Below are 57,671 nucleotides of genomic sequence, written 5' to 3'. Positions count from 1 at the left end.
CTTTCAAAAGATGTGGATATCTTGATATTAATTTTTTGAGAGCATTTACTTTTTCTATAAATGCTTTTTTTATTTGTTGTTTCTATTTACTCCGAAATAAGTGTGACCTTATTTATGAAAGAGCTCACTTTTTTGGGACTGGTTGTAATGTATCTTTGCTATTTAATATTCCTGTAGTTGTGGAGGTAAATGGGATCTCTAATGAAACAGGTCTTTTACCCAGGTCAATTGCTAAAATCTTGCACTTGGTTTTATCTAACAGATATTCGTGTGCAACACATATTATAGCAGTTACACCTAAATTGAAGGAATTTCTTCAATCAACTTATGAAATTCCATCTCATAAAATTTCGGTAGTTGAAAATGGTGCTAATACTGACCTTTTTAAGCCAATGGATAGAAAAAGTGTATTGGAGACTCTAAATTTAGATGCAAATTATAAATATATTTGTTTTGTTGGGCATTTGGCTCCTTGGCAAGGTGTAGATTATTTAATAAAATCGAGTCCATATATTTTGAGTAAATGTCCTAATACGAAGTTTGTAATTGTAGGTGAGGGTCCAAAATTCGATGAACTGGTAAAACTTGTAAATCATTTGAATATTTCTCAAAACTATCTGTTTACAGGCTACGTCGATTATGAAACCGTTCCATTTTATATTAATGCTAGTAATATTTGTGTCGCACCTTTTGTCATTGAAAGAAATGAAAGGATAGGTTTATCTGCATTAAAATTATATGAATATCTCGCTTGCGGTAAACCTGTCGTTGCAAGTAAAATAACAGGTGTAGAAGAGTTACTTTCTACTTCAAATGGTGGTATCTCTGTAGCTCCTGAGGATGTATGCGATTTAGGTAAAACTATTGTACGATTATTACAAGACGACACTCTCTGCGAAAAAATTGGAACTAATGGTTATAAATTCATTCAGAATTATCATAGTTGGAGGGTTGCTGCGGAAAATGTCGAACATATTTCTTGTAAAGTTCTTAACAATTTTAATAAAAGTAAAAACTCATAATTTATTGTCAAATAGGGATTTATGCATCTTCAGTTAAGAAAGGATCATGATAAATTGCCCTATTTCTGTAACGTCTTAAAAATATTGATATGAAGTTGGAACAATGTCTCGATTTTATTCTCAATGTTTTAAATTTGAGACTGATTTTTCTCTAAAATCGATGACATGCATGCAAGAAAATTCCTTAACCGATGATTAACCGATGACAGTTGAATAGGATTTGATGAAAAAATGAGTGGCAATTCTTACATTGAACGTTTTATTGATGCACACCCTTTTTTTCTTATATTAGCCGTTGTTGTTTCCATATCATCCGTCTTTTTAATGAAGTTGCAAAGTATCTATTATTATATAACTCTTCTATCAATTGTAGTAGTGGTCTCTGCTCTATTTATCTTTTTTGCGAGAAACTTATCTCTCGAATTTAACGATATTTATGTTTTTTCACTAAATAACAATCTTTTAACACAACTATATATTATCGTCTTCATCTGGTCAGCTGTGTGTTTACTTTTGACTAATGATAGATCTGAATTTTACATTTTATTACTTTTACTATTGTACTTAATTGTATTTGTTCAAATATTCTCTCGCAAAACATCTAGTTCAATAATACTCGTAGAAATTGCCGCATTAATGCTAAATTTTATCTATGGTGTTACTTTTGTATACCCACTCTATTTTGGTTTTACTGACATACTACCTCATATCCATTATGCCACAATTATTGCTGAATCTGGGAACACACTTCCTGAATCTATGGTCTTTTATAGCAAATTTCCTTTATATCACATTTTAGTTGCAGCAACTGCTCATATTATGAATATGAATATAACTAATTCTCTTTTTTTGATTACTGCTCCTGTTTTTGTCGTTGTGTTGTTGTTTATATATATGCTATATTATCTTATTTCAAATAATAAACAAATAAGTCTTTTAAGCTGTTTAGTTTACTCTTGGAGTTCTGAGATCCTGTTTCATGGTACCTATATGGTTACTAGAGTATTTGCGTTTGTATTTTTTATTATCTTATTCTACTTACTTTATAGGATTAATGTCGATACTAATATCAGTAATAATATCAGTAATAATATCAGTAATAATATCAGTAATAATATCCGTAGCAGTATCAGTAATAATATCCGTAGCAGTATCAGTAATAATATCCGTAGCAGTATCAGTGACAGTATCAATAATTCTACCACTAATCGGTATCTCAAATTTCTTACATTGTTATTTGTGTTTTCAATCGTACTGGCTCATCAAGTATCAGCTGCACAAATCTCTATTCTCTTTATTATGTTCCTTATATGCGAATACTTGAGTAATGACCATGGATATATATCAGCTACATTTGTTGTATTTTTCAATGTTTTTTTCATCAGTTACTGGATTTATGGGGCTTATGGATTTACATCAGAAGTAGTGGGTCAACATTTAACAAGTCTCTTCTATAAAGATAGCTTTATTATGCAATATAACATAAATTCTATTTTAAATGAAAATTTACTGAATCTTCTATTTTCAAATTTGGATGTTTATGTTTCTTTATTTTTTGCATTAATCGGAGTCAAATATCTTATATCATACCAGAGAAGTAAATCCAAGGGTGCTTTTGGTCTTTTCTCGTTGGCATGTTTTATGCTCTATTTCCCTTCTCCTTTAAAATTGCTATGGAAAACTATGGAGTTGTTGCAGTTCGACAGATTCAGTTTATTTGTATTTCCATTTATAGCCTTATCTGTAGGGGTCGGGATTTATATAGTTATTAAGTCTCTCTTTACTGATAAATTGAAAACATTATGTTGCATAGCTGTTTTTTTAATTCCTTTATTTTTTAGCTTTGTTTCGATTACTAATAGCAACACGAATTCTAATTTTATATATGAAGATGGTCCAAGAAATTACTTCACTCAACAAGAAATTGATGGATTTAATTATTTAGATTCATATGCTTCTTCTGAGTCTTGTGTTTTATCTGATTATTTTTCGCAAAGGTATTTTCTAGCGCTTACTTCCAAGGATTATTTATGTTTTAATTATTTGAACTCTTCTGAAATTCCTGGATCTGTAAATTACACTTGCAATTATTTTTATGTCAGAGATAAAGCTTTTGAAAAGGATGGTCTGTATTTTGGCGTTCCAAACACAGAACAACTTTACACTTCCAGTCCATCTGATTATCAGAATAATTCCCTGAATAATATCATGTTTACAAAAAATAAAATATATTCTAATTCATACGCTGATTTATACCTTAACTGCAAATACTCAGACTATCTGAATCAGTCGGTTAACATTGATTCTGACAAAAATGTTCTCAACAAAAGTATCGAGGATGCCTTCTGATGTTGCTCTGATGCCCTCTGGCAAAAATACTTGTGAGATTCAACTAGTCACCAAACCCACTGCAATTGGGAGGCGGTCTGCAAGCCCAATAATGATTTGGGTTGCAGTAGTTGAAATCGAAATCTAAAAAATAACTTTCGCCTTTTTTCCCGGAATAAAATCTAAACAAATGCCTTAAGGGGGAGATTTCTTCCTCTTTATTTTATCTCATGCGAGTTTCTGTCTCCCCTCCCAATCCCCTTATACACAAACCCCTTTTCAATAAATTCATCCGGTTCAACTACATTTCTCCCATCAACAATAACCGGATTTGTTTTTCCGCTTACTTTCTTTAGCCAGTCGGCTTTCACATCAAAGTATGCACTGTGCCCCGCAAGCACTGCTACAGCATCCGCGTCTTTTACAACCTCTTCCAGGTTATCGGAGATCTCAACGCTCGGATAATTTACTACGTACGGGTCGTGTACCATAACACTGGCTCCGGCTTTCAGGCAGAGGTCCCTGTAAGGTTCTGAGGGAGTGTTTCTGGCATCATCCGAGTCCTTGATAAACGCCCATCCGAGAATTGCAACCTTTGAGCCTTCCAGCTTCTTTCCAAGCTTCTCAAGGGCTGCAACAGTCAGGTTGTACATGTGTACAGGCATGAAATCATTGACTTTTCTTGCAAGTACATAAATCGAGTCCGCACCTTCGGGATAGTCAATCTCTCCCTTTCCGATCTTGACTCCCCTTTCCAGGTGGTAGGTGTCCTTTGTCAGGCAATGGCCTCCGACTCCTGCCCCGGGCCAGAGGATAGCTCTTGTAATGCCGTCACCTTTTAAGCTGTCGACTCCAGTTCTCACATCATAGACGTTTATGCCCATGGCTTCACAGTAAAGGGCAAGCTGGTTGATTGCGGCAATCTGAAGATCGCGGAAAGTATTTTCTGCGGTTTTTGTAACCTCAGCTGCGGTTGCACTCATAGGGATAACCTTCCCGACCGTGAGCACGGGAGAGTACAGCTCAACGGCTCTTTTTGTGCTTGCCTCATTGATTCCGCCTACGATCCTGTCGTGTTCCCGGATATTTTTCAGGAGCCTGCCTACCATTACCCTTTCAGGGGCATGCGCGAGGGCAAAATCTTCTCCGGCCTTTAGCCCGGACTCTTCTTCAAGGATACTCTTTGCCATTCCTTCGGTTGTTCCGGGAGTGATCGTAGATTCGAGGACTACGAGCATACCAGGTCTCAGGTATTTTCCTGCGTTCCTGATCCCCTCTACAAGGGCACTGAAATCGGGTTCCAGGTCTTTGGGATTTGCAAAAGGAGTTTGAATTGCAAGTGTAACTGCATCAAGTTCGGAGATTCTCGAGAAATCAGGGGTGCACTCAAACTTGCCTGCTTTCACAACCTTTCCGATTAGTTCTTCAAGGCCTGGCTCTTCCCCTTTGAGCGGGCTTTCTCCTCTATTGAGCATATCAATCTTATAACCTGAGCTTTTTGAGTTGCGCTGGAAGCCCAGTACCTTGTCAAAACAGGGAGCATCTGCGAACAGAACAGCCGCAGGGATACCTACATACCCCATGCCAAGCACACCTATTTTTCTAATAGGGCCCCGTTCTTTTAGAAGTTTTTCCAGTTTGCTCATGCTTATCACTTTCCAGATATGTTTTTTAGATAGTCTTTATTTTTCTCTGAAGCTTTCGGACTTCTATTCCAGTCACCGGTTCTGTTTTATCCGGTTTACTTTCCTAATTCGATCAGTCTCTCTTCCTCGTAGGATCTTATAGCTGCCATTGCTACTTCGAGGGCGTGTTTGCCGTCTTCCCCACAGGGTTTTGGTTCTTTACCTGTCTTAATGCAGTCTATGAAGTAAGTGAGTTCGTTTTTCAGGGGTTCGCTAGGTTCAACTTTGGCTTTTCTGATCCAGCCGTTGTCGTGCAGCTCGACTGTCTGGTCAATGTAGTCCAGATAAGCTACGCCTTTGATTCCTATTGCTGTCAGTTGCCTTACCTTATGAGGGGTCAGCCAGTTTGTTTCTACAACGCCTGCAAAATTCTTATCCATACGCAGGATAATTGAGGCGTGGTCTTCAAAAGAGTGAATGTCTGCACCTGCAATGGCATAAACCCCCTTTATCTTCTTGTCGTAAAGGTATGAGATAACATCAATATCGTGAACACCGATGTCCAGAATGACTCCCACATCCCTTATCCTTGGGTTATAAGGCCCTACTCTTCGGGTGGAGATCGAAACTATCTTGCCCAGAATTCCCGAATCTATAATCTCTTTGAGCCTTATGACTGCAGGGTTGAAACGCTCTATATGCCCTACCATAAGAACTTTTCCTGCTTCCTTTGCAGCTTCGATCATCATGTCTGCGTTTTCAACAGTGTCGGCAATCGGTTTTTCGACAAGGACATGAAGGCCCGCTTCCAGGGCATCGAGGACTACCTGTTTATGCAGTTTTGTGGGCACAACTACGCTTACTGCGTCGAGTTCTTCGGCAAACATTTCCTTGTAATCTGTAAAGGCTTTCGTTTTAAACTGAGCAGCCATGGCTTCAACTCTGTTTTTGTCTACATCCGATATCCCGGCAAGCTCTACGTCCTCCATCTCGCTGTAAATTCGGACGTGGTTCTGGCCCATTGCGCCTGTGCCTATTACTCCTACTCTGATCAAGGTTTCACTTCCTGTTCAAGAATGCGGTTACGGCCTGGATCTCATTCAATCATTAATATAAAATCCTCTGGTTTCCTTTACTATTCTCTGCACATCATCCCCGGATAAAGCCGGATGTACGGGGAGAGAAATAACATCATCTGCCGCTTTCTCCGAGACAGGCAAAGAATCCCTGTATCCAAGTTCCGTATAATAGGGTTGTTTGTGGATTGGTATTGGGTAATGTATTCCGGTCCCTATTCCTTTTTCCTTCAGAAAAGCTGCCAGCTCGTCCCTCCTGTTAGCCCTGATTGTGTACTGGTGGAAGACATGAGTACAGCCAGGTTTTGTTACCGGGGGCACCACCCCTGAAATGCCTTGAAGCTCGGCTGAGAGTACGGCTGCGTTTTTCTGCCTGGCAACAGTAAATCCATCCAGTTTTTCGAGCTGGGCAAGCCCGATTGCGGCAGCAATGTCAGTCATGCGCATGTTAAAGCCCAGCATTTCATGCAGGTAGCGGACTTTTGAACCGTGTGCCCTGATTATCTTTGCTTTTTCTGCGATCCTCCTCTCATTAGTTGTAATTATTCCGCCTTCACTTGTTGTCATGTTTTTGGTAGGGTAGAAGCTGAATGCTCCTGTCCCGAAACTGCCAGCCTTTTTCCCGAGGCATTCTGCACCGTGGGACTGGCAGGCGTCTTCGATCACAACAAGTTTGTGGTCTTCGGCGATCTCCATTATGGCTTTCATGTCTGCAGGATGCCCGTAAAGGTGGACAGGCATAATGGCTTTCGTTTTTGAAGTAATCTTTTCCTGGATCTTTTCAGGGTCTATGTTATATGTATCGGGCTCAATATCTGAAAAAACAGGTTTTGCGCCGGTATAAAGGATGCTGTTTGCGGTAGCAATAAACGTGAATGGACTCGTAATTACCTCGTCTTCTTTTCCAATGCCATGGGCAAGAAGGGCAATATGCAGAGCTGCAGTGCCTGAGTTTACTGCAACTGCATATTCGCAGCCTGTATACCCGGAAAAAGCAAGCTCGAATTCTTCTACTTTCGGTCCCTGTGCGATCATGCCTGAATTCATGATCTCCGTTACCGCATCAATCTCTTCCTTGCCCAGCAGGGGCCTGGCGATTGGGATCATTTTATAACCTCTTATTACTCTCAATAGTACTTATTTTGCTTAGCTTTGATTTTTTTAATAAGTTTATACTCTTCAACGGACGTTTATATTCGGTTTAATTCTTTAAGCTCTTCCGGAAGATCGCGTATTCTAGCAGGCACCCCTACCGCCAGTTTCCAGGGCGGTACATCCTTTGTAACAAGGGCTCCTCCTGCAACCATTGCTCCTTCCCCTATTTCCACTCCCGGAAGCAGAGTTGCGTTCGCGCCAATAGACACTCCTCTTCTCAAAACAGGGCCTTTAAGCTCGTACTTTTTGCGGATAGGATATTTATCATTGGCAAGAACAGCGCATGGTCCGATAAATACATTATCTTCGATAACTACGTTCGTTGGAATATACACATTTCCCTGAATACTGACATTGTTTCCTATCTTCACGTTTCCATCCACGATAACGTTCGTCCCGATGAGCACGTTGTCCCCGATTTGTGTATTTTCTCTGATCATTACGTTGTGTCCGGTTTTGAAGTTGCTTCCGGTTTTTACGCTGGAGAATATTGTAGAGCCTGCCCTTATAATAGAGTTCGGGCCTATATTACAGCCCTGGAATTCGAAGTCTTCTAACTCCACATTTTTTTTGAGAATTTCCATCAGGACTTTGTGTTCTGGATACCCAAGTATTACATTCTCCAGAACCACAGTATGTTTTCCGATCACAGATTTACCGTAAATCCTGGAAGAATTATGGATTTTGAATTCTTTTGAGGTCATATTGTTCCCCAGTTTTTCATGTACCTTATTATAGTTCATTAGAGGGTTCGAGTTAAATTCCAATGCATTTATATTTTTAAACACTTATAACTAAACTGTGCCTTGTTTGGAAACATTTGTTTCTATATATCTGGCTTTTTCTGTTTCCGTATGCTCCGGATATCTGTAGTTCCGGATTCTTCAAGGGACCTTTGTGATTTCCCTGTTACTTGTGCCAACATCCTTTAATTTGTATATATGTGGGTATTAAGTTGGATACACTTTAAATTATTTAACTGGTTTGGTTTATCTATTTATCCCCTTTCTTCCCTGTCTTCCGAAAACAACATCTTCATAAAGTTCTCTACTTTATTGGATTGGCTTTGAATAAATTATCACTTGAAAATATTGAAACCCTGTATTATTATGTTACAATACTGATAAAATCTGAACGTTGATATCATTGATCCTTTTTCAAGATTTTCAGGCTCATATGCTTTTCTTTTCTCTCTTTCTTATATGGATGGAGTTCGGAAGATTAAAAGGAGTAGGATTTTTATATTAGGTTGTACATTTGTTTCCCTTATACGTAATCAACTGAAGGAGTTCTGACCACGCCTATTAGTCTAATTTCATCAACTTACGCTTCTTCTGATGCTCTTTCAATGATGACCACGCCTGGGGTTCCTGAAGGTGCATTAGTCTCCGTAGCGGCTTTACTTTTACTTTTGTTTCTCAGAGACTTCCTTCCCCTGTCAAAGCACTGGGGAAATGCTGTGAAAACCTCTTTGAATATGGGAATTCTTCCACTTCTGTTTTCTTTCGGTGCGGTTGTCCTTTACAAGCTTGTGATCACTTTTAAAATCTAAGGTCTTCTTTATTTCTGGAAAGCTCTTAATTTCTGGAAAGCTCTTAAATCAGTGGAAGAATCTTTAAAACTTCTATTTTTGTTCACTATATCTATTTTAAAAAATATCAAAACTCTTTAAAAAAGCTTCACAAAAATTGATTTTTTGTAAGTCTTCATAGCTTTTTTCTTTTTCTTACCTGTTTTGTTTAATGCCGTTCTTTCTTTTTTTCCTTTACACCTTCTTTTTTTCAGGCCCTATCTCACAGGCAGGACACATATAAACATCTTTATGAAAAAAGCCTGGAGAATCTAAATTTTAAAATAATTTAAAGGAGGTGGGGGAAAACTCCAAAGAGAAAGACATTTATGAAGCCATGGATCATGGTGACCAGAGGAAGGCTCCGGGTTCTGTAGAACATGTATCCTATGATAAAACCTACTGCGAAAGTGTAGAATATTTCACTTATGCTTCCATATCCTGACTGCATCAATCCGAACAGGATGCTTGTGATCACCAAGCCTCTCCGGCTACCTAAAAAAACTTCGAGTCTATTCTGAATAATGGACCTGAAGATTAGTTCTTCAATAAGCCCCACCAAGAAGACCATAATAAGGATAAGTACCAGTAGGCTGGAAATCGAAAGATCGGGGATGAGGTAGTTTGTCTCTATTATAAGATATTCTCCTATTCCAAGCAGGAAACTTATGATTATAGAAAGTGGAATGTAGAGCCACATCCTTCTGAATGTTACCCCTAACTGCTCCCGGGTAAATCCCTGGCTAGTGATTGCAATAGTTACCGGAATTGTGAGGAGTCCGTAAGTAAAAACAAATGAGTAAAGGGTTACATCATAAAAAGCCGGCATTGAGAGGTTTACGAGTCGCAGGACAGGCAGTAGGATAAGAGCTTGGTAAGTTTTCTGGATCTCTTCGTTTTCTATGTACAGCATGGAAATAGTAAGCCCAAGGAGAATGATGGCATGTATTTCCATAGCTTCTATAATCATCCCGAAATAGATCATTAATTCCGCTAAAGCGATGGATAATATTGGAATGATCAGGTAAAATCCTTTGTTTCTTAAATCAGACTTCTGTGTCGCCCCATACTCAGGAATATACATTCCAAGGTGTCCAGGTTTTTGTTTCTCCCTATTCTCAGGTATTTCCATCTCCTGAACTTCATATGTTTCCATCTTCAAGCCTCCCCGGCAACGTTAATCCAGAGGTGCAGATCCCTGTAAGGCACATTTTTTTCAGTCTCATTGAAAAGCAGGAATTGAAGTTCCATATTGTTTCCTTTAACAGTGGGGGTTATCTCAAGAGGTTTTTCCAGGGTCATGTTGTCTTCAAGTTGTATATGCTTCAAGGTCTCAGGAAGGGGCAGGGACTTATTTTCGAGCCTGACGTCCATTGTATAGTCCACAGTACTGTGTTCGTGGTTTACGATTCCTATAATGACTGTTCCGCTTTCTCCCTGCACGTACTCAGTCGTATAATTCTCAGCTGTTCCATCGGACCCGAGGATATAGAATTCCGTAAATGGCTCCTGTTCGTGAGGAAGTAGGGCTACATAAGCGATACTTCCTGCCAAGGCCAGAATGGAAACTGCCATAATAACCCTGAGAGCTTTTTCCGTCGTCGATTCCGGTTTCCCCATAATTTCAATTAACATATTACGGGCGGAAGCTTTGAAAGAGATTTCAAAGGCTTTTTCTTCAGGGAACTGCTTCCTGCGGACATATGCCGCTGCGCATACAAGGACGATAAGCACAGAGAGGCTTACAAGAAGAGGTATTTCTCTGATCCCGAATGATGTATTATTAAGTACAAGCCCCATGAGAGGTACAATTGCAACACTCGTTCCTACAGAGAGTGCTGCTCTTTCAATTCCCTCAAGCGTATTTTTTGTCGGAAACAGCAGGGATACAAGGGAATACCCCGGAAGGAATAATATCATTGGAAGTCCAAGGACAGTGCGAATAAAACTCTCATTTAGTGCAGGAGTAAGTACGAAGATATCCGTAAGAATTACAAGACCTACCACAAACAGCAGGTCAGATGGAAACTTCTGGTTTCCGGCCATATGACTCCTCATAAAACGATTTTAATGTTTTTCTGGTTTTCCAGTCTAATTTCTTCTTGTATTCAGGCTAAGCTGCCTTTTTCATTATCCCTTTGGCAGCAGGGTATTCAGACAACCTTTCCGGATTTTCCCGGTCGGTCTTTTAATATCTTACTGGAAGAGCGAGAACCGGAAGGTTTGGGATCAGTTCTGAATTGGAATTCAGGGGTTTTGTTTTTTATTTGTAAAGCTTTCGTTCTTCAATCATTCCTATTTTTTTAATGATTGTTTTAATTCGATCTACTCAAATTACTTTTTTTGTATAAAATATCTTTCCCTTTTCCTTCAGGTTATTATAAAAAACTATTCATTCATTACAAATTTGACTGATCTTAAGGCTTGAATCGTCTATCATTTTTTAAAGAGAGCTTACTGATATGCCTTTTCTTTTTTTATTATGTTGCGGAGTTCCATGAAACCCCTTTTGGCTCTTCAGTCTTTCCAAATTTTTTCATTCATAATATTGTAAGTATAATTCATATCGAAGGTTTTTAACCACTTTTTCTGACTAATGCGTTTTTTAACCAGGCTTAATTGTTTTTCGTTATCGGGAATACTGTTTCACTATTTTTCGTGCCTAAATGCTTATATAGCTCATATATTAAAACAAATACACGTCTTATTGAGGACTACGACTTACTTGCAGGGTATCTCTTCTTTCCCAAAAGAGGAGTATGAAAATCCCCCAAAAGATACACTGTGAGTCTGATTGGAGGTTATCCTTAGAAACCCTTTAAAATTTGTGGAGCGATAACTCTGAAAAATGTATTCACTGTATTTGAAATTCTCGCCGATTTATCTATGGAAAATCGGTTTATAAGACTCTTGAGTTTTTTCATCAAAGGGGTAGATGATTGCATATGACCATTACTATTGCAGCCATGCCTGCCTATAATGAAGCCCATTCCATTGCAGAGGTCATCAAGGGCTGCAAAAAATATGTGGATAGGGTTGTGGTTGTGGACGATGGGAGCACGGATAATACTGTCGATATCGCCGAGTCCCTTGGTGCCTATGTAGTCCGCCACGAAGTAAACAAAGGATACGGGGCAGCCCTGAGAAATTGTTTCGACACGGCCCGTAACCTCGGTGCAGGTGCTATGGTAATAATCGATTCAGATGGCCAGCACGATCCTTCCGAAATTCCTATGCTCCTTGAGCCCTTAAGACATGGATTTGACCTTGTGATTGGTTCAAGATTCGTCAACGGCAATGGAAAAAATGTCCCTATTTACCGTAAGTTTGGAATGAAAGTTCTTGATGTGGCAACCTATATAGCAGGTGGTCTCAATGTTACTGATTCCCAGAGCGGTTTCCGAGCATATGGCAGAAGAGCCATTGAGAATATAAACCTCAATGGAACTGATATGTCTGCAGGTTCAGAGATTCTTATTCAGGCAAGAGATCATAAGCTTAAGTTTACTGAAGTAGAGATCCACTGCAGATATGATCTTGAAGATTGTTCCTCCGAACATCCCTTCATACACGGTCCCAGGGTTCTGCTCCAGCTTCTTAAAGATATGGAATACAGGCGCCCCCTGTTCTATTTTTCAGTTCCAGGGATGATTATGGCATCTGCCGGTTTTCTTATGGGGCTGTATTTTCTGCAGGACTATTATATGGGCGGACACTTGCGTTTCGGACCCACGCTCCTCATGGTAATGTTGACAATCATAGGGGCTTTTATGATATTTACAGGAATCATACTGCACGCCATTTCAAGGATGATATTTCTGAACGAACATATTCGAAGGCAATAATAATCAAAGCGGAGTCAGTTTATGTGCAACTAACTATTCTTGTTGATGCAATGTGCATATAAAACCAGAGTTCTAAAGAATCTATCAAGTTCTTTTTGATGGGAGCAAGAACTTTTTTGCGGCAAGAAACCTTGTAATATTGTCAGAAAAAGGAGTGTCTTATAGGCAAGGTTTTTCATAGGCAAGGTTTTGGTCTCAATTCTCTGTAACAGGTTCTATTGAATGGGAATTAAAGTAGAGGAACATATACATACAAAAATAAAATCTACTCTTTAAAGGTTTGTGAGGTCTGGATCTATAGTTTCTTTCCCATCGCTGATAGGTCTAAAGCCAGTCTTCAATTCGGGTAAACATAAACCCTACAAATGTGGGATTAACCCTTCGTTAGCTTGTCTGGTGTTCACTCCCAGGAAGAATAAAGAAAATTAAGATTGTGAAATAAATAACAAAAGAAAGTTTACAGGTGAAGTAATTCTGTTCTATTTGCACATTTGCAGACTTTTTAAACTTTTTTCCGTTAAGACTACTGTTCTTTCATAGTTATGTACAATCATTTACGTAGAGTACGCATAAATCTCTATATTGAGGGAATCGTAGATCTTACATGTAGAGTTTCTTTCAGGTAACTTTATTGCGTTCCCAACATAGTCTGAGGTCTCAACTTCTAATTTGTTCTTTCTTAATTCCTTTGAAAAAGTAGTTACCACAAAATACCATGGATCATTTTCCGAAGAATTTTTTAGGTAAGCTGTGCTTTCAAAGTAGTGGCCCGGGATATACACAAAACCGGGTGATATTTCTGCATAAAACGAGTCAGAATCTTTCAAATTGCCGGTAGAGTCTGAGATAAATTTATTTTCAATGTTCTCTCCTTCTTCAGATATGGGGAAACCGGTGACAGCTTTAGTGCTGGATAGCCACTGCATTCCTGTAGCTTCATTTTGTGAAACTCCTTCTGAGATTCCGCCAGTATAAGGGGAACTAAAACAGCTGAAGAAACCATAGGTCCAGAGAAGGCCCAGGATCAGAATTACAGAAGCAAGACCAAGTATATGTCCCTTCCTGAGAAAGATAATATAGAGTGAATAAGCCAGTAGAGGTATTTGAGCAAAAATAATGAAACTTAGATTTACAAATCTTTCCGCAGGATAATGTATGAAAGGATTTAATAGAAAGACCAACTCCAGGAAGAAAGAAACTACATAGAGTATTAAAAAGTAAGAATATGTGTGGATATAATGGTGGCAAAACCTCTTACGATTTTGCCATGTGATTACGGAATTGATAATAATGAAGATTAACGGAATGTAATATTTGCCATAATATAGATTGAAATAATGTATGAACTCGAGATTTGATTCCACTCCTAACATACTGGTCAGGCTTGTTACTGATAAAGTTTGAATGTGCCAGGAAAGATCGGGAGGTAAAGTTTGGGAAAAACGGGAAGCATAGTTCCAGAATAGGACGCTCCCCAAGATAAGCGTCAGGAAAAAGAGAAAAAGAACTTTTTTTCCCTGTAAAATGAATACAGCATCTTTAGCAGGAACATTGAAGCCGAAGATTTTGGTAATGTCTCTCTTCTCATCTAGTATCTCATTTATAACGATGAGGAGTAGTGAAAAACAAATAAGATACGCAAAAATAAAAGGATGGGCTAACGGGAGCAACGCTATCATAAAAGGAAAACTGATAAGCATTTTCCTGTTTTCATCCAAAATTGCTTTTCTTAACACAAAAAGATAGATAGGGACCATGCAAAAAGAAAGGTAATAAGGAAACGTCGAAAACTGAAAGTGCCAGAAATATAGAAGAAACGAGGAAAGCAAGACTACACCGACAAGTTTTTCCCGGCTTATATAAGTTCTGCAGAGCATGTACATCCCGGTAATGAACATAATTGAAAATAAAATCGGTAAAAAATAAGAAAGCGTTTGTCTTCCCAACCCCGATACCAGGTCCAGAGCTGAAACCAGCAGAGGACCTGTAGGAGAAAGGTTTGAAATGACAGAAGAGTCCGGGTGATCAAAAAGTCCTCTATTTTCCGCCAATCCCATAAGTGAAAATTCTCCATATCTACCTATGGAGACGTATCCAAGCATATAAGGGATCATCAGTACTGTGGAATGAATAAGTAATAGTATAATTATCGTTTTTTTGTTCCTGCATGAGAGCACCAGTATAATGGAAGAAATGTAGCAAAAGAGTAGGATTAGATATAAACGTAAAGGAAGCTGGTCATAGATGCTAGCTGCATATCCCTTAACCGGGATTTCTTCAAGTATAAAGAGACCGTAAACTAGGAGGAGTAACGAAATAGAGGTCAGAAGACTCAAGATTTGATTAGTTCCTTTTTGCAATGTGTCCTCATCCTTCTTGGATGTATATTCTTCTTTTGCATCTTTTTATTAAATGTCTCTAAGGTATCACCAGTGTCTCCTGTAGCACCAGTGTTTCCTGAAACTTTGAATAAACAAAAGCTGTAAGAGTAAATAGTCAGTATTTTTCTTTCACTTTTAATTTTCTTTTCACTCTTTTTATTCTTATTTCTCTCAAGAATAATTGCAGTTACTTCAAAAAGCCTTTGTCAACAATATAAAGAAAATTTCTATATAATTACATCTTTTTGCTATTATGCAATCTCTGTATATAAATACCTTAAACAATTCCTACTTTTTCCAGTTGTGTTTCTCATTACGAACTTATATACTTAAGTCACTTCTTCATTGTTTCGTCAAAAATCTCTTGTTTCCCTTTCAAAGATCCCTATCTATGTGAATAACTTAATACTTACGCGATTGAAGCATTTTTTGTAATAGGTCCAAGAAAACAGTATGTTGCAGATAAACTTGTTGACTTAACTATTAACTATTTTTCAGGTAAAATCTCTCTTTTTGTTACAGATAAACTGAAATTTTATAGAGAAGATCTTTTAAACCACTTTGTAATTATAAAAAAGTTCCCCTATACTGGAAAAAGAGGAAAACATACGGAAATCAAAAGTAGTTCCTAACGAATATTTAAGGTGTGTGCAGGGAGTTAAAATGAGATATAGGATAATTTGAGCTTTCTTCTAAAATCTGTAGCGTATACGGATTCCACAATACGGATTTTCAGTTTAACCGTAGTTTTTCTGGAACCCAAAATACAAACTCTCAAGTCAGGACTTCCTCAATTACATGGAAAAATTGGATGAAAAAACAATCCGTAAAATCGAACTTGATATCTCCTAAATACTAATCAAAAGAGGGATAAGAACCTCATAGGAGTCGGCTTAACAACCTCAAATAATAATATTCCTTTCCATACAATTACATATTTATCAAACGTTCCTGATGTATCTTTGTTTTCAGGTTTGTTTGATAGTATCTGCAAACGTGTTGAGGAAATTGAAATTCCTCTAAAGGAAATGACTATTGTTTTTGATAGAGGGATGGACTCAACAGATAACATCAAACAGGTTTTAGATAAAATGCACGTTGTCGGAGCTTTACCCTCCTCTATATGTAAAGATTTATATCAGATTCCTCTGTCCGATTACGAAGAAGAGTGGGAGAACGGAAAAAAGAACAAAGTCAAAGCTCATCTCATAAAAGGAACTTGGTATGAAAAGGAGTTTCTTTTAGGGATGGGGAAAACTGTTGCGTTTAATGATAAAGAGGAATTTACAACAAAAGAAATTGTGGAGATGTATGATTCCCGAAATATGATTGAAGATGACATGAAATGGTTAAAAGACAAGTTATTGATACCGATAAAACCGGTGTATGCCAGAAAGGGTAAAGATAAGAGCTCATGTGTTTCTCTGTGTAATGGGGCTACTACTCTACAATTATCTACTTCATTTGATCGATGACCAGGAATTAACAATTCAAATGTTGTCCAGCAATCTCGAAAAGATAAGGATAGGATTGGTTAATAATAGAAAAGGAGAGAAAAGTGCAGAGTTTGTTGTAGAAGAAATGAACAAAGAAACTGCTGAAATCTTTGCAAAACTTCAGCTTGGGAAGTATATCCCAAGTTGATTTGTTAGACTTAATTTTTTATTAGACTTCAAATTATCTTACAGAATCCTTTATTTTTTAACATCCTGGAAACTCCGGTTAAAAGATAGAGAATGGATTTTCCCTGACTGTACACCTACGGAACGCGGGGAAGAAGCCCGGGGGCTTGTTCTCAATGGCGGGGATGAAACAGGAGCCATTCAGTCTTTAGTTGAGTGGTAACGAATATTTGGAGTTCCAGGTTAAGTCGTTTTTAAGTTCCTCTTGATTTATAGATCCAGGTCCTTGTAGAGGTAATCGTTTTTTCTAAACCATTCGATATATTTATCCAACCCTTCTATAATATCTGTTTTCGCTTTCCAATTAAGCAACTTTCTTGCTTTTGTTACATCGGATTTTGTATCCTTCATATCTCCCTTTTGAGTATCTATATATTTTACTTTAGCCTTTTTTCCAACAATAATTTCTATTTGTTTTATTAATTCATTTACTGTAATACTGTTCCCGCCACCTATATTAAACACTTCTCCAACAATGTCGCCTGTTGCTGCCCGAACATTTGCTTCAACTACATCAGCAACATAAGTAAAATCTCGGGTTTGAAGTCCATTTCCATAAACTGTTATTTCTTTACCATTAAATATCCTGTTAACAAATTTGAAAATAGCCATATCTGGCCTCTGTCTTGGGCCAAAAACGGTAAAATATCTCAAAGAAATGGTTGGTACGCTGTAACTCGTGTAATACAAAGAGCACAAATGTTCAGCTGCAAGTTTTGTAACACCGTAAGGAGACACAGGCTTTAACAAAGACTCTTCATTCATCGGTAATTCGTCAATATCCCCATAAACAGATGATGAAGAGGCATATACGAATTTTTTAATATTGCTGTCTTTATAGTATTCAAGTAGTTTTTGAGTTAAACTGATATTGTTTTCAAGATAAGTATCAAAATATTTACCCCACGATGCCCTGACACCGGCTTGTGCAGCATGGTGGAAGACATAATCTACATCTGGATAATTGTCAACAGAGAGCAGGTCTTTATTTATAAACTCAAAATTGTCATGGTTTATGAATGTATGAAGATTATTCTCTTTAATATGTTTTGGGTAATAATCGGTAAAACAATCAATCCCTATTACTTCATAGCCTTCATTCAATAGCCTTTCAGTTAAGTGAGAACCTATAAAACCTGCGCAGCCAGTAACAAGTGCTTTCATTAAGTACCCTCTGTAATGAATTCATTGAAATATTGAACTTATTTTAAACATAACGATTTTTAACCTTTTCATTTGAGTTAAAATTGTTGTCCAACCAAAAGATTAATCTTCCGGATAATGCATCGAAGTCGAGTATTATTATCCAAACGGAGTTATTCGGGTTATCGTTTTTTTCTTTATTCAAATCATCATTTTTTTCTTTATTCAAGTCATCATTTTGTACCTTATTCAGAAGCTGACCCTGAATTATATTTTATGTGGTAGTGAGGGACAGATATGACGCAGTGAGGAGCAGATATGGCAAATGCTAATAGAAGTTTATTTCTCTATCACATCATGCATTATTTTTTCATAAATCGTGAGTATCCCTTTGATCGCCGACAATATCCTCAAAAGCGTAATTCAGAGGCAAATATCATTATCTATTATATAACTCTGCATTATATATTATAACTCGGTAGTAATTTTAGGATTTTACGGATAGTCTCTAGTTTTAATTCAGAAACTTCTTTTTTATTTAGTAAGGTTTTGGTCTCTAGTGTCAGAAACATTTAGTTATTGCTTATTTTATAAGTTCGGAATCAGTATATAATGACATAAGGATGCCAAAAATTATGTTCAATAATTAAATTGTCATGACGCTAGTAGTTATATCTTTTAATAATATTTTTAATTTGATCGGTTTAAGTCACTCTTTATTATAAAGTCTTTTCCCTTCTGCTTTCGTCTTCAAAAGGCATGTTAGTACAAGCAGGTCTGCCGTTGAAATCCAGAGGGAATTGTCCTCCCGGGTTACAGGTTCAGTGAACTTGACACAGCTTGCAATTCCGAGTTCTTCTGCACTTTTTTCCATGTTTTTTATAAGCCTGTTGTCCCAGTCTATTGTATGCATGTCCGTGTTCGTTATCCACAAAACTTTTTACAGCTTCAATAAGGTAGTCCGGGTCTTTAATAAAATACCGGTTATGGGATAAAAGTACTTTTTGGGAACTGCGTAGAGATAAAGCGAATAGTGAAGGTTATATTTTTCTGTAGGCCGGATGTAACAGGTTTCGTAAAATAGAATTCCAGTGGCTAACAATAAATTTTTTTAATATTTTTATACTTTGTTTCAAGGGCAATCTTTCGTATTTATCTTTATAATTTTGGCTCTTACTTACTGCATATTTTTCTTAGTTTTTCAGTCTATATTTTTATTCCTGCAAAATATTTCTTTTTTGAAAGTTTTGTTTGCCTGTATAATAACTGTTGAAAATAATTACTTGAATACAAAGGCTTTTATTCTTTGTAGAAATCTCTTATTGAGCGAGAATGGGACTGATTTCTTCAAATGAAAACGCTGTCCAAATAAACTGAAAGTTAACGGTGAAATTTAATCTCAATCTCCCGTTCTTGGATTTAGGACAATTTTCCTGGTTAAAGGTATTTTTATGAAACAGAATTATTATTTCTTTATTATACGAATAATGTTAACACTGAGAATCAATTTAAAATTTTCAGTTTCTCCCTCTTCGAATTAAAGGTGGTTTTATGAAGATAAACCAATTCGCTCCGGTGATTAAAAAACAATCAATATCCAGGCTAAAACCCGAGTCGGATAATCAACGGTATTCAAAAGGATTTATGTATCGGGCATTAATTAGTGATCTGGACCATCTGTTAAAGAGATTTTTGTGCAACGGTTTCATAAGCTCTTTTGATTAAGGGAAAGCAGTTTTTTTAAGGTGGTGTGATGTCATATCAGAAGTTTGCAAGGGACGTTGGTTTTATTGGGACGGTTCAGATTCTCACAAGCCTGAGTGCCTTCTTTTTACTTCCCATTATCACAAAAACCCTTGGAACATATGATTACGGGCTCTGGGCACAGATCAGCATTACAACATCTTTGATCTCTTCCCTTGCGCTTATGGGACTTTCAATGAGTTTCGTCAGATTTTTATCTTCCGAAACCGATAAGAAAAAAATAAGGGAAGCAGTATATTCAATCCTTTTTTTTGTTACAGCATCAGGTTTGATGGCTTCATTCCTGTTATATATATTTGCAGAGCCGCTTGCAACTTTCGGTTTTAAGGAACCTGAAGCAACATATTTTGTTAAGGCAGGCTCCCTTTTAATTATTTTGAATATAATTGAATCTGTATCCCTTTTTTATTTCAGGGTTTTCAGGCAAATTAAGAAATTCTCTTACCTTACTTTTTTTGAAACCTTTGGAAAACTGTTATTTATCGTGATTTTCCTTAAAATGGGATACGGACTTCTTGGAGTAATAACCGCAACTTTAATTACTCAGGGTCTGATTTTTTTAGTCGCTTTTGTTACCATAGTTTCCCAGATAGGTTTTGTCATTCCGCGGTTTACTTACATCAGAGAGTATCTGCAGTTTTCTCTGCCATTAACTCCAAACTCCCTTATCAGGTGGGTTACGGATTCAAGTGACCGATATATGGTTACTTATCTTCTTGGCCTGGGTAGTGTTGGAGTCTATTCTGCGGCGTGCTCAATAGGAAACCTCATCCAGCTTTTTGTAAGCCCCCTTCAGCTTATTCTCTTTCCCGAGCTTTCAAAGCTTTTTGATGAGAATAAGATGGAAGAGGTAAGAACATATATGTCGCATTCTCTGAGATACTTCCTTATTATCTCTATTCCTGCAGTTTTTGGACTTTCAGCTCTTGCAAAACCTTTACTTGGGATCCTTACCACTCCGGATTTCGTATCTGGCTGGTTTGTAATCCCTATAATCGCTTTTGCCGGGCTGATGGCAGGAATATTCCAGATTTTTGTCAACACAATGTTCCTTATAAAAAAAACGAAGTTTGCTACCTACATTAATATCGTTGCCGCGGTTTCAAACGTGATAGTCAATCTCATTCTCATCCCTTCAGTAGGCATCATAGGGGCTGCTTTTTCGACCCTCATCTCCTACTTTTTGATGGCTACACTTTGCATACATGTGTCCCTAAAACATTTCAAGCTTGATTTTCATTTCCTGGACATCGGAAAAAGTATTCTGTCCTCAATGGCCATGTACTTCTTTGTTTCCAGCCTATCTATCGCGGGCATAGTTGAGCTTTTTGAAGCCGTGGGAGCAGGCATGTTTACTTATGTGGTTGCAATGTTTCTGGTAGGGGGTTTTACTGACAACGAAATGTCTTTAATAAAAAGGTATCTGTTCAGGTCAGAAGTTAGCTCTAACAGCAAATAATCAGTTTCCGGAAAGCAACTCCCTTGCTGTTTCCCTTACGCTGTTCTCAGACGTATAGACAGGTTTCCAACCTATTGCTTTTAGTTTCTCTATCCCGAGCCTCATTCTTGGCACATCGCCTTTCCAACCCCTGTTTCCTCCGGTATATACGAATTCTACATCGGAAAGGCCCATCTCTTCAGTAATAACTCCCCCTATTTCTGTAGCACTGATTGTGTCTTCGGAACCGATATTGAATATATTTATATCTTCTTTGCTTTTCTCTATTGCAAAAAGGATAGCATCAACACACTCCGACACATGAAGGTAGGATTTTTCCTGTTTTCCGTCCCCAAGAATCTCGAGCCTGCCGGGATTATCCTTCAGCTTCTTTATAAAATCAACAGTGATTCCGTGTGTGCTGCGCGGTCCTACAATATTTGCAAACCGGAAAATCCACGCCTGTATATCGAAGGTGTGAGAGTATGAAGTGATGAGAGCTTCACAGGCAAGTTTTGAAGCCCCGTAGAGAGATATAGGGATAAGGGGACCATAATCCTCCGGGGTGGGCATCACGCTTGCTTCCCCATAGACTGTGGATGTCGAAGTAAATGCAATTTTTTTTGCATCTCCTTTTCTCATAGCTTCGAGAAGGTTGTAGGTTGCCAGGATATTCTGATCCAGATGGACTTTTGTATCTGAAGCTCCAAGTTTAACATCCGGATTTGCAGCTACATGGTATACCATGTCAACATCCTTACAGGCTCTTTCGATAGCTTCAGGATCAAGAAGGTCTCCTCTTACAAGAGAAAAATCCGGGTTTTCAAGGTGATGCTCTATAAATTCCATTTTGCCGGAACTGAGGTTATCGAAAACAACAACCAAGTTTCCTTTTTCTAAAAGGCGGTCTACCAGATTGCTCCCTATGAACCCGGCTCCTCCTGTTACAAGTATTCTGTTCTCTGAAAGCATGAAAATCTACAAATAATCTGACTCTCACTATTAATATTTTTCACTCTTTTTGAAAGTTTTGCAACTTTTTTCTTTCTTTCCCCGATTGCTGTACGAAATAAGGGAAAAGTTAAAGAGATAAGGTGAAAAGTAGTTTAACCCAGTGTAAGAATAAACCTTTACGTAATTTTTCCTTTTACCGGAGAGTTAATCGTGACTATTAAAAAAGCACTCATTCCGGCAGCCGGTCTAGGAACTCGTTTCCTGCCTGCCACCAAGTCCATGCCAAAAGAAATGCTCCCGATCATTGATACTCCAGTCATCCAGTATGTCGTGGAGGAGGCTATAGCCTCAGGGATAGAGGACATAATCATCATCACTGGAAGAGGCAAGAGAGCTATCGAAGACTACTTTGACGACTCCCCTGAACTTGAAATGCACCTTGCGAAAAAGAACCAGACAGACATGTTGAAGCTGGTCAGGGATATCTCCTCTCTTGTTGATATCCATTATATCCGCCAGAAGGAACCTAACGGGCTTGGAGATGCGGTGCTTAGGGCAGAGAATCATATCGGAAATGAACCTTTTGCGGTGCTCCTCGGAGACGACATTATCGTTAATGATAAACCCTGCACTGCCCAGCTTATCGAGAACTTTGAAAAATACGGAAGGTCAACCATCGCAGTTGAAGAGGTGCCTTATGAAAAACTGAGCAGTTACGGAATTATAAAGGGTAAGCCTCTTGACGATTCTCTGTACGTGCTTGAGGATATCATGGAAAAACCCTCTCCTGAAGATGCTCCTTCCAATATCGGGGCAATTGGGCGTTATGTTTTCACCCCTGAAATTTTTGACTGCATTAAGGAAGCCGGAACCGGGGTGGGGAGCGAGATCCAGCTTACGGACGGCATCAGGGTCCTGAACAGGTCTCAGATGATCTACGCCTGCAGGTTCAAAGGAAAAAGGTTCGATACCGGAGATCGGCTTGGGTATGTAAAATCCATAATCGATTTTGCTCTTCAGAACGAAAACCTCAGGGACGATGTGCTTGAGTGCCTGCGGGAAATCCTGGCAGTTGAAAAGGTCCCGGCAGAAATGAAAGAATAAAAACGGAGGTAGGAATTTCTGCTGATTTTTCACCAGCAGAGTCCCTCATAATCCACATCTTTAGCTTTAATTATCCGTCTCCCGTCAATAACTATCTTCTCTTTCATTTCCCGGAATTCAGAGTCGAGATTCCTGAATTCGTCCCATTCTGTCATCACAAGGCAGGCGTCTGCATCTTTAAGCGCATCTGCAGCTTTTTCACAGTATTCGATTGCGGGAAAGATACGCTTCATGTTCTCGGTTGCCATCGGATCATAAGCCGAAACCTGGGCTTCCAATCTGAGGAGTTCAGCAATCACAGGGATTGATCTGGATTCTCTTATGTCATCCGTTTCGTTTTTGAAAGCGAGGCCAAGGACTGCAATCTTTTTGCCTGTAAGATCTCCTATTTTCCGCTGAAGAATTTCAGTCATAAGAAGGGGTTGCCTTTCATTTACAGCTATTACGGACTCCAGAAGTACGGGAGAGTATCCGATTGCTTTTGCTTTTCCTATGAGCGCTTTTACGTCTTTCGGAAAACATGATCCTCCAAAACCTGCTCCGGAATTTAAAAATTTTGGGGAAATTCTGAAGTCCCTCCCCACAGCTTCCATGACCTCATAGGTATCTATCCCCAGCTTTTTGCAAATATTCCCAATCTCATTGGAAAAGGAGATCTTGGTCGCAAGCAGGGAGTTATTTGCGTATTTGATCATTTCTGCGGTTGCCAGCCCTGTGCGCGTGATCTCGCATTCGAAGATCCTGTAGAGCTCGGAAACCAGATCTCCTGATCTTCTGTCGATCGACCCGACAATTATTTTGTCAGGGTGAATGAAATCATGGACGGCTTTCCCTTCCCTGAGGAACTCCGGGTTCATTGCGACCCCGAAATCTTTTCCGGCTTTCTTTCCGGAGGTTTCCTCAAGGATCGGCAGGACAAACTTTTCTGTTGTTTCGGGCACTACCGTACTTTTTACTACTACCACATGGTAGCTATTTTTCTTTTCCATGGCTGCACCGATACTTGCAGCTGCTGCCCGGACAATTGAAAGGTCTATACTCCCGTCTTCAGCCGAAGGGGTCCCAACACAGATAAAGGAAATATCCGTTTCATTGACCGCAAATTCATAATCAGTAGTTGCTATGAGTCTTTTTCCTGCATATTTTCGCAAAAGTTCTCCAAGCCCCTCTTCATAGATTGGAGGAATACCTGCGTTTATCTGCTCTGTTTTTTTCCTGTCGATATCTACACAGATGACTTCGTGTCCTACCTCTGCAAAGCAGGCTGCAGTGACCGAACCCACATACCCTGAACCAATAACAGAAACTTTCATAGTCTGAACCTCTTTCTCGGAAATTGAGGAATTAACTGCTTTAAAACCTTATTTGTTTTTGACAGTTTGTGTCTCTTTACAATTCCTGGTCTTTGATGCTTCTCGCTTTCGGGCTTTCGTATACTTATCCTTTTCGTGAGGTTTGAATATTTATATAGCTTGACAGTTTATAAGTTTCTATAGATAGAATTTAGTACATGTTCTTACAATACCTTTACCGATAAGCTGGGGGATATTTAGTGCTTTCAATGTTAATTCTGGGTACGGAAAAGCTTGCTCTGGGAAATAGTTTTCCCGGTTCAGGCATCTGTTTTATTTATACGGATTTTGGAATTCCTGAATATTACAGGATAACGGTTCTGGGACTGATCGTTCTTCTGGGGCTGAAGGAAACGCTCCTGGTTTCCAGAAAAGAAGATAATTTTTCGATAGATTCCATTGATATGGGGATATATCCTCTGTTGATCTGTTTTGTTGCCACTTTTCTCTTTGCAGGCCTGGAAATTATTTTTACGGGGCTATCTCCATAACTCATAAAATTTCTTCATTTTTAAATATTTCCTTCGATTCGTCTTAAGAAGTCTCTCTTCTGAAATCTCTGAGGTAATAATATACCATTTTTTTCGTTTGTAAAAATAGAATAATCAGGATTATCTGTGTTTTTAGTTCCTTACAGAATTTAGTTCAGAATCTTACTTTCCAAAACTATTTATTCTTGAACTATTTATCTTCTAACCATAATAGTGTTTGTTAGTGATCCTATCAGAATCAAAAGTTTAAATTTAAGGAGGCGCTGTAATGGGGTTGGATATAGCCGGGGGGGGTCGGTGTTGCCATCATCCTGTTGTCAGCTCAGGGGAAATTTAAGGGACATTGAATCCGCAAGTAGGGTTCGAAAAAAGGGATTTAGGAAGAACCAGGGTATATTGAATGCTTCTCTGATTAATCAAGTAAATGTGAAGTAGAAGACTCCCTGATTTCTCGAAAATATCTCGCCTTATCGGTTTCCGGGTTTGGCATTTAAATCGTTTCCTGCTTTCCTTTTTACGGCTGCCTTCCAGTAAGAAAATTGTCCGGTTTCCTCAATTCGTGGAATCAAAATGTGGGACCAGTTAGGGAGTGAAAATCTTGAGGGTCATTGTTGATATAGGGCATCCGGCGCACGTTCATTTTTTTAAAAATACTATATGGAGTCTTGAAAAAAAAGGACACCAGGTAATGGTTGTCTCAAGGGATAAAGACGTTGTAATAGAGTTATTAGATGCCTATAAAATCCCCCATACAGTTTTAAGCAAGGTCAGGTCGGGCAAGATACACCTGTTTGAAGAGTGGTTCGTAAGAGAGTCTAAACTTTATAATATTGCTCGCCAGTTTAATCCGGACGTCATTACGGGTATTCTCTCTCCTCCGGTTGCTCATGTAGCCTGGGCACTGGGAAAAAAATCCATCATTTTTAATGATACCGAACATGCAGAAATAGCCCAGAAAATGACTTATCCTTTTTGCAATATCATTTGCACGCCCACTTCCTTTAAAAAGGATGCAGGAAAAAAACAGCTCAAGTACAGCGGCTATCATGAACTGGCATATCTCCATCCCGCTTACTTCTCTCCGAATCCTGATGTTTTACGGGAACTCGGAGTAGAGGAAGGTGAACCGTTTGTAATCATGCGCTTCATTTCGTGGGGTGCACATCATGATGTAGGCCAGCACGGAATCGATAATAAGTTGTCACTTATTAAAGAACTCGAAAAATTTGGGAAGGTTTTCATTTCTTCGGAAGGGAAACTGGCAGAAGAATTTGAACGATACAGGATCAGGGTGCCCTCGGAAAAAATCCATGATCTTCTTTATTATGCCACACTATGCGTGGGGGAAGGAGCAACCATGGCTGTAGAAAGCGCAATTCTTGGCACTCCGTCTATTTATGTTTCCTCCCTTGCAGGGACTATGGGAAACTTTTCGGAGCTCGAAGGAAAGTACGGTTTGCTCTTCAATTACAGTGAGTCGGAATCTGCCCTTGCAAAGGCTTTGGAACTTCTCAAAGACCCTGAACTTAAGAAGACCTGGGGCCTCAAGAGAGCCGCCCTGCTCAGGGACAAAATTAACGTAACCGAATTTATGGTAGGGCTCATAGAAAGTCTTCCTGGTAAAAAGTCAGGGGTTTCCATGCCAGTGGTTTTGGATGAGAGCTATGTATGACTTACTGAAGCAAAACTCAAAAATCTGGGATCTTTTTTCCCGAAGAGAAGAATATTGCCCTGAAAAGCTTGATGAGCACGGACGTTTTCTTTTCGCTGAATCTTTTTTGAAAAAAGCCTCCGAGCCTGAGGTTTCCAGATACCTGGTAGAACACGGGATGAAAGTTGAATTCCCGGAAAACAGGACCTTTGCTGTGTGTTTGACTCATGATATGGATGATATTTATCCTCCTCTTTCCCACAGCCTTCTGTCCTCGGCCTTCTGCCTGAAGAATCTGGATTTCCGGGGTCTGGAATTTCAGTTCCTCTGGAAATTCCGGGGTGCCGGTTATTCCCCTTACCTTAACTTTTCCGAAATCATGGATCTTGAAGAGGATTTCGGGGCAAAATCCTCTTTTTATTTCATTGCAAGCAGCAAGGACCCAAAAAGGTTCAGATATGATATCGAAGACTTGGAAGGCTCTCTGGGAGAAATTTCCGATAGGGGATGGGAAGCCGGCTTACATGGGGGCTATTATTCATATAATGACTCCCGAGCGCTGAAACGTGAAAAAGAAAGGCTTGAAGCCATTCTGGGTAAAAAAGTTCTGGGTTTCCGCAACCATTATCTCCGGTTCAAAACTCCCGAAACATGGGAAATGCTTGCGGATGCAGGGTTCGGATATGATTCAACTTTCGGATTCAGTGATTCGATCGGCTTCAGGAATGGTATGTGCCATCCTTTCAGACCATATAATCTCACGGAAGGCAGGGAGATAGGCATACTGGAAATTCCGCTTACTGTAATGGATGTTGCTCTTTTCAAGGCTTTCGGATCTTTTGAGGAAGCCTGGAAATGTACAAAGGATCTTATAGATACGACAGCAAGGTTCAATGGGGTAATTACCCTGCTGTGGCATAATTTCGTTTTCGGGTGCAGTTTCCGAAAAGACTGGATCAAACTCTATGAAAAAGCGCTGCAGTACTGCTCTGAAAAAGGGGCATGGATGACAAGCGGAGAAGAGATTTACAGGTGGTGGGAGAATGAATCCCGAGTCTAAAAGGAAATACCTGTTGATTACGCCTGCAAGAAATGAAGAGGATAACCTGCCTGACGTTTCCGAATCCGTAACGGGGCAGAAAGTAACACCTGTACTATGGATCATAGTGGACGATGGGAGTACGGATGGAACTCCCTACATTCTTGAAGGTTTGAAGGCAAGATACTCCTGGATTCGAAGCATAAGGCTCCCTCCAAAGCCAAGGGACATAACCTTTCACTATAGCTACGTCTGCAAACAGGGATTTGATTATGCACTGGAATACAGTAGGGAAAATGGCATTGAGTGTGATTACATAGGGCTCCTTGATGCCGACACCGTACTCGAAGAAAACTACTTCGGGAAATTAATGGGTGAATTTGAAAAGGATTCTTCTCTCGGGATTGCAAGCGGAGGGGTTTACTATGATTTCGGCGGCAAGCTTTCACGAGAAGTATCCGATAAAAATCTGCCCCGCGGCACAGGAAGGCTCTGGAGAAAGTCCTGTTTTCTCGAAACCGAAGGTTATCAGGTGGAACCTTCCCCGGATTCCATTTCCAATACTAAAGCTCTTCTTCGGGGCTGGCAGCTCAGGCAGTATATAGATGTTGTCGAAATCCAGAAACGAAAGACGGGATCAGGAGAGGGGCTATGGAAGGGATACGTTAAAAATGGCTGGATGGCTTATTACGTAGATAAAAGTTTATCTATGGTTCTGTTTAATACGCTTTATTTTTCTTTCAAGTCTCCATATTACACAGGAATTGCATACCTCTATGGATATTTCAATTCAGCCGTTAAGAAGGAGAACAAAATCAGGGATACGGAAATAAGGGCTTACTATAGAAAACAAAATCTGGGTCTGTTGTTTTCCCGGATTTCGGGAATTTTAAGCCGCAACTCTACAGATGCCAAGCAGGGAGAGCGGTGAACATGCTAACATATTTTGATGGAACGTTGGATTAAGGTGGTAATATGAAGTTGCTCTTTCTGGATATAGTGTGGCCCCTTTACCTGGCTGACGGATCCCTTATACACAGGCATGAACTTGTAAGTAACCTTGCAAAGATGGATAATGAAATCCATATCTTCACTACGGATAGTTCCACTCTTTCTCATCTGGGCAATATCCGCTGCCATTATATACGTCCTGGAAGCCTGCTTACCCTTACAATAAATTATTTCCGGAGTTCTGCCGGGCTAGTCGGTTCCGAAACTTTTGATGTTCTGTATACAAGAAATCCGAATTTCGGTTTTCTTGCCGGGCTATTTTGCAAAAGCAGGTTTAAAACTCTGGTTTATGAATTAAACGGGATCCCGGAAGATGAAGGCAGCCTTATCAAATCCAGATGTGACGAAGAGAAAGTCTTGCAGAAAGGAAAAACGGTAAATTTATCCAGGCATTTTTCTTCCGCAAAATCCAGGTTAAATATCTCGGTTCTGAAAAAAGCTCTCAGGCTTTCGGATAGGATAATTGCAGTGACTCCGGGAATAAAAGCGAATCTTGAGAGTGCTTATAACATTCCTGGAGAAAAAATAACTGTGATCCCTAACGGAGCAAACACCTCTCTCTTCCAACCGCTTGAACAGGCTACATGCAGAAAAGAGCTCGGGCTTGACCCGGAAATTCCTTATGTATGTTTTGTAGGAAACCTTGCTCCCTGGCAGGGAGTCGAATATCTGGTAAAGGCGGTTCCTTCAATACTTGACAGATACCCGGAATGCCGTTTTCTTATTGTCGGTGACGGGGTTATGAAGGACGAGTTGCTCAACCTCTCAGGAGAACTGGGGGTTACAGACAGGTTCGTTTTTACAGGTGTGGTTGCCTATGATCAGGTACCTGTGTATATCAATGCAAGTGATATCTGTGCTGCTCCCTTTATACTGGCGAGGAATGCAAAAATAGGGCTTTCCCCTCTAAAATTATATGAATATATGGCTTGCGGGAAGCCAGTTATTGCAAGTGCGATTAGCGGGGTTGCTGATGTACTTGAGGCTTCGGGAGGAGGAATTCCTGTTCCTCCGGAAAACCCGGAAGCTCTTGCAGAAGCTATCTCAAAGCTACTTGAAAATCGGGAATCAAGGGAAAAAATAGGCTTAAAAGGTTTAAGTTATGTTACTGAAAATTACAGCTGGTACAGTGTTGCGAAACAGGTAGACAGAGTCTGCAAATCAGGTCTCAGGGACTGAATGCCCAAAATTCTACTTCTATAATTGATCATAGAACACATTATTGTCTATAGGGATTTAAAATGGAAGAAATTGAAGTCAGGGAATCAGCGCCGTCTGAATACAAAGACTGGGATCTGCTTGTGGAAAATTCTCAACCAGGTATGCTCTTTCACACAGGTGATTGGCTGAGAATCTGCAGGGGTACCCTTTCCAGAGACTTTAAGATTTATGGTTGTTTCAGAAATGGTGAACTTGTGGGCGGAGCAGATGTCCTCTTTTCATTAAGAACTTTAAACTCACATTTCGACCCCCCTTTCAAAAATAAGGTGATTTTTGCAACAACTGGATAAACTTATTGAATCTGCCGTAAAACATGCTCAACAAAATCAATGATTTTGGCTTGAATCCCACAATGTTCAAAAAAATCCAGTTCAAATTTAGAAAATAAAATAAAAAAATAGATACCTCTGAATAAATATAGTGAATATTGGGTAATTAATAGAAATGTAAAGGCAAAATTAGCAATGGACTGTGCGAATAAAAAAAATAAGTTGTGTTTTTTGGGAGGGGGTCGAAATGTGAGTTTAAAGGTATGCTGCAAATAGGGTCTTCAACCTGTAGGATGTAAGGACTTTTGTCTGTAGGGGTGGGAAATCCGGAGGGAACTTAAAAGTGCAGGTGAGGCGGGCTTAAATCGAGATTCTCAAACGACCCTGAAACTTATTACCGCCTGCTTACTCTGGTCTATGAGAAACAGAAACTGGAACCCCCCTCTGCCAATTCAGTTCTTTGAAAGGTGTTCAAATTAATCCGGGAGAAAGATGTTGGTTACATGTTTGTCTCGGAAGCTCTGAAGGAGGAGCCGTTGCCGCCCATCTGAACCTCTATGGTAGAAATGCACGATTACCTGGACTTCAGCTCTAAACCCTGCTTACTTTGGTAGAATGGGCTCCAATGCCCTCCTATAATTTTCGGATCTTCCATATTTTGTTTTTCTCAAAACAATTTTTTTAAAACTTTTGGAATTGATTCTTAAGATGGTTAACTTCTAAATAAGCTTATTTCCTGAGGCGAAGTTTAATCTTCCTTCTCAGTTCCTATTTCTTACGTTTACAAGTAAAGTTGAGAACATTTTTCTGAACATGGGATCTTCATGAAGAGTTATTGCGTAATAGATAACCGTCATAACCACGGCTGTAAATATTATCAGGTAAAAGCTTGTAGAAATCAATTCTATCAAAATTAACGGGATAGATATTATAATGCCTATTGTTGTATATTTTACAAGAATTTCTACGCTTTCTTTCTTGCTAATTCCTACAAGCCCCAGCAGGTATGCGTTGTTCCAGAGCCAGAACACTATTCCTGTAAAGCTATACAGGGCAAGAGCGAATTCAGGGTCTCCGTGAGTTCCTCCTATTATCAGGGCTAATATCCTTGAGGCAAGGAGGACTATGCTGAAGGTGAGCCATACTTTCTGTTTCTCAAATATGTTATATAGAGTTGAGATTGGAGAGGAAAGAAAGACCAGGAAGATCCAGGGCACAAGGATTCTTACGTATGTGCCTGAAATACCCCAGTTTTCTCCAAAAGCAAATACGAAAATCTGCTCTCCGAGGATCACCAGGAGTATCATGGGGAAGATTCCTATTGAAATCAGCTTTTTGTAAACCTCCTCAACTATAGTCTTCATGTCTCCTTCCACATTCCCGTTCTTAACCTCACTTACTTTCTGGAAAAAGACCTGGCCTATAGCTGTGCCGACAATTCCCATAGGCAGGTTTACTACCTGGTTTGCAAGTGAGAAATGCCCCACAACTGATGTACTGTAAAAGTATGCAAGCAAAAAAGCAGGAACCTGGGGAGAAATAGTGTTTGCGATCGATGACCAGGAGCTGAATAACGGAAATTTTTTGTACCGGATGGCCACTTCTTTCATTCTTTTAATTGAGACCTGTTTGAAAATCTTAATATCTTTTTTTATGCCCTTAAGCATAATAAGGTCTGCAAATGCATACCCTGTAATGAATCCGCCAATCAGGCCTAATGGGGTAATAATCCATGTCGCAAATCCTATTTGAACTAACTTTGACGTTAAGGTGTTCGAAACTCTGGACCCTGCAATGACTCCGAAACGAGTTTTTCTTGAAAGCCAGTAATTTTGCACAAAAAAGATGCCATTAAGGAATATTATTAACGGAAGGAGTGGCAGGTATCTTGAAATTCCGGGGGTGTTGAAAATGTTGTCGACATTATCTGGAATTAGCCAAATCCCTATTCCTGTCAGTAAGGATACAAAAGTCACCAGTACAATACACAGGGCAGTGACATTTGCAGCATCTTCCTCTGTCTTTGGCAGCATAATCGCAAGTTGATACGAGAAAGTAGAAACAATCACAAGTATGCCTGATAATGAAATGAAAAGCTGAAAAATTCCAAAATCATCCGGATTATAAATTCTTGTGATTATGGGTATGAGAATTATGCCCAGAACCTGTGCAGTAACACTTCCGGAAACAAGTTTTAGTACGTTCGTGATAAAGTTCGACATTGGGTTCCCAACTTTAAAATATATTAATTCTGTTTTTTGTCGTAGATAAGGGGTTTCCACACTGGCGATTTATATAATAGTTTCCAATGAATTTTTATTTTTTTATTTATTTACTTTCTTTTATGTAGGCCAGTACATCTGAATTGTCATATATCAGTGCATACTCCGGAGCCTCGAAATTGTTGAAGAACTCTGCTGGTAACGGCTTGATTATGTTTACCCCGTATCTATCCGGATCATTTATGGATATTGGTTCCCAAAGGGTTGCTCTTCTTAGCAATACCAGATGCTCGCTGCTGATCTCTCCCGACTCGACCTGGTTCGTATTGAAGTATGTTGCGTTATCCACATTGTATCCCGGGTCTCGATAAAAAAGACAGCTGTCATAGGGGGCATCCATCAAAATGTTTCCTGAATACACTGCAGATAGTGTTTTCACAGGCTGGATTTCAATGTTCTTAAACTGGTTCCTTACAGTTGTCTCTTTTCCTACAAGAGGGTTGTCTTTATTAATTCCCGGTGTAGTGACCATTACGAATGAGAAGAACAACATTATTATGAAAATTGCGGAAATTTTTGCTTTTTTGGAGTTAAATAGGCTTACCAGCTTCAACATATATGAGGCAGCTACCAGCACCAGAAACACTGCTATAAGAGGAAACCACCTGCTTGTAAGGAAATTTCTCATGCCCAGTAAAGGAATTCCGTATGCAAAGCTATAAAGAATTACAACAACCAGGGCAATTGAAAACTTATCTATTTTTTCGGCGTCCCTGCGGGAAAACCATGCCAGGACCCCTCCTATTGCAAAGAAAGGCAGGGCGAGGTAACTTATGTGAAGTATCAGTGTTTCCATTGAGTTCTGCACGCTTGTAGTTCCTACGATAAGTTCATCGCTTGAGTAACTGGAGCCGGCCTGAAGTACGTTTATAAGAGGTCTGAAGATCATCTCAAAAAAGGAGGTTCCAGGAGTTACATATGTAAACATCCAGTAGGTTTGCAGACAAATCACAAAAAAGAGGATGTAATTAAAACTGACCGTTGTAGTGGGTAAACTCTCATAAAGGTGTTTGTGCAGGATTTTTCCCACTATGATCGAAATTATTGCCAGAAGAACCACAAAAGTAGTTAACTGGTGGGTCAGCACTATCAGAATAGTAACCATGAGAAGAAGTCCAGTCTGCGTCAAACCTGGCTTTTCGCTAAAGATTGCATAGAGGATAATTATGAAGTAGCAGAGAACCAGGGAACCCGGGGTTATATTTGTAATCCCGCTAACGATATTGTGATTATTCAGGTTTATCAATAATGCTGCAAGCAATCCTGTCTGAGGACCTTCGAGTTTCTTTCCGATAAGGTAAATCCCTGCCGTGCTGAAAATATCGGCAAATCCTATAGAATAAAAGAAGCTGTCCTTGATGTCCAGCCCACCCATCAACTGGGTTATAGAGACAAAAATGTGGGCAAGTGGGTAATAGAAATATTTATTGCTGATCTCAATCGGAGGAACGGCTCCTGTCTCAGTAATTTGTTTTGCCATGCCTGCATGGAAATAAGCGTCATAACCCATGAGGCTCGGGAAATTATAATAAATCCCGGCTCTTATAAGGATTGAAAGAAGGAATATCTGCAGCAGTATTGGAGCTACCTTGTCTCCTTTTCTTACATACAGGATTTCCGAGGCTATGATTGCTGCAAGTGTGCATATCAGTATAAAATAAGATATCGGTCTGTAATACAGGTTCATGCTGTATACGAGCACACTTATCAGAAACACGAGATAAAAGGAAAGATTAAGTCCATTTTTTAACCTGTCTTTTTCAGAGGAAACGGGGGCCTCACTTTTAAATTTTTTTCTGAATAACAAGTATATTAAGCAGGCAGAAAGAACGGCAGTTCCGATGTCCTTCTGGTTTAAATTAATCAGGTAATATAATGAAACAATAAACATACCTAAGGTGAATCCCATTACACTGAGAATCGTGTCAAGATTTCCAGTAAGCTTATCTTTATACACTTTTATGGTTCCCATACAACCCACAACATAATAACTTTCTTTAGGATTATATAGTTTCCCGATGAAACACATTCCATCCTAAATGCGGCCAAGTTCTCCTTTAAGTTCCTTAACGCCGAAGGTAAGATCTTTATTTTCTGTTCATCTGCATATTTACCTGTATCTACCCCGCAAAAAAGGCAGTTTCATTGATCGGAATCATATGGATTTTTACCCGGCTGCAGCTTCAGATTTCAATCATTCTTTCTTCCTGATATGACTGGATTGCAGCCAGTGCCACTTCCAAGGCATGCTTTCCTTCTTCTCCCGAGGGCATAGGGCAGTTTCCGTCCCTTGCGCAGCTGATAAAATGGGAGAGTTCTTTTTTCAAAGGTTCGACTTTTTCTACCCTGGCTTTTTGGACCCAACCATTGTCGTGAAGTTCCACACTTTGATCAAGGTAGTCCAGATATGCAACTCCCTTCAGGCCGACAGCTGTAAGCTTCCGGATTTTGTGAGGAGTAAGCCAGTTTGTTTCCACAAGCCCAGAGTATGCATGGTTCAGACGAAGATGAATTGTCGCATGGTCTTCAAAAGAGTGTATATCCGAGCCTGCTACGGTGTATACCTGGTTAATCTTCATTCCATAAATGCAGGAGATTATATCTATGTCGTGAACCCCAATATCCAGTATTACTCCCACATCTCTTGTCCTTGGATTGTAAGGACCAACTCTTCTGGTTGAAACGGAGACGACTTTCCCCAAAGTTCCCGAATCAACGATTTCTTTTAATTTCAGAACCGCAGGGTTAAATCTCTCGATATGCCCTACCATCAGGTGCCTGTCCTGTTCTTCCGCGTATTCGATCATTGCAGCTGCATTTTCCACACTGTCTGCAATAGGCTTTTCTACAAGCACGTCCACTCCAGCTCCAAGGGCATCAAGCACTATAGGACAATGAAGGGTAGTTGGAGCTGCGATACTTATCGCGTCGAGCTTTGTTTTCTCAAACATTTTTTTATGGTCTGCAAAAGGCAGTGTATTATACATTGCCGCAAGCTCTTTTACCCTTGAAGTATTTGGATCGGAAATCCCTATCAGTTTTACGTCTTCCATTTCACTATAGATCCTGACGTGGTTCTCCCCCATGTAACCGGTTCCGACCACTCCTATACGCATCAATTATTCTACCCCCCGGAATGATTTTATCATGTTTTTGTCTTAATTTGTCTGATATCCTGCCGATCAAACAGGATAATTTCCACACATGTAATGTGCTATCAGTACAAAGATCGATTCTTATAAGAAAGACTTTGAGTTCTTACTGATTTTTCAGATGGCTTCAATCCAGTTTTTTTCCATATTGTTCCTTTCATCCTATGGGAGCCTTCGGAATACAGGTAAGTTAAATCTCAAACTCTTTTTCCCCCAATTAACGGCATATGCCTTCCTTATTATGCCGTCTCCCTCTTAATTAATAAATATTTTTCGGATATAAGTTTTAGCTTTACATCAATATTTTTTGTCAGTAACCGCTGACTATGTGCACATATCTAACTCTTCTGCCTATCTTTTTGAAGCCTGTTGACACTTCTCATATTTTGCTTGAATTCTTCTGACTAAAGAAAGCCTACTTGCCTCTTCCAGTGTTCTCAGGGATGTCCATACAGATGTGCTTCTTTGTCCCTTTAAATCTTCATTCTACAGAGCTTCTTTTTTCTTTACGACTGCAGGGTAAATAAGTTCTCTGTATATGTATTATTTTTCCGGAATGGTTGCTTCCTTAATTTCAGGGACTTTTCAGGCATTATTTTCCCTGTTATTTTCTTCCTGCGATAACCACGTCATTTTTCTCAACGGACTATTGATTATTATGCTTTTTTTCTCCTATACAACTTGCGCAGGGCAGTTAAATTCTTTCATGTACTGGTTCCTGAGAGTCATGATCGTATATGACCCGGTCGGAGCATATAATTAATTCCCTACTTAAACTATTTTTTCATATATTTTTCTCCGTTTCCATTATCTCTAAAAAAATAATGTTGAGACATCATACACCATTTTTATCAAATGACCGGCAGTTTTCCCAGTTACCACGAGAGCATAAAATTATATTGGATAAACTTGTTTTTGCTGCAAATCTGCCTGATGGATATGCCCTATTTTAGATATCCAGAATATATGTCTTATTTTTCTGGGATTCCGAAATTTCAAAAGCCAGAGTTTTGGAATTCCGATTTTTACTTCTATACGCTCAACTCTTTATTTAATAAAAAGAGTATCTCTCTAAGTTATTAATATTTTAACAGGTAATTTTCAATAAAATCCCAACTTTATATATATTTTCATTTGAAAATCTTTTAAATGATAGCCTTTAATATTTTTGCATTTATACACATACAGGGGGTTATAGTATAATGCACATTCATAAGGGGGTGGAGAGGGTTTGTATTCGGCCCTTACGTTTTGTCTTAATTCTCTAATTTCCGATCCTATCAGTATAGTTTCATCGCCATCTCAACTTTCCGATAGGCCTCTAAGGCATGAGTTTACAGTTTTGATTCCGGCTCAAAACGAAGAAGCTTCCATAGGAAGCAAAGTCCTGCTTGCGGCAAGTTACGCAGACCGCGTACTGGTGCTTGACAAAGGGTCTACTGACCGAACTATGGAAGTGGCAGCTCTTGGTGGGGCAAGAGTTGTTCCTCTTTCGGGAGGAGAGGAAGCTTTGCTCAAAGTCCTTTACAGGACATCCCTTGATTCAGAGCTTGTTGTTCTTATCTATCCGGAGTGCATGCAGGACATAGATCTGCTTTCTCACGTCCTTGAACCGTTGAAGCAGGGATTTGACCTTTCGGTGGGTTCCTGGCCATGCAGGGTTTCCTGTGAACAGGAGACGGTCATGCTTCTGAACGGGAAAAGCACCTTCAAGGAAAAGATAGGCTTTCTTGCCGTGACTTCAAGAGCGCTTCAGAGTATTAGCTCAGGCAAAGAGCATCTGTCTTTGAAATCCCTGCTTTCTGCTGCGAAAACTGAAAAACTTAAGGTTAACTATTTGAGTTTTGACATTGACCCGGCATTCAGGAAGCTTGAGAGCACCCGTATAGGGGTTGTAGTGCCTGCCTATAACGAAGAACTGCTTATCGGCGAGACCCTGAGCGGGATTCCGGAGTATGTTGACCGGATCTACGTGATCGATGATGGAAGTACTGACCGGACCGGAGAAGTTATAAAACAATTCGGAGACTCTAGAATCGTTTATCTGCGCCACGAAGTAAACAAAGGTGTCGGGGCAGGGATCATTGACGGGTACAAGCTTGCTCTAAAAGACGAAATGGATATCGTGGCAGTTATGGCCGGAGATAACCAGATGGATCCTGTCCATCTTCCGAGATTGATCTTCCCGATTATTGAGGGACTGGCCGACTACACAAAGGGCAACCGGCTTCTCTCGGAAAATTTCATGACCGGGATGAGCAGGTGGAGATCTTTTGGAAACCTCCTGCTGAGTTTCCTGACTAAAATAGGGAGTGGATACTGGCATGTCATGGATCCGCAGAACGGGTATACAGCCATTTCCAGGCAGGCTCTTGAGGTTATTGATCTGGACTCCGTTTATCCTTACTACGGCTACTGTAACGACCTGCTAATAAAGCTCAACGCCTTTGGAATGAGGGTCATGGATGTGGTAATCCCTGCACGTTACGGCAGAGAAAGATCTTCCATAAGGTACAGTAAGTATATCCGAAGGGTTTCACCAATGCTTTTCAAGGGTTTTCTCTGGAGGCTCAGGGTTAAATACATGGTGCTTGACTTCCATCCTCTGGTGTTGTTTTACTTCCTCGGGATGCTCGCCTTGCCTTTGAGTGTTATCCTTGGGATCTGGGGACTTTTGCAGCTATTGCTTCAAAGTCCACTGCCGTCCTATTACCCATTGCTAGGTTTCCTTGTACTGGGTGCCGGACTTCAGCTGCTCCTTTTCGGGATGCTCTTTGACATGCAGGTTGAAAAGAAAATGAATGAAAGAGTAAGACTTGCTCGTTGAGGTCCGGAAGGAAAACTCCCAGGCTCTTCTCTTAATTATTTTGTTTAGTGAATTTTTCCGGGCACTTCTAATCCTCTCTTTTTTATCCCGGATTTTCTACTCGGAGCTGTATTTTAGTCAGTACTTTTTTTCCGGCTCTCCGTAAAAATAAAAATTATTTCTATCCTTCGAATTTCCGAAATGAACGTAGGAGATAATTCAGGTTTGAATGAGCTTTCAAGCATTTTTACCAGGTATTCGAGGCCTGTGTAATCAATGGTATCTTTAGGAAAGCTCAATCCAGGCAGAGGTCAGAAAAAGCTTGAGGTCGTCTCCAAACCTGATCTTCCATGATATGGAATAAAAGAAAAACAAGGACAAATACTCTTGTATCTTTTCTTGAGCGAGATTCCTTGATCTATTGCGGATTTTAGGCTTGTATTATTTGTCTGTATACTCTATAGTAAGTTTTGGCCTTTGGGCTTTGTTTTTCCATTCCGAACTGTAGAATGCAATATAATTATTGCTTTCATTGCGGGCTTTGATTAGGAAACCTGTATTGTCGTATTCTTCACTGACGTATTTTTTTACGAGCTCGGTTACATCCAGCTCATAATAACTGTTGTCAGGAAGTATACTGCCTTTGATCGTTATTGTAGCATACGGAGTGGTGCCCTGCAGATCACCGTTCTTATCGTACCAGTCTCCTCCCGGGGTCCGCCAGGGGCTTTCTATTTCTCTTTCTTCCCAGGTAACGTGTTCATCACACCATTTTTCCGGTCTGTAAACTTCCAGAATAGTATCTTCCGGTCTGGCTTCTTCAGGGTAATACCAGAACAGAGAAAGAGTTGCCTTTTCAATACTGCCCGTTTCATCCAGTTGCTTCAGTTCGAACAGCATAAGGCCCCTGTATATTCCTCCCTCCGACCTTTCCCCCACGTCTATATATTCGGTTTCCCTGTACGTTGTGGTCGGAGCTTCTTCTTTCAACCTATTGTCCGAGGCAACCGAAAGTGAGATGATTTTAAGGTTTTCTTCATCCGCTTCTCCCGAAGCAAAACCTAAAAAGGTATTTTTCACAAACCCTACTATTTTTGAGATCACCCTTTCAATCTTCGATTTAAGGCCTTCTTCCTGTTCCATACCCTGCCCATCTATCTCAGAATGCATTTTCTGTGGCCCGGCATTTATGGCGTCTGCACAGGGTAGGTTTTGCCCTGCAGATCCGTTCTCACTCAGCTGCTCGATAAGTGCGGGATCGACCTCTACATCCGAGGTAGAGCTTGCATACATGTAGTTCCCACCCGAATTGTTTGAGAGGCAGTTATTTTCAAGGATGAATGAGTGGGTGTTTTGCAATTTGTTATAAAATGCATAACCTTCCCCGGCTGTAGGGCTTGGTTTGGTATTTATTATTATATTATTTCGTGCGATGGTTGTGTAGTTTGAGCCCGGGGCTGAAAACTCTTCATCTACTTCTTTATGGGCAATTGCTGCCCCGTAGCAGCCATCGAATATGTTGTTTTCTATCAGGGTATCGTAAAAACCGTTGAGGACAATTCCTCCTGACCAGTCAGCTCCGGAATTAATGCCTGTATTATAAAATTTATTATTGTGAATGTACACGTCTTTTGCAGAGTCTTTTGAATATTCGGATCCGTAGCCTGTAATCCAGATGCCTGCGGTATTTGTTTCATATATCAGGTTGTTGTAGATTTCGATATCATTCATTGCTGTTGAAGCGCCTGCTTTCTGGATTTCAATTCCTGCTCCTCCTTCTCCTTCGGAATTGATTACATTGTTATAGAATTTAACGTGGTTCCCGTTATATACCCTGAGTCCACTGTTTGTCCTGCACGTTATCCTGTTGTTCCAGGCCTCTATGTTCGAAGAATAGATTATGTAAAGAGCGTCATGCCCGAGTTTATATACGGTGTTATTATAAAACTGAATTTCGGACCCTTTCACCACTTTCAGCCCATCGCCGTGGCTGTCGTGCATGTACATGTCGTAGACCCGAATATTTTTACAATTTAGGAAATGGATCAGGTTGTGATACCCTTTTCCTCTGCTTTTTTCTTTATTCCCATCGTGGTTCCCGTCAATCTCAAAACCTCTTATGGTAATATTATGTATTTCCGAACTATCAATATGGGTAATCAAAGGTTTCTCCAATGGCCAGTCTGCTTTATCTTCAAGTTTTATCACAGCTGTGGAATCCCCTTCCAGGACTGTATCGCTTCCGATGAAAATGCTGTCTGAGATGATGTATGCGTTGGGGCCTTTCAAATGAACGGTTGTGTACTCCGGGTTTTCTGCAACGTATTCGAGGGCTTCGTTAATCTCGACCTGGTCATCGGTTCCATCACAGTTGAAATCTCCACTCCCGTCAGTATTTACATAAACAGTCTGTTCTGGCGGGGCATTTGAGAGGGCAATGGTCACAATTGTAAGAAAAGTTATAAGAGTTAAGATCATGATTCCTTTTTTCTTCTTTTCCTCTCTTCTGTATATCTGCTGATTTTCGCTCATTTTATACCCCCAATACACTTAACTATAAATCTCTAAGCTTAAAAAAACTTATCTGTTGGGAGAGTCAAAAAACTTTAGCGAAAAAATCCCGGTTATATCCTTAGTTCCTCATTTTAAGCGTATGGATGTCGTCTGAGGCTGACATCTTTTAAAATTATTGTATCATAGGTCTGGAAGTCATAAATCTTTGAGGTTGATATACCTATTTTTGCTGAACCAGATACGGAATCAAACCCCTGTAAATTTAGGTTTAAATAGCTCTCAGGGGTGGAGAACTTACAATTTTTAATTAAGGAGTGTCCCTGAAGAAATAATTAAATATAAATTTTAAAGCAAAGTAGCAGGAAAATCCTCCGGGTTATCCTCATGAGATAAGTAATTATAATTCGTAATTCGATATCTGGTGATTTTTATAAAAAAAGCAAAAAAAATTCATTTCCGCAGTTTTAGTCTGAAATTTTTTATCTAAAAATAAGCTGGAAGAACTCAAAGGCTGGTTACGGATATTTTCATTTCCTCCGCACTTCCACAACTTCTTTGAGTTCTTTTTCTAAAGTAAGGGTTTTTATGCTACCGCTTTCTCTTCGATATTCAGTATTGGACGCTTATCTTTGTCTTCAATATCGCTGCTGTAGAATGCCACGTAATCCGCATTTTCGTACCGGGTCTTAATCAGGAACCCTGTATTTTCGTACTCTCCACTGACGTATTTCTTTACAAGCTCTGTTACGTTCAGTTCATAGTACCTGTTGTCCGGAATGTCGCTTCCGTTAAGGGTTATCGTAGCATACGGTGCATCTCCCTGAGAGGTATTGTTCATGTCGAACCAATCTCCTCCGGGCTGTGTCCAGAGCACTCCGGTATCCCTGCTATTCCATGTCACATTTTCAGGACTCCAGGCTGCCGCAGGTCTGTATATCTCCACTATCGCATCTTCCGGCCTTTCTATTCCATCAGGGTAGTACCAGTAAAGGGACAGGGTTGCATTGGTAATATTTTCAGCATCGTCGTATTCGCTCAGGTCAAATTGGATCAGGTCTCTGTACCTCCCTACCCCGGGCCTGCCTCCTATGTCAATATACACCTTATCCTGGTAAACGACATCAGGAGATGCTTCTCTGAGGCGGTTGTCTATGATAATGCCTGTTGCATTTTCTTCTGTTGACGATGTGTTATCAGTTTCAATTACTTGTTCAGGAACAGTCTCTGTTACAGCAGTTTCACTCACTGTTGTCTGGTCGTTGGTTGTTGCAACTTCGGTTTCTGTTGTTGCAGTCGCACTAATTGCAGTCTGGGTAGCCGTTTCAGATGTAGAATCTACAGTTGTATCCTGTGAGCTTGACACACTGTCAAGAGAACCATATCCATACCCTTTTGCTACCCAATTCTCAACGCTGTGATCAGATGGTCCCAGTGTGTTTGTGCCTGAACCTACCTCAACGTAAGGGGACACGTTCCACATAACGTTATCATGGACGCTAATTGATCCTTTTGCATTCCAATTCCCAATACCTGCACTGCTGCTTGATCCTTTGTAATCATGCATAATGTTGTGATGGACATTCACATTTGTCAGTGTATTTTCCAGTTCAACACAGCACCATCCGGATCCGGCGCTACCTGTGAAGGTATTATGGTCCACTTCAATATTTGCACAGTTGTCTACCCTGACACCTGTGTTGGTCTGAACCTCAACATAGCAGTTATACATTCTGGAATCCTTGGTGCCGGACAAAAATGAAACTCCATCGTGTCCTGCGGACGTTATTCTGCAGTTATATACATTTATTCCAGAACTTTTACTGATTCTGACCCCATCACCATATAGATAGCGAGTGAATAAAATATCATGTACTTTACTATTGGTCGAAGACGTGAGTTTTATGCAGTTTCGATAGTCTCCATGACCTCCATCACTTGTTCCGGTTGCTGTACTTTTGAATTGAAGGTCAGACACTTCAACATTAGTAACACCTGACCCGAATATATACGCGGGTGATCCCTCGGAGTTACAGACTGAGCTAGTAGCATAGATTATTGTACTATCGCCTGCACCCTTCAGTACTACATTAGATTTCAAAATTATAGGTGCACTTATCTGGTAAGTGCCGGCACTAAGTACGACATATCCCGGGTTACTTGATGTTGCTCCTGATGCAACGGAATTAATTGCACTATTAATTGCAGTCTGGGCATTTGTTCCAGATGTCGGATTTACAGTTATTGTATTCTGCGCGCCTAACACCGCGGGTACGGCTGTTAAAATAAGGCATGTTGCTAGGAATAGGGCTCCTATCTGTCTTTTTAGCATCGTATCACCTTTGGGTTGAATTTGGAATTTGAGTAGATTCAAAAAACTTTATAGTTTTTTGGCGTCTTTCCCAAGGCACATACGGCAGTCAAACTAAGACACATTCCCAGGAGTAGGGTTTCCTGCTTCTTTTTTAGCATCGTATCGCCTTTTGATTGAATTTAGAATTTGAGTAAACTCAAAAACTCCAGGATAATCGTATACTCTTCCCCGGATATTTCTCAAAATTCTAATTACATAATATTTTTGAATCTATCCAATTCGATTCTCTGCGTTTTGTGGGGCGGACACGGTGCAGAGGATTTTTCACTCTTTATTCCCACTGTTACAAGTGGATGTTTTTTTGAGGTGGACGGACATAAGAAGCTCTAGCTCTGGACTTTTATTCAAAATTTGTCATAATTCCAGGATATTTTCAGATCAAATTTCCTGTTTTTGTCAACCGTAGCTTTTAGTCCGGTCAACTCATCTGCGAAACTTTTGTTTATTTGTGCTATACTGAGTTGACTTTGGAAGTTATGTGATTCTATTATAAAATATTTTTGGTATATTTCAAAACATTTTTATAAAGATTTTGTGATTTTTATATTCTTGTACATTCCTTTTGGCGAAAAAAAACAGTTTTAAGAGGTAAAATTGCATGAATTTTCGGGGGCAAGCTGGTTGAATTAGGATATATAGAGTTTTCTTCTATCTGTTTTCTAAATTAAAACAATCTTGGGTAAGTAATGATCTTTCTTTCCAACCTGCATGAGTAATATTTAAATAATTGAGACTGTTTTTCTTCCCCGCAGAATTGCTCAACAAGGGGACTCTAGTTAAATTGTTTTGTCTTCTTCACTTCTCTCCGGTTAAATGAAGTGATTATTCAACTACATTTCTTAATACTCAGATCAATATGGCATTGATGAAGTATAGACAGCTTCGGTAGCTGAACATCAATTTTCAAAGCCGTATCCTGTGGACTAATACAATAATACTTTTTCTCTTTCCGGCAATACGATTAATATTCAGGAGTATGGCAGTGATTATTTCTCGAGCCTGCCTTTTTCTCAAAGGCCTGGAACTCTGTCCGATATGTCGGAAATTTGGGAAATAATCTTTTTTTTCAATTGGTTTGTAACTCAAAAGCTGTTTTAGATCTTAGCAGTTCCAATAAATGTCCTGGGTTACGAACCTTCAGTAGCAGCTTAAAAAACCAGTTCTAAAACGGTTTTATCAGGGCTCTTACCATGGAATCTCTTATAAATATCTCTATCTTGTAAAAATTTCCTTCTTATATATCTCTATAACAATACATTCGCAATACATTTTCCGAAAAAGATTTCTATCTGCTTTGTTTCAGGAAAATCCATATCTCTTTTTTTCAGGAAAACAATTGTATTCATGAATTAACTTGCTTTGAATGAAGCCTCTGTATTTTACTAAATGTCTGATTTGACGATTTGTAAATAACATCTGTTATTTATACTTATCTTCCCGATATAATTTTTTTTATTTTGTTTTCACCGTTACAGTAATCTTTCATTAATTCAGTGCTTCTTAACCCTTTTCCTTATTCTGATGTCTCAAAAAATCTTTTATACTCCGGAGATATTATTTTAGCTGGGAAAGCTTTCTACGCCAGTGGGGATATGCATAGTTGCTAAATTGCCACTCTTAGTGGAACTCTCAATCTGGTTTCACAATGAAGCACTCTCAATCTGGTTTCACAATGAAGCACTCTCAATCTGGTTTCACAATGAAGCAAAAAGCAAATATAGCTCGGGGTGAGGGAATTAATGTACGGTAGTCTTTCAGTTACTGTAGATCTTGAAGATTGGTATCATATTCCTTCTGTCTGCAGTTCTCCGTTTTCGGTTTACAGGAATGTAGACGAATTCTTCAAGAACTGGAACGGGAGGTATGATTTCTTGAGTGAGCCTACAAAAAGGGTGCTTAATCTTCTTGATGAATTTAACATAAATGCTACTTTCTTTGTAGTTGCGGATACAATCGAACACTACCCTGGCTTGGTGGAGTTAATTGTAGATCGGGGACATGAGCTTGCCTGTCATGGGCTGAACCACGCCTGTAAAATAGATCCTAAAACAAAAAGACCGTTAATGAGTGTGGAAGAGTTTGAGCAGAGAACTCTGGTTGCAAAGAAAATGCTCGAAAAGATCAGTGGAGAAAAGCTGGTAGGCTACAGGGCACCTAATGCTCTGGTAGGCGGGTGGATGGTTGACTCACTTGAAAAAATGGGATTTAAGTATGATTCATCCGTTTCCGTGAATTCTTTTTACAACAAAACGGATTCAGCTCTCAGAAACGTTTCTTCTTTTCCTTATTATCCTGAGGAAAACGAACTTGAAGCAAGCAGTGACCGGAACTTTATCGAGTTTCCTTGGGCTTATTGCCAACACGGGTTAAAGTTTCCTTCCTCAGGCGGGCCTATGCTTCGATTCCTGGGGTCTTCATTTATACTTGACGGGCTTACGCAGAGTCTAAAAAGAGGGCACACAATTTTCTATTTCCATCCTCTGGATATCTCCTGTGCAAGATTTCCCTCTCTTGGAAATAGAAGGCCATTTTACTGGTGCATAAAAGGGAGGCTTGTTGAGGAGAGGATTCGGCATGTCCTGGGTAAGATGAGCGAAGTTGAAAAAATATGTTTGAGGGATTATTCGGGAGTATCATGCGTTTAAAGGAAACTTTTCAGTGTTCAAAATAGAAATTTCGGGTAGGAATTTGCCTTTTCCTGTTTTCCAAATGTTTTCTTCTCTTTGGGTGTTTTTTGCTCTCTGAATGACCTAATCTCTAATCTTTCATCCTGTATGTACATAGCCGGAAAGCCCTGGATCCTTCAGGACTTTGCGATCTGTTTTCAATTTCTGGATATTTATATTCTGAATGAGCCGAAATTTATGATCCTATTCATTTATCTCAAAAATAATGGAAATACGATGGAGGTTTATTAGTTATGTATCTAAGAACCTGTATCTAAGAACCCGAAATCTTTTAATTCTTGAGTATTTTTATCTATGATTAAATTGCTTTCGTTGAAAATAAGTATTTTAACCTGCTCATCAAGCATAACAGTTAATTATTTGTTGAGTGATTGGATACAAGAAAAATAAAAAGGGGAAATTATAAGGAAAATTTTAGATATAAAGTAAATTGTTAGAACGGAAGTTTACTTGCTGCAGCCTGTATATGGAAGCGTATTACGGGAGTATAGTCACTGTCAGGGAAGTCCTTATATAGTCCATATATAATGGTAAGGAAATTGGATTTTGCAACTTTCTGGAAGGATGGGGACACATTGTCTGTACTTAATAATAAAATCTTAAATCTGATAATATCGATTTCTCTGTTATTACTTGTTTACAGCCTCTTTGTTCTCAGAGAAATCCAGCCTGAAGGATATGCCGTTAATATCTATGAGCAGCTTCCTTTACATTTTTTCCTGATTCTGCTCTTTTGCTACCTCTCTTCTTGCTCTGTTCTTCTGACATCTCGAAAGATCGAGGCAGTCTTCCCCTTGATGCTTGTCCATATTATCGTGTTAATTGTCCCCTATATGCTTGGTTATGCTTCAGTAGGAAGAGGAGATGAATTCTCATATCCATTCCTGACAAATACGGAGGTTTTCGTTTCTTCAGGGCCTTCTGCCTTTTCAAATCTCTCACCTACCGGTCCTCTACTGGTTTCAGCTCTGTCTCAGATATCGGGACTGAAGGAACAGGCATTATCTTACTTTTTGCCTATTTTCTTTTCGATTATATTCATTACAGGTATGTTTCTCTTTTATCGGGGCTTTATGAGTCGGGAAAAACTGGTCATGATAACTTTTCTCTCCTCGGTTATTCCATATTTCGGGCATTTCCAGTTCTCAACGGTTCCCTATTACCTCAGTTTCTGCCTTATTCCTATTTATCTCCTCTTGCTATGGAATTTAATCTCCGATAAAAATCGGAAGGCTTCGATTGTTTGTTTGCTCTTTATGATGCCTTTGCTTGCGTTGGCTCATCCTTTTATCTTTACGTACCTGGCTTGTTTTGCTCTGCTGCTTACTTTTGCAGGTAAAGCCATTAAATCCGGGTTTCTTAAAAAAATCTTCAATTTTAAGAATCTTGTTCAGGCTTCCCTTTCCAGTTCTTCGGGAAAAATAGTCCCTCTATTTATTTTCCTGTCATTTGCTTCGGTGGGCTTCTTATTCTGCGCAAAGTACGCTTCGGTGTTTTTTGGTATTTTTCTCCCGGCTCTTACCCTGCGTATTGAGACTATGGTAGACGCAGGTTTTTCTACAACTCCAAGCATGGAACCTGGGATTTTCAAGTTCATACATCTTTTCAATCTCTATTACGGCAAGTACTACATCCCGTTAATTTTCATTCTGATCAATACAGTAATCGTATGGCAGAACCGCAAACGTTTTTGTCGGCATTTTGTCCGCAGGTACCCACGCTTTTTATTCCTTTATATAGTCTCGTTCTTCCTGGAGCTGGGCTTTCTCTTAAACCCCTTTATCCCTTACTCTCCTGACCGATTTGTAAACTTGAGTTTCATAATCTTTGCTCAGATCCCGCTTCTGGGGTACTCTCTTTATATTGTTCTTCTCAGGAAGGGGTATGTCCCCGGACTTGTAGCTACAATCCTAGCTCTGGGGCTTCTCTGGACTTTAGGGTTTTTCAGCTGCTTCAGCTCCCCATATGCAGGCGGTATCTCGGAAGCTGTCGCACAGAATGAAGTGGAAGGAATGAACTGGTTGATCGAATCAAAAGCTGAATATCCATACGTCCTGTATTTCGGAGAAAAAACAGATGCCACCTTTTCAGGAAATTTTACCGGTAGTCCGGGCCAATATGATGTATTTCCTGGGGTTTACACTACTTCCGGGTTCGCCCCTGTAAACCGTCCTGAGGATGTAATGTCTTTGAATAATTCCTCAACGACCGGACCTTTATATCTTGTCGTAACAACTTTTTCCGAGGCTTTGAACCAGGAAAAATCATTGTCTGAGATGGGTTTCTCAGCCGGGAACAGCTCCGAAGTTCAGGACAATAAGTCTTTGTGCAAGATTTACGATTCGCTTGACATAAAAATTTACGAGCACAGTTTTTGAATCTGCCGGAATTGCTAGCAGAGTTGTATTTCCCGAGTTTCGCTTCGGGAGCACGAGGTCCTTTTCGCTCCGCTCAAGAGGACGAATAGATGAAAAAAGAGTGAAACAAAATTTCGGTTTCTAATTCTGTATTTCAACTTATTTAGAGACTAATTTTTTAGTCCTGTTCTTTTACTTTTTTCTTCATTGCTTGAGGGCTGATTTTTTTTGCTTCTATATTTGACCTGATGTGACTTGCCGTAAAGAGGAGAATAATACTCAAACCTATCATTTCCGGGATAAATACGCCTGTAGATTCCGGATTGTATGAATTATTCAAGATTCTCGTGAAATATTCTATAAATCCTCCTGATAGCGTATCTTTCGGAAATCCCCAGCCGAGGAGTGGCCAGAAAAGGATTTCAGGGGAGTTCCATATCTGGTCTTCGAGAATGTGGCAGAATGAAGCGCCTGCAACAATGAGAGGTACGTTCCAGCCTTTTTGGTAGAAGGCATATGCTGCAAGCAGTCCCAGCAGGGTTGCGAAGAGGAGGGTGTGGGCGAAGATCCGCCCGCTGCCTATAGTTTCAGCAAGGATTATCCTGCCAAGGGGTTTGTCGATAAAGTCCGGCAGGAGCGCCCCAAAAGCGATCCACTTAAAGTCTACCGGAATATTCTTTTTTGGCAATAACCGGTTCAGGGAATAGAAAATCCCCAGGGTAATGCCTATATGCCCGAAGATAAACATCAAATTAAAAAAGTTGGTGGTGTATAATTATTTTTTGGCCTTCCTGAAAAACAGGGCAGCTAAGATCCACCATTTTATACTCAACTGTGTACGGAACTTTTCAGATCTGGCATTCGGCCACGAGCTTTTCTACAAGTTCCTGCCTGATCGCAGTTCTCCGGTCTCCGCCGCAGACCATCCCCCTGACGCCAATTATGTCGGGGCCTATCCTTTCGAGTATCGCAAGGTCTTCGAATTTCAGGGAACCGGCAATTGCATTTTCAAGCCCGTGCTCATGAGCAAGGTTGGTAAATTCCTTCAGTTCCTGTTCATCCATAAATTCGAAGGTAGATTTTCCGTCTTTGATGCCTGTGTCTACCATGACCACATCTACTCCTGCCTCTGCGGCAACTGGGGGGAGTAAGAGAGGAGAAATCGAATTGATGCGTTTGTAGTCCGAATAACCTGAGGCAACGACTTTTTTTGAGGGATCATAGCCTTTTACGGCTTTTGTGATCTTTGTGAGCATTTCAAGGGCCTGTGCTTCGGTCTGGATATCGTAAAGCCCTACTTTTATGTAATCTGCCCCTGCGACCGCTGCCCCAAGAGCTGCAAGAGAGGCAGTCCCGGGTTTGTAATTGAAGTCCCCGATTGTTGCGCTTATAGGTTGCCTGCCGTTTACAACCTCTTTAACGTCCCTGATTACCCAGGGGAAATTAGCTCCAAGGGAACCTTCTTTTGGGTTTTTGACATCCACAATGTCCGCGCCGCCTAAAGAAGCGATAATCGCCTCCTCTGTATTGATTGGACTTACAAGCAGTTTCATATAAAGCCTCTAGTTAACATAAAGTTAAATCTTTTTTGATGTATATTGATTCTTTTATACAATATACTATATTTTATATTTTTTTATAGGATGATGTAACTATCGAATAAGTATGTTCCGAGTAGTCTTTGTAATGGATATATTTAACCGTAACGTGGTTCTTGCAAAAGGCGGGGTAAGGGAGAATTATCGCCATGTTTCCGATTCGAGTACTGTATGCAGAACCTCGATTCCACTGGAAATCGTGGAGGCTTTACGTCCGAGAGAGGTTTACATTGCCGACCTTAATACCCTGCAGGGCAAAGGCCCTCTCGATATTAATGCGAAAGTTATCCGGGAGGTAAGTTTAAAAGCGGATACAATGCTTGACTTTGGGGTTTCCTGTCTGGGGGATGTGGACAGAGCCCTTTCCATTGCAGGAACTGCTGTTATAGGAACCGAGACTGGCAAGCTTTCAGTAATCAGGGATGCAGTTTACAGATACCCTGGGCGTATCAGTGTAAGTATCGATGTCAAGTATGGAAAGCTTCTTAAACAGGACCCTGAGATCCCGGAAGATCCCTTTGAAATTGTAAAGCTTCTTAACGACCTTCCCTTAAAAGACCTGATATTCCTTGACCTTGACAGGGTTGGCACAGCTTCGGGTTTTGACCCGGGATTTCTCCACAAACTGACTGAGAGCTCCGTACACGACGTACTACTTGCAGGTGGGGTCCGGGGCCTGGAGGACCTTTTTGCTCTTGAAGGGATAGGTATAAAGGGCGCTCTGGTAGCAACTGCAATCCACTCAGGTGTGGTTCCTCTGGAAGTGATGAACCTTGGGCTTGAACAAATAAAAAAGGACGATTAATGATTCTCGGGAAGAATTTACTCCTGTTTTATCCCTATGGTATATAAGGCATTGAGTACCTTTATAACCCAATTCGCAAATTCATATCCAGATCATCAAATTTCAGCACGAAAGTAAAGAGTTTACGAGGTTGCAGTATGGCAAAAAGAAAGGTAGCTGAGGAAAGCATTGAAGAGCCAGTAGAAGAAAACACGGGAGAAGACAGCGGAAACGGATATGTGGAGATCAAGATGGGGGGTGGATGGTATATGACTATCTCTCTTGCGCACAGCGACCGTTTCGAAAAGGAATACGTAGAGCTCGCAAAGGAACGAGGGGGCGTGAAAAGATCCCGTTTCAATCTCAACCCATCGCATGTCCGGATGCTAGGGGAAACTCTGATAAGGTTTGCGGATGATAACGGACTCTAATCGAACTTTTACTTTCCTTTTTTATTTTAGATTTCAGTTCAATATTTAATTTTTATGCCTAAAGCCATTTAATTCACTTTCCGATGGCAGTATCTTATTCAATCCCTCTGGACAAAGTCGAGAATTTTTTGGACAACTTTTTTTTCCACGTCTTCCGGAGAACCGGAAGCATCGACTATTACAAAACGTTCCGGCTCTTCTGCGGCAAGCCCGAGGAAAAGCTCCCGTACTCCCCGCAAGAATTCTATCTTTTCAAATTTAGTTTGTTCTCCCCGTTTCCCGCAGCGTTTAACTGCGATCTCAGGTTCGATATCAAAGAGAAAAGTAAGGTCTGGAACAACGGTCCAACCTCTGTGCAGGTACTTTACCCATTCAAGCGGGTTTTCGAGGCGGTTTTTAAGGGTTATTCCCTGATATGCATAGCGGCTGTCGGAATAACGGTCTGAAATTACTGTTTTTCCTTTTTCAAGGGCAGGCTTTACAAGTTTTGCCAGGTGTTCGGCATGGTCGGCTGTGAAAAGGAAGAGTTCGGCAAGCTGGTCGGTATTCGACTGAATGGCATTTTCGACAGCATTTCCGGTTAGGGTACCTCGTGTTGGCTCCCTGGTAAAGACCGGCTCAAAAACCCGAAGTTCAGAGTTTTCTTGAAGTTTTTTTACAACCGTACTTTTGCCTGAACCGTCAATTCCCTCAAGTGTGATCAGTTTGCCTTGCATAAGGACCGCCTTTTTTATTTTCTTCTTTACAGGTTTTCATTCAAACGCATTATCTGTATTTATACTCTACAGAAAGCCCCGGCTAGCTGACGTGTAAAGATAGATATAATGTGTAAATTCAGAGATGACGTGTAAAAGCAAGAGATAAAATGAGCATCTATTTATGTAAACATTAAAAATAGCTTAAAGTAATGACCGTAATAGGAGTTATAACACGGGGCAAGTACGGGCACCGCCTTATTGATACTATAAAGGAACACAGTGATTTTTCAGTTGTAACTGCCGACCTACCCGAGTTCGTGCCCGTCTTCATTGAGGAACCTGATGAGTTTCTGGATAGTCTGAATTTCGACCGGGGTGTCTTTTCAGCCGAAATTGTAGTTACCTATTCCCTGCACCCTGATCTGACTTCTGCAATTGCAAAGCTTGCCGCTGAAGCCGGGGTGCGTTCATTGATCATACCCGGAGGGCCTTCCAGGGCTTCGGTTACCGAGCTAAATAGGATTTCCGAAGCTTCGGGGATGGACATAGAGGTGGATGAAATTTGCTGCACTCTCGAACCTAACTCTGCCAACAGCCCTTTTGCTGAGATTTTCGGGTCACCGGTTCTGAAAGTTAAGACCGAGAACGGGAAAATAGCTAAAGTTGATGTCATAAAAGGTGCCCCCTGTGGAAGTACGTGGTATATGGCAAAGGAGATTGTTGGAGTGCCGGTTAAAGATGCCCCTCCGAAAGCCGGATTGTTGATCCAGCAATATCCCTGTCGGGCTTCCAGGGGTGAGATGGGAGGGATTCACGAGTCAGGAGAACTGCATAAGCAGGCGTTCATAAAAGCGCTTGAGAATGAGGAGTGATTATATATTCTTTGGAAAAATATATTCTAAATATGGCAGAAAAATGGGGTCTAATCTTTAATTTCTGAAATTCCTATTTTTTGCCTGTACCGGTTTCCAAGTATCGTTTTGGGGGTGAAAACATTATTTCCCTATCTATATCCGAAAATTCGGGGCCTGAAGACCTTGAGCCAATAGCAGTTGCGGTCCATTCGCTGACGGGACTCCCTACCACTATCAGAAGCCTCAAACGAAGGGGGCTTCGCCTGGAAAAGGGAAAAGTCCTTGACAGGGATTATACAGGCCCTGTACTTGAAGATGTGTTAAAGACAAACAAAGTTGCCCATGAAGTTCCTACAGAAGGCATGTACCGTGGAAAACATGTGGTAGTTGCTCCCATCCGCTCAAAGGATGGGAAAGTTATTGCAGCTATGGGGATTGTGGATCTTCTGGCTACAATTGATCTTCCTTCCGTCTTTCAGGAATATACCTCTGTGCTGGAAGAAGTAGAAGATGCAAAAAAATGAATCTGAAGAAGATTACAAAAAGATTCTATAAAGAAAAGGAAAAAAAGAATTGCTTTTTATTGGAGGATTTTGCCCCCTCCTCTTTTTCAAGGTTCGAGAGGGACATTTTTATATTTCCTCCAGTTTTTGATGAAATCCAGGGTATGAATTTTTAAACCGGGAAGAGTTTTCCGGTATTTACTCTGGCTTTTCGTATAATTTGACCTTTTTCAGCAGGGTTCCGTTCTTTGCGTGGGGTTGTCTGAGGACTGTGTCGTTGGATTTTTCGATCTCCCTTGCTTGGGTTGCAAGTATTGCTGCAGCTCCCATTATCTCATGCCCGGCTGCGGCTGTGAGACAGACCTGTTCGACTTCCTTTAACATGAAGCAGGCAGGGAAGTTAACCTGTGCGACTTTCTCAGCCATGTGAAGGGCAGCAAGAGCTTTTGCCTTCGCATAAGGGTTTGCAAAGCCTGCACTTTCTACGCATTTTTCTGGTTTTGCGAAGATATGCGGAAGTTCAAGGTCTTTTCCTGACTTCCCGGATGCTACCTGTTCTGTTACTTTGTCAAGCTCTTCCTGGATAAGTCTTACAACACCGCAGTTGGAGAGTACTTTCATAGCATCGGAGTTAAAAGACGCCATCTCTACGGGATCGAGGAATTCCCTCTTTGCTCCGATGAGGGGATCCACCGGAAGGATGATGTATCCGAAACCTTCCTGCTCTAAAGCCTCACGAGCTTCCTTTTTTGTAGGACCGTCTGAGACTACGATGCAGGGTACGTCCTTCCAGATTTCACGGGCTGCGGTAGGACCTGGGGCTGCTGCGTTCGGACTAATCATTACCACGAAATCAGCATTCCACTGCTTGAAGCTTTCAGTGTCCGCTGCATCGGCGGGTCCCATTTTGGCTCCTGTGCCGCATACTCTTACGGTTATTCCCTCGCGCGCTGCAATTTCATCCTGGATCAGATTGATAACCTGGCTCATTCCCAGGTTGCCCATTTTTATAAAACCTATGTTGACCATTTTTCTCAAAATCCTATGTTGACCTTTTTCTTCAATACTGGAATTCCTAAAGGGTTTATAATCCTTTTGGCAATCTGCCTCTCATATCACCCTTATTTTATATATTTCTATCCTATCTATAATCATTATTCGGTATCTTTTCTCAGTCCTCCGAAAAGCTTAAAAGGGATGTGATTTATTTCACTCAAAAACGTTGACATCAATGCTGTTGTTTTGTGGTTTTGTTTCGCGAAACCCGCATTATAATTTGAAGAACTTTATCCATTGGTGGGCTTTTAATGTTAGGGCGCATATATGTCAGGCTACGAGGATGCCGCTGAAAACGGTACTTTGAGTGGCATGCCCTTTTTCGGGAAATTGTCCCGCTATATCTATAGATATTCAGGTCCAGGTTTTGATTGCGTGAACTGTCCTATGCATAATTCTACTGAAAACAAACTTATTGTTTTTGATATGGATAGCACCCTCATAGACGCTGAGACCATCGATGAGCTCGCCAGGGCTGCAGGTGTTGTAAGCAAAGTAGAGGAGATTACGAAGAGAGCGATGTATGGAGACCTCGATTTCGAGCAAGCGCTTGCAGAAAGGGTCCGACTTCTCAAGGGACTTCCCCTTGAAACCGCCTTGGATGCTGTAGATCAGATCAATCTTGTGCCGGGAGCAGCTGAACTTGTTCTATACGTTAAACAGCGGGGGTATAAGACTGCGATGATCTCCGGTGGATTTACCATTGCTGCCGAGAAGATAGGTGAAACGCTTGGTATTGATTTTGTCGTTTCTAACGAACTGCTTGTGGAAGAAGGCTGCCTCACGGGCGAAGTTGTCGGTCCTGTCACACAGAGCGACTCCAAAGCAAAGGTGTTTGAGGAACTGGTCCGGCTCTATAATGTCAGGCCCGAACAGTGTGTGGTTGTCGGGGACGGCGCAAATGATGCCTGTATCTTTGAGATCGCAGGGTTTGCCATAGCTTTCAATCCAAAGCCTATCCTTAGGGAATATGCGGACGTGGTCATAACAATAAAAGACCTGAGAGCCGTGATCCCTGTTCTTGAATCTCTTTCTTATCAATGTTGTAATCAGGCACAGCATGTCGACATCGAACACTACTAAAATGCCAGCTTTTTTGCTGGACCGGGAGGCACAATAAGAGATGCTAAAGGAATTGCAGAAAAAAAGATCAGATCTGAAAGACATTTCTGAAGAAGCAAAGGAAAAAAGGAATACTTTGAACGCTGAGGCCAGCGCTCTTGCAGCTAAGCGCAACGACCTTAACAAGAAGACAAAAGACCTTATCAACGAAGCCCAGGAGCTGAAAGTTCTCAGGGACGAGATCAACGAGAAGGTCAGTGAATACAAGAACAAGCGTGATGAAACCAACGCAAAAGCAAATGAACTCTTTGCGAAGGCAGATTCCATCAGGAAGCAGAACAACCTCGGTGGGCCCTCAATCAAATCCCTGAGGAAAGACATCGACCGCCTTGAATTCACCCAGCAGACCGAAGTCCTGAGCACAAGTAAGGAAAGAGAGCTCGTTGGTAAGATCACCCAGCTTCAGAAGCAGTACCATGTTAAAAAAGTCCAGCTCGAGAGCAACCTCGAACTGAAAAACATTCTGGACGAAGCCCAGCAGATCAGAGATGAAGCTTCGGAGTTCCACAACGAACTTGCCGAGTATGCCAGGCAGGCCCAGGAATACCACGAGAAAATGATTACCGCCTTCAAGGAAGCTGACAAAACCAGGGCCGAGTCGGATATTGCACACCGTGAATTCGTAAAAGCCCAGGAAGCAGCTGACGAACAGCACAAGCTTTTCATCAACGCCCAGAAGGAAATCAGGGATCTCGACAAAGAAATCTTCAAGCTTAGGAAAAAAGACAAGGACGGAAGGTCCCGTGTCGTCAAGTCCGAACTTCAGAAGGATGCCAAGTCCATTTTCGAGAAGTTCAAGGGCGGAGCAAAGCTCACTACCGAAGACCTTATGACTCTTCAGCGTTCCGGTTTAGTCTAATCAATCATAGGATAGATTTGTTCGCTGGATTTTTAATTTCCGGAGCAGGCGAAGGGTTCAAACCTTCGCCTGCATTCCTTTTTCTGTTGCTGATGCAGTGCCTGAATCTGCTTCCTGTTTAACGCTGGCTTTTTTGATGTTGACCAGCTTTTTTAAGCCTTTAATTCTTATTCGTTTTCTGTTCGCAGTTTATATTCTGTTAGTATTCTGTTAGTGGATTTTTGGACGGCTGGGTCTTTTGAGGCAAGCGAAAAAAAAGAAAATTCGGTAAAAATAAGTTCTGAATCTGGTTTTCCCGTCAAAAATCTGAAATTTGTTTTAAAAGCCTGAAGCTCATTCCCGAAGCTTCAGGTATTTTTCTCTGAACTCGGGATTTCTCATAAGGCAGCACTTTGCGTTATATGCGGGGTCTTCTCTGATCTTTTTCCAGACATCTTTTATCCTGTCCCTGTGGACGTTCCCATAGGGAATAGGGATGCAGGCGCAGGGAAGAATATTTCCTTCGGGCGTGATGTGCAGCCACTTTCTTCCTGCCATACAGCCTGTGGTCTTCATAATCTGCGGAATTGGAAAAACTCTGGGCCCTTCTTTTTCCCTTGCCCTGGATACAAAATTGTCAAATTTTCTCAGGTCTTTCGGGGTCATGATCTCAGAAGCATGGTCCATCCATCTACCTGTCGGGACTATCTCATAGAAAGAGAGTTCATGGACTCCAAGCTCCGTTGAAAGGGCGTAGAGTTCATCAAGCTCGCTGACATTATCCCTCGAAAGCACCACATATATGTTTACAAGTATCCCTGCTGCAAGTCCGTTTTTGACCGCTCCAACCGCGCTTTTGAAAACTCCTTTCCTGCCCCTTACATAATCGTGCTTTTCCTCATACGCGCTGTCAAAACTGACCGTAAGGGAATACAGCCCGGCAGCTTTCAGGCTCCTTGCGCGTTCTTCTGTCAGCCCGACCCCTGAGGTGAACATGCCGGTAATGGCTTTATCAGGGTCAACATAGCTGATCAGGGCTTCCAGGCCCGGATAGGTCAGGGGTTCTCCTCCATCGAAGATCACAAAGGTTGTGCCCATCTCGAGCACCTGGTCGATTACATCTTTAACAGTTTCGGGCACAAGTTTTGCCCTGTTCTTTGTGTCAGGAAGGGCGCAGTGGATGCAGTTGTTGGGGCAGTCCTCGGTAATCGAGATCGTTACCTGGTCAGGCTTATTTTTCCCGAACATTGATGACATCTGGCTCCTTACAAGCCGGTCAAAGCCCGGACTCGGAATCGGAGGCATCCAGGTAGAATAGATCAGGCGGTCAGCTTCTACATTTGCAGGCTTTTCGCCGTCAAAGATCGAAATGTTTGCCGTAAGGACCTTTTTCATGAGGGGAGAGGCTACTCCCCCGGTTTTCATCTTCAGGCATCCATCTTCTACTTCGGCATAAACCCTGAAAAGAGGATTTTTATAAAACTCGTACTGCATACT

43 protein-coding genes (1 of these 43 running past the window's edge) are annotated in these 57,671 nt (G+C 40.5%); 22 read left to right on the top strand and 21 right to left on the bottom strand.

Translation table 11 applies throughout. From position 1 onward, the window contains the following. A protein-coding gene (locus MSSIT_RS19800) for a glycosyltransferase family 4 protein (protein ID WP_148706063.1) crosses the window boundary here: on the top strand, nucleotides 1-1,022 show its 3' portion. It extends 178 nt beyond the left edge of the window; the window shows 1,022 of its 1,200 coding nt (coding positions 179-1,200); its start codon lies off the left edge, out of view; it ends in the stop codon at nucleotides 1,020-1,022. A 513-nt stretch (nucleotides 1,023-1,535) separates the two neighbouring features. Continuing rightward, on the top strand, nucleotides 1,536-3,371 hold the full coding sequence (locus MSSIT_RS19795; protein WP_231590084.1) for a hypothetical protein: 1,836 nt from the start codon (nucleotides 1,536-1,538) through the stop codon (nucleotides 3,369-3,371). 197 nt (nucleotides 3,372-3,568) lie between these two features. Here the strand turns inward: MSSIT_RS19795 and MSSIT_RS19790 are convergent, their stop codons facing one another. The 6 genes from MSSIT_RS19790 to MSSIT_RS19760 all read right to left on the bottom strand — a co-directional run bounded on the left by MSSIT_RS19790 (nucleotide 3,569) and on the right by MSSIT_RS19760 (nucleotide 10,822). Next, a complete protein-coding gene (locus MSSIT_RS19790; RefSeq protein WP_048174188.1) occupies nucleotides 3,569-4,996 on the bottom strand; it encodes a nucleotide sugar dehydrogenase in 1,428 nt (475 codons plus the stop codon). Nucleotides 4,997-5,091: 95 nt separating this feature from the next. Next, nucleotides 5,092-6,030, bottom strand: a complete 939-nt coding sequence (locus tag MSSIT_RS19785) for a UDP-N-acetylglucosamine 3-dehydrogenase (RefSeq protein WP_082089079.1) — start codon at nucleotides 6,028-6,030, stop codon at nucleotides 5,092-5,094. A gap of 45 nt (nucleotides 6,031-6,075) precedes the next feature. Then, nucleotides 6,076-7,158 (bottom strand): DegT/DnrJ/EryC1/StrS family aminotransferase, encoded by a 1,083-nt coding sequence (locus tag MSSIT_RS19780; protein ID WP_048174187.1) that lies wholly within the window; start codon nucleotides 7,156-7,158, stop codon nucleotides 6,076-6,078. An 83-nt stretch (nucleotides 7,159-7,241) separates the two neighbouring features. After that, nucleotides 7,242-7,949: an acyltransferase gene (locus tag MSSIT_RS19775; RefSeq protein WP_269430794.1), complete on the bottom strand. Its 708-nt coding sequence runs from the start codon at nucleotides 7,947-7,949 to the stop codon at nucleotides 7,242-7,244. Nucleotides 7,950-9,065: 1,116 nt separating this feature from the next. Continuing rightward, entirely contained in the window at nucleotides 9,066-9,932 is an 867-nt protein-coding gene (locus tag MSSIT_RS19765; RefSeq protein WP_048174181.1) for a CPBP family intramembrane glutamic endopeptidase, read from the bottom strand. Nucleotides 9,933-9,934: 2 nt separating this feature from the next. Continuing rightward, a complete protein-coding gene (locus MSSIT_RS19760) occupies nucleotides 9,935-10,822 on the bottom strand; it encodes a DUF1616 domain-containing protein (protein WP_048174180.1) in 888 nt (295 codons plus the stop codon). Between the two features lie 899 nt (nucleotides 10,823-11,721). On the opposite strand from MSSIT_RS19760, the gene MSSIT_RS19750 reads away from it, so the two are divergent. Then, nucleotides 11,722-12,621, top strand: a complete 900-nt coding sequence (locus tag MSSIT_RS19750; protein WP_048174176.1) for a glycosyltransferase family 2 protein — start codon at nucleotides 11,722-11,724, stop codon at nucleotides 12,619-12,621. A 554-nt stretch (nucleotides 12,622-13,175) separates the two neighbouring features. Here MSSIT_RS19750 and MSSIT_RS19745 read toward each other — a convergent pair. Continuing rightward, nucleotides 13,176-14,981, bottom strand: a complete 1,806-nt coding sequence (locus MSSIT_RS19745) for a hypothetical protein (protein ID WP_048174174.1) — start codon at nucleotides 14,979-14,981, stop codon at nucleotides 13,176-13,178. A 995-nt stretch (nucleotides 14,982-15,976) separates the two neighbouring features. Between MSSIT_RS19745 and MSSIT_RS19740 the strand changes: the two genes are divergently transcribed. Continuing rightward, nucleotides 15,977-16,477, top strand: a complete 501-nt coding sequence (locus MSSIT_RS19740) for a transposase (RefSeq protein ID WP_148706059.1) — start codon at nucleotides 15,977-15,979, stop codon at nucleotides 16,475-16,477. Next, entirely contained in the window at nucleotides 16,467-16,646 is a 180-nt protein-coding gene (locus MSSIT_RS23770; protein ID WP_148706058.1) for a hypothetical protein, read from the top strand. The genes MSSIT_RS19740 and MSSIT_RS23770 overlap by 11 nt, the downstream gene beginning before the upstream one ends. A 248-nt stretch (nucleotides 16,647-16,894) precedes the next feature. Here the strand turns inward: MSSIT_RS23770 and MSSIT_RS19735 are convergent, their stop codons facing one another. Continuing rightward, nucleotides 16,895-17,848: an NAD-dependent epimerase/dehydratase family protein gene (locus tag MSSIT_RS19735; RefSeq protein WP_048174171.1), complete on the bottom strand. Its 954-nt coding sequence runs from the start codon at nucleotides 17,846-17,848 to the stop codon at nucleotides 16,895-16,897. Between the two features lie 688 nt (nucleotides 17,849-18,536). After that, nucleotides 18,537-18,740, bottom strand: coding sequence for a hypothetical protein (locus MSSIT_RS19730; protein ID WP_048174170.1), 204 nt, complete (start codon nucleotides 18,738-18,740; stop codon nucleotides 18,537-18,539). 840 nt (nucleotides 18,741-19,580) lie between these two features. Between MSSIT_RS19730 and MSSIT_RS19725 the strand changes: the two genes are divergently transcribed. Beyond that, on the top strand, nucleotides 19,581-21,050 hold the full coding sequence (locus MSSIT_RS19725) for a flippase (RefSeq protein WP_048174168.1): 1,470 nt from the start codon (nucleotides 19,581-19,583) through the stop codon (nucleotides 21,048-21,050). On the opposite strand, the gene MSSIT_RS19720 is transcribed toward MSSIT_RS19725, so the two are convergent. Beyond that, complete coding sequence (locus tag MSSIT_RS19720; RefSeq protein ID WP_048174166.1) at nucleotides 21,051-22,001, bottom strand: NAD-dependent epimerase/dehydratase family protein; 951 nt, start codon at nucleotides 21,999-22,001, stop codon at nucleotides 21,051-21,053. It lies immediately after the preceding gene. 192 nt (nucleotides 22,002-22,193) lie between these two features. On the opposite strand from MSSIT_RS19720, the gene galU reads away from it, so the two are divergent. Continuing rightward, nucleotides 22,194-23,087 carry a UTP--glucose-1-phosphate uridylyltransferase GalU gene (gene galU, locus MSSIT_RS19715; RefSeq protein WP_187151822.1) on the top strand — a complete coding sequence of 298 codons (894 nt, stop codon included), beginning with the start codon at nucleotides 22,194-22,196 and terminating at the stop codon, nucleotides 23,085-23,087. A 29-nt stretch (nucleotides 23,088-23,116) separates the two neighbouring features. Here the strand turns inward: galU and MSSIT_RS19710 are convergent, their stop codons facing one another. Then, complete coding sequence (locus MSSIT_RS19710) at nucleotides 23,117-24,400, bottom strand: UDP-glucose dehydrogenase family protein (RefSeq protein ID WP_048174162.1); 1,284 nt, start codon at nucleotides 24,398-24,400, stop codon at nucleotides 23,117-23,119. Between the two features lie 248 nt (nucleotides 24,401-24,648). Here MSSIT_RS19710 and MSSIT_RS19705 point away from each other — a divergent pair, with 248 nt between their 5' ends. The 6 genes from MSSIT_RS19705 (at nucleotide 24,649) to MSSIT_RS19680 (ending at nucleotide 30,142) form a co-directional block, all read left to right on the top strand. Next, nucleotides 24,649-24,930 (top strand): hypothetical protein, encoded by a 282-nt coding sequence (locus tag MSSIT_RS19705; protein ID WP_231590570.1) that lies wholly within the window; start codon nucleotides 24,649-24,651, stop codon nucleotides 24,928-24,930. 598 nt (nucleotides 24,931-25,528) lie between these two features. Continuing rightward, a complete protein-coding gene (locus tag MSSIT_RS19700; RefSeq protein ID WP_048174159.1) occupies nucleotides 25,529-26,602 on the top strand; it encodes a DUF354 domain-containing protein in 1,074 nt (357 codons plus the stop codon). Beyond that, nucleotides 26,586-27,641 carry a polysaccharide deacetylase family protein gene (locus MSSIT_RS19695; RefSeq protein WP_082089078.1) on the top strand — a complete coding sequence of 352 codons (1,056 nt, stop codon included), beginning with the start codon at nucleotides 26,586-26,588 and terminating at the stop codon, nucleotides 27,639-27,641. The genes MSSIT_RS19700 and MSSIT_RS19695 overlap by 17 nt, the downstream gene beginning before the upstream one ends. Next, on the top strand, nucleotides 27,625-28,551 hold the full coding sequence (locus MSSIT_RS19690) for a glycosyltransferase family 2 protein (RefSeq protein ID WP_048174156.1): 927 nt from the start codon (nucleotides 27,625-27,627) through the stop codon (nucleotides 28,549-28,551). The genes MSSIT_RS19695 and MSSIT_RS19690 overlap by 17 nt, the downstream gene beginning before the upstream one ends. A gap of 44 nt (nucleotides 28,552-28,595) precedes the next feature. After that, complete coding sequence (locus tag MSSIT_RS19685; protein ID WP_048174154.1) at nucleotides 28,596-29,810, top strand: glycosyltransferase family 4 protein; 1,215 nt, start codon at nucleotides 28,596-28,598, stop codon at nucleotides 29,808-29,810. Nucleotides 29,811-29,872: 62 nt separating this feature from the next. Further along, complete coding sequence (locus MSSIT_RS19680) at nucleotides 29,873-30,142, top strand: hypothetical protein (protein ID WP_048174153.1); 270 nt, start codon at nucleotides 29,873-29,875, stop codon at nucleotides 30,140-30,142. 740 nt (nucleotides 30,143-30,882) lie between these two features. Here the strand turns inward: MSSIT_RS19680 and MSSIT_RS19670 are convergent. The 3 genes from MSSIT_RS19670 to MSSIT_RS19660 all read right to left on the bottom strand — a co-directional run bounded on the left by MSSIT_RS19670 (nucleotide 30,883) and on the right by MSSIT_RS19660 (nucleotide 35,522). Next, nucleotides 30,883-32,343, bottom strand: coding sequence for a lipopolysaccharide biosynthesis protein (locus tag MSSIT_RS19670; RefSeq protein ID WP_048174150.1), 1,461 nt, complete (start codon nucleotides 32,341-32,343; stop codon nucleotides 30,883-30,885). A 106-nt stretch (nucleotides 32,344-32,449) separates the two neighbouring features. Further along, entirely contained in the window at nucleotides 32,450-34,120 is a 1,671-nt protein-coding gene (locus MSSIT_RS19665) for a hypothetical protein (protein ID WP_231590082.1), read from the bottom strand. A gap of 466 nt (nucleotides 34,121-34,586) precedes the next feature. Next, a complete protein-coding gene (locus tag MSSIT_RS19660) occupies nucleotides 34,587-35,522 on the bottom strand; it encodes a UDP-N-acetylglucosamine 3-dehydrogenase (RefSeq protein WP_197080304.1) in 936 nt (311 codons plus the stop codon). 1,375 nt (nucleotides 35,523-36,897) lie between these two features. On the opposite strand from MSSIT_RS19660, the gene MSSIT_RS19650 reads away from it, so the two are divergent. Beyond that, nucleotides 36,898-38,382, top strand: coding sequence for a glycosyltransferase family 2 protein (locus tag MSSIT_RS19650; RefSeq protein WP_231590080.1), 1,485 nt, complete (start codon nucleotides 36,898-36,900; stop codon nucleotides 38,380-38,382). Nucleotides 38,383-38,802: 420 nt separating this feature from the next. Here the strand turns inward: MSSIT_RS19650 and MSSIT_RS19645 are convergent, their stop codons facing one another. Beyond that, a complete protein-coding gene (locus MSSIT_RS19645) occupies nucleotides 38,803-40,893 on the bottom strand; it encodes a disaggregatase related repeat-containing protein (protein WP_048174140.1) in 2,091 nt (696 codons plus the stop codon). A 565-nt stretch (nucleotides 40,894-41,458) separates the two neighbouring features. After that, a complete protein-coding gene (locus MSSIT_RS19640; RefSeq protein ID WP_048174139.1) occupies nucleotides 41,459-43,204 on the bottom strand; it encodes a disaggregatase related repeat-containing protein in 1,746 nt (581 codons plus the stop codon). Between the two features lie 1,781 nt (nucleotides 43,205-44,985). On the opposite strand from MSSIT_RS19640, the gene MSSIT_RS19635 reads away from it, so the two are divergent. After that, on the top strand, nucleotides 44,986-45,891 hold the full coding sequence (locus MSSIT_RS19635) for a polysaccharide deacetylase family protein (RefSeq protein ID WP_048174137.1): 906 nt from the start codon (nucleotides 44,986-44,988) through the stop codon (nucleotides 45,889-45,891). A gap of 569 nt (nucleotides 45,892-46,460) precedes the next feature. Next, a complete protein-coding gene (locus MSSIT_RS19630; RefSeq protein ID WP_231590068.1) occupies nucleotides 46,461-48,311 on the top strand; it encodes a DUF6541 family protein in 1,851 nt (616 codons plus the stop codon). A 157-nt stretch (nucleotides 48,312-48,468) separates the two neighbouring features. Here MSSIT_RS19630 and MSSIT_RS19625 read toward each other — a convergent pair whose 3' ends face one another. Together MSSIT_RS19625 and MSSIT_RS19620 are read right to left on the bottom strand one after the other, a co-directional pair. Beyond that, entirely contained in the window at nucleotides 48,469-49,038 is a 570-nt protein-coding gene (locus tag MSSIT_RS19625; RefSeq protein ID WP_048174135.1) for a metal-dependent hydrolase, read from the bottom strand. Between the two features lie 100 nt (nucleotides 49,039-49,138). Next, on the bottom strand, nucleotides 49,139-49,843 hold the full coding sequence (locus tag MSSIT_RS19620) for a (5-formylfuran-3-yl)methyl phosphate synthase (protein ID WP_048174133.1): 705 nt from the start codon (nucleotides 49,841-49,843) through the stop codon (nucleotides 49,139-49,141). A 112-nt stretch (nucleotides 49,844-49,955) separates the two neighbouring features. Between MSSIT_RS19620 and MSSIT_RS19615 the strand changes: the two genes are divergently transcribed. Both MSSIT_RS19615 and MSSIT_RS19610 read left to right on the top strand, forming a co-directional pair. Beyond that, nucleotides 49,956-50,693: a HisA/HisF-related TIM barrel protein gene (locus MSSIT_RS19615; RefSeq protein ID WP_048174132.1), complete on the top strand. Its 738-nt coding sequence runs from the start codon at nucleotides 49,956-49,958 to the stop codon at nucleotides 50,691-50,693. A 137-nt stretch (nucleotides 50,694-50,830) separates the two neighbouring features. Then, the gene (locus MSSIT_RS19610; RefSeq protein WP_048174130.1) at nucleotides 50,831-51,103 is read left to right on the top strand and encodes a hypothetical protein; all 273 of its coding nucleotides are present in this window, start codon (nucleotides 50,831-50,833) and stop codon (nucleotides 51,101-51,103) included. Nucleotides 51,104-51,201: 98 nt separating this feature from the next. Here MSSIT_RS19610 and tmk read toward each other — a convergent pair whose 3' ends face one another. Continuing rightward, entirely contained in the window at nucleotides 51,202-51,819 is a 618-nt protein-coding gene (tmk, locus tag MSSIT_RS19605; RefSeq protein WP_048174128.1) for a dTMP kinase, read from the bottom strand. A gap of 191 nt (nucleotides 51,820-52,010) precedes the next feature. On the opposite strand from tmk, the gene MSSIT_RS19600 reads away from it, so the two are divergent. Beyond that, nucleotides 52,011-52,673, top strand: coding sequence for a DUF166 domain-containing protein (locus MSSIT_RS19600; RefSeq protein WP_048174125.1), 663 nt, complete (start codon nucleotides 52,011-52,013; stop codon nucleotides 52,671-52,673). Between the two features lie 80 nt (nucleotides 52,674-52,753). Continuing rightward, nucleotides 52,754-53,179 (top strand): DUF2111 domain-containing protein, encoded by a 426-nt coding sequence (locus MSSIT_RS19595; RefSeq protein WP_048174124.1) that lies wholly within the window; start codon nucleotides 52,754-52,756, stop codon nucleotides 53,177-53,179. Between the two features lie 177 nt (nucleotides 53,180-53,356). On the opposite strand, the gene MSSIT_RS19590 is transcribed toward MSSIT_RS19595, so the two are convergent. Beyond that, complete coding sequence (locus tag MSSIT_RS19590; RefSeq protein ID WP_048174122.1) at nucleotides 53,357-54,187, bottom strand: F420-dependent methylenetetrahydromethanopterin dehydrogenase; 831 nt, start codon at nucleotides 54,185-54,187, stop codon at nucleotides 53,357-53,359. 414 nt (nucleotides 54,188-54,601) lie between these two features. Here MSSIT_RS19590 and serB point away from each other — a divergent pair, with 414 nt between their 5' ends. Together serB and MSSIT_RS19580 are read left to right on the top strand one after the other, a co-directional pair. Beyond that, nucleotides 54,602-55,297, top strand: a complete 696-nt coding sequence (gene serB, locus MSSIT_RS19585) for a phosphoserine phosphatase SerB (protein ID WP_187151966.1) — start codon at nucleotides 54,602-54,604, stop codon at nucleotides 55,295-55,297. Nucleotides 55,298-55,337: 40 nt separating this feature from the next. Further along, nucleotides 55,338-56,195, top strand: coding sequence for a coiled-coil protein (locus MSSIT_RS19580; protein WP_048174121.1), 858 nt, complete (start codon nucleotides 55,338-55,340; stop codon nucleotides 56,193-56,195). Between the two features lie 333 nt (nucleotides 56,196-56,528). Here the strand turns inward: MSSIT_RS19580 and MSSIT_RS19575 are convergent, their stop codons facing one another. Continuing rightward, entirely contained in the window at nucleotides 56,529-57,668 is a 1,140-nt protein-coding gene (locus tag MSSIT_RS19575; protein ID WP_048174119.1) for a radical SAM protein, read from the bottom strand. Nucleotides 57,669-57,671 lie beyond the last annotated feature (3 nt).

Source organism: Methanosarcina siciliae T4/M, from assembly GCF_000970085.1.
Lineage (GTDB): Archaea > Halobacteriota > Methanosarcinia > Methanosarcinales > Methanosarcinaceae > Methanosarcina > Methanosarcina siciliae.
This window is presented reverse-complemented; position numbering and strand designations above follow the sequence as displayed.

Excerpts from the sequence above, each read along its gene's own strand:
- MSSIT_RS19790 (WP_048174188.1), bottom strand. The coding sequence starts at position 4,996 with ATGAGCAAACTGGAAAAACTTCTAAAAGAACGGGGCCCTATTAGAAAA.
- MSSIT_RS19780 (WP_048174187.1), bottom strand. The coding sequence starts at position 7,158 with ATGATCCCAATCGCCAGGCCCCTGCTGGGCAAGGAAGAGATTGATGCG.
- MSSIT_RS19775 (WP_269430794.1), bottom strand. The coding sequence starts at position 7,949 with ATGAACTATAATAAGGTACATGAAAAACTGGGGAACAATATGACCTCA.
- MSSIT_RS19765 (WP_048174181.1), bottom strand. The coding sequence starts at position 9,932 with ATGGAAACATATGAAGTTCAGGAGATGGAAATACCTGAGAATAGGGAG.
- MSSIT_RS19760 (WP_048174180.1), bottom strand. The coding sequence starts at position 10,822 with ATGGCCGGAAACCAGAAGTTTCCATCTGACCTGCTGTTTGTGGTAGGT.
- MSSIT_RS19750 (WP_048174176.1), top strand. The coding sequence starts at position 11,722 with ATGACCATTACTATTGCAGCCATGCCTGCCTATAATGAAGCCCATTCC.
- MSSIT_RS19735 (WP_048174171.1), bottom strand. The coding sequence starts at position 17,848 with ATGAAAGCACTTGTTACTGGCTGCGCAGGTTTTATAGGTTCTCACTTA.
- MSSIT_RS19730 (WP_048174170.1), bottom strand. The coding sequence starts at position 18,740 with ATGCATACAATAGACTGGGACAACAGGCTTATAAAAAACATGGAAAAA.
- MSSIT_RS19725 (WP_048174168.1), top strand. The coding sequence starts at position 19,581 with ATGTCATATCAGAAGTTTGCAAGGGACGTTGGTTTTATTGGGACGGTT.
- MSSIT_RS19720 (WP_048174166.1), bottom strand. The coding sequence starts at position 22,001 with ATGCTTTCAGAGAACAGAATACTTGTAACAGGAGGAGCCGGGTTCATA.
- MSSIT_RS19710 (WP_048174162.1), bottom strand. The coding sequence starts at position 24,400 with ATGAAAGTTTCTGTTATTGGTTCAGGGTATGTGGGTTCGGTCACTGCA.
- MSSIT_RS19705 (WP_231590570.1), top strand. The coding sequence starts at position 24,649 with ATGTTAATTCTGGGTACGGAAAAGCTTGCTCTGGGAAATAGTTTTCCC.
- MSSIT_RS19695 (WP_082089078.1), top strand. The coding sequence starts at position 26,586 with ATGAGAGCTATGTATGACTTACTGAAGCAAAACTCAAAAATCTGGGAT.
- MSSIT_RS19690 (WP_048174156.1), top strand. The coding sequence starts at position 27,625 with ATGAATCCCGAGTCTAAAAGGAAATACCTGTTGATTACGCCTGCAAGA.
- MSSIT_RS19685 (WP_048174154.1), top strand. The coding sequence starts at position 28,596 with ATGAAGTTGCTCTTTCTGGATATAGTGTGGCCCCTTTACCTGGCTGAC.
- MSSIT_RS19680 (WP_048174153.1), top strand. The coding sequence starts at position 29,873 with ATGGAAGAAATTGAAGTCAGGGAATCAGCGCCGTCTGAATACAAAGAC.
- MSSIT_RS19670 (WP_048174150.1), bottom strand. The coding sequence starts at position 32,343 with ATGTCGAACTTTATCACGAACGTACTAAAACTTGTTTCCGGAAGTGTT.
- MSSIT_RS19645 (WP_048174140.1), bottom strand. The coding sequence starts at position 40,893 with ATGAGCGAAAATCAGCAGATATACAGAAGAGAGGAAAAGAAGAAAAAA.
- MSSIT_RS19640 (WP_048174139.1), bottom strand. The coding sequence starts at position 43,204 with ATGCTAAAAAGACAGATAGGAGCCCTATTCCTAGCAACATGCCTTATT.
- MSSIT_RS19635 (WP_048174137.1), top strand. The coding sequence starts at position 44,986 with ATGTACGGTAGTCTTTCAGTTACTGTAGATCTTGAAGATTGGTATCAT.
- MSSIT_RS19630 (WP_231590068.1), top strand. The coding sequence starts at position 46,461 with ATGGTAAGGAAATTGGATTTTGCAACTTTCTGGAAGGATGGGGACACA.
- MSSIT_RS19625 (WP_048174135.1), bottom strand. The coding sequence starts at position 49,038 with ATGTTTATCTTCGGGCATATAGGCATTACCCTGGGGATTTTCTATTCC.
- MSSIT_RS19620 (WP_048174133.1), bottom strand. The coding sequence starts at position 49,843 with ATGAAACTGCTTGTAAGTCCAATCAATACAGAGGAGGCGATTATCGCT.
- MSSIT_RS19615 (WP_048174132.1), top strand. The coding sequence starts at position 49,956 with ATGTTCCGAGTAGTCTTTGTAATGGATATATTTAACCGTAACGTGGTT.
- MSSIT_RS19610 (WP_048174130.1), top strand. The coding sequence starts at position 50,831 with ATGGCAAAAAGAAAGGTAGCTGAGGAAAGCATTGAAGAGCCAGTAGAA.
- tmk (WP_048174128.1), bottom strand. The coding sequence starts at position 51,819 with ATGCAAGGCAAACTGATCACACTTGAGGGAATTGACGGTTCAGGCAAA.
- MSSIT_RS19600 (WP_048174125.1), top strand. The coding sequence starts at position 52,011 with ATGACCGTAATAGGAGTTATAACACGGGGCAAGTACGGGCACCGCCTT.
- MSSIT_RS19590 (WP_048174122.1), bottom strand. The coding sequence starts at position 54,187 with ATGGTCAACATAGGTTTTATAAAAATGGGCAACCTGGGAATGAGCCAG.
- serB (WP_187151966.1), top strand. The coding sequence starts at position 54,602 with ATGCATAATTCTACTGAAAACAAACTTATTGTTTTTGATATGGATAGC.
- MSSIT_RS19580 (WP_048174121.1), top strand. The coding sequence starts at position 55,338 with ATGCTAAAGGAATTGCAGAAAAAAAGATCAGATCTGAAAGACATTTCT.
- MSSIT_RS19575 (WP_048174119.1), bottom strand. The coding sequence starts at position 57,668 with ATGCAGTACGAGTTTTATAAAAATCCTCTTTTCAGGGTTTATGCCGAA.